This window comes from Kaistella faecalis (assembly GCF_019195395.1).
Lineage (GTDB): Bacteria > Bacteroidota > Bacteroidia > Flavobacteriales > Weeksellaceae > Kaistella > Kaistella faecalis.
Genome location: NZ_CP078067.1, coordinates 1,247,125 through 1,304,795, shown reverse-complemented (window position 1 = coordinate 1,304,795; position 57,671 = coordinate 1,247,125). Strand labels below are relative to the sequence as shown.

At 39.7% G+C, this 57,671-nt stretch carries 52 protein-coding genes (2 of these 52 only partly in view); 32 read left to right on the top strand and 20 right to left on the bottom strand.

Going from position 1 to position 57,671, the window contains the following annotated elements:
* On the top strand, window positions 1–303 hold the final stretch of the coding sequence (locus KTV93_RS06225) for a biotin--[acetyl-CoA-carboxylase] ligase (protein WP_218250435.1). The gene continues 414 nt to the left of window position 1, outside the view; only the last 303 of its 717 coding nucleotides appear in the window; the start codon falls outside the window, past its left edge; the stop codon is at window positions 301–303.
* On the opposite strand, the gene KTV93_RS06220 is transcribed toward KTV93_RS06225, so the two are convergent.
* From KTV93_RS06220 to KTV93_RS06205, 4 genes are read right to left on the bottom strand one after another with little or no spacing between them, the layout of a single operon-like run.
* A complete protein-coding gene (locus tag KTV93_RS06220) occupies window positions 297–1,391 on the bottom strand; it encodes an LptF/LptG family permease (protein WP_218250434.1) in 1,095 nt (364 codons plus the stop codon). The genes KTV93_RS06225 and KTV93_RS06220 overlap by 7 nt on opposite strands.
* Before the next feature lie 16 nt (window positions 1,392–1,407).
* The gene (gene tgt / locus KTV93_RS06215) at window positions 1,408–2,541 is read right to left on the bottom strand and encodes a tRNA guanosine(34) transglycosylase Tgt (protein ID WP_218250433.1); all 1,134 of its coding nucleotides are present in this window, start codon (window positions 2,539–2,541) and stop codon (window positions 1,408–1,410) included.
* Window positions 2,542–2,545: 4 nt separating this feature from the next.
* Complete coding sequence (locus KTV93_RS06210; protein ID WP_218250432.1) at window positions 2,546–2,914, bottom strand: DUF4296 domain-containing protein; 369 nt, start codon at window positions 2,912–2,914, stop codon at window positions 2,546–2,548.
* The gene (locus KTV93_RS06205) at window positions 2,911–3,627 is read right to left on the bottom strand and encodes a polyprenol monophosphomannose synthase (RefSeq protein WP_218250431.1); all 717 of its coding nucleotides are present in this window, start codon (window positions 3,625–3,627) and stop codon (window positions 2,911–2,913) included. Before KTV93_RS06205 ends, KTV93_RS06210 begins: the two co-directional genes overlap by 4 nt.
* Window positions 3,628–3,767: 140 nt before the next feature.
* On the opposite strand from KTV93_RS06205, the gene KTV93_RS06200 reads away from it, so the two are divergent.
* From KTV93_RS06200 to KTV93_RS06185, 4 genes are all read left to right on the top strand, one after another.
* Window positions 3,768–4,409: a DUF4271 domain-containing protein gene (locus tag KTV93_RS06200; protein WP_230259218.1), complete on the top strand. Its 642-nt coding sequence runs from the start codon at window positions 3,768–3,770 to the stop codon at window positions 4,407–4,409.
* A gap of 10 nt (window positions 4,410–4,419) precedes the next feature.
* Window positions 4,420–5,160, top strand: a complete 741-nt coding sequence (locus tag KTV93_RS06195; protein WP_218250503.1) for a uroporphyrinogen-III synthase — start codon at window positions 4,420–4,422, stop codon at window positions 5,158–5,160.
* Window positions 5,161–5,279: 119 nt separating this feature from the next.
* Window positions 5,280–7,334 (top strand): S9 family peptidase, encoded by a 2,055-nt coding sequence (locus KTV93_RS06190; protein WP_218250430.1) that lies wholly within the window; start codon window positions 5,280–5,282, stop codon window positions 7,332–7,334.
* Window positions 7,324–7,677 carry a hypothetical protein gene (locus KTV93_RS06185; RefSeq protein WP_218250429.1) on the top strand — a complete coding sequence of 118 codons (354 nt, stop codon included), beginning with the start codon at window positions 7,324–7,326 and terminating at the stop codon, window positions 7,675–7,677. Before KTV93_RS06190 ends, KTV93_RS06185 begins: the two co-directional genes overlap by 11 nt.
* Before the next feature lie 20 nt (window positions 7,678–7,697).
* Here KTV93_RS06185 and KTV93_RS06180 read toward each other — a convergent pair whose 3' ends face one another.
* Window positions 7,698–8,192, bottom strand: a complete 495-nt coding sequence (locus KTV93_RS06180; RefSeq protein ID WP_218250428.1) for an SRPBCC family protein — start codon at window positions 8,190–8,192, stop codon at window positions 7,698–7,700.
* 189 nt (window positions 8,193–8,381) lie between these two features.
* On the opposite strand from KTV93_RS06180, the gene KTV93_RS06175 reads away from it, so the two are divergent.
* Both KTV93_RS06175 and KTV93_RS06170 read left to right on the top strand, forming a co-directional pair.
* The gene (locus KTV93_RS06175) at window positions 8,382–9,947 is read left to right on the top strand and encodes a sensor histidine kinase (RefSeq protein ID WP_218250427.1); all 1,566 of its coding nucleotides are present in this window, start codon (window positions 8,382–8,384) and stop codon (window positions 9,945–9,947) included.
* Between the two features lie 59 nt (window positions 9,948–10,006).
* Entirely contained in the window at window positions 10,007–10,693 is a 687-nt protein-coding gene (locus KTV93_RS06170) for a response regulator transcription factor (RefSeq protein ID WP_088468507.1), read from the top strand.
* Window positions 10,694–10,756: 63 nt separating this feature from the next.
* Here the strand turns inward: KTV93_RS06170 and KTV93_RS06165 are convergent, their stop codons facing one another.
* Window positions 10,757–11,284, bottom strand: a complete 528-nt coding sequence (locus KTV93_RS06165) for an SPOR domain-containing protein (RefSeq protein WP_218250426.1) — start codon at window positions 11,282–11,284, stop codon at window positions 10,757–10,759.
* Window positions 11,285–11,470: 186 nt separating this feature from the next.
* On the opposite strand from KTV93_RS06165, the gene KTV93_RS06160 reads away from it, so the two are divergent.
* From KTV93_RS06160 to ypfJ, 12 genes are all read left to right on the top strand, one after another.
* On the top strand, window positions 11,471–12,838 hold the full coding sequence (locus tag KTV93_RS06160) for a c-type cytochrome (protein WP_218250425.1): 1,368 nt from the start codon (window positions 11,471–11,473) through the stop codon (window positions 12,836–12,838).
* Window positions 12,839–12,859: 21 nt separating this feature from the next.
* Entirely contained in the window at window positions 12,860–15,958 is a 3,099-nt protein-coding gene (locus tag KTV93_RS06155) for a TAT-variant-translocated molybdopterin oxidoreductase (RefSeq protein WP_218250424.1), read from the top strand.
* An 18-nt stretch (window positions 15,959–15,976) separates the two neighbouring features.
* Window positions 15,977–17,377, top strand: coding sequence for an NrfD/PsrC family molybdoenzyme membrane anchor subunit (nrfD, locus tag KTV93_RS06150; RefSeq protein WP_218250423.1), 1,401 nt, complete (start codon window positions 15,977–15,979; stop codon window positions 17,375–17,377).
* On the top strand, window positions 17,364–17,885 hold the full coding sequence (locus KTV93_RS06145; RefSeq protein ID WP_218250422.1) for a DUF3341 domain-containing protein: 522 nt from the start codon (window positions 17,364–17,366) through the stop codon (window positions 17,883–17,885). Before nrfD ends, KTV93_RS06145 begins: the two co-directional genes overlap by 14 nt.
* A 55-nt stretch (window positions 17,886–17,940) precedes the next feature.
* Window positions 17,941–18,669, top strand: coding sequence for a c-type cytochrome (locus KTV93_RS06140; RefSeq protein WP_218250421.1), 729 nt, complete (start codon window positions 17,941–17,943; stop codon window positions 18,667–18,669).
* Between the two features lie 12 nt (window positions 18,670–18,681).
* On the top strand, window positions 18,682–20,013 hold the full coding sequence (locus tag KTV93_RS06135; RefSeq protein WP_218250420.1) for a quinol:cytochrome C oxidoreductase: 1,332 nt from the start codon (window positions 18,682–18,684) through the stop codon (window positions 20,011–20,013).
* A 77-nt stretch (window positions 20,014–20,090) separates the two neighbouring features.
* On the top strand, window positions 20,091–21,245 hold the full coding sequence (locus KTV93_RS06130) for a hypothetical protein (protein WP_218250419.1): 1,155 nt from the start codon (window positions 20,091–20,093) through the stop codon (window positions 21,243–21,245).
* Window position 21,246: 1 nt separating this feature from the next.
* Window positions 21,247–21,783 carry an adenine phosphoribosyltransferase gene (locus tag KTV93_RS06125; protein ID WP_218250418.1) on the top strand — a complete coding sequence of 179 codons (537 nt, stop codon included), beginning with the start codon at window positions 21,247–21,249 and terminating at the stop codon, window positions 21,781–21,783.
* 137 nt (window positions 21,784–21,920) lie between these two features.
* Window positions 21,921–22,631 (top strand): YfgM family protein, encoded by a 711-nt coding sequence (locus KTV93_RS06120; protein WP_218250417.1) that lies wholly within the window; start codon window positions 21,921–21,923, stop codon window positions 22,629–22,631.
* A 14-nt stretch (window positions 22,632–22,645) separates the two neighbouring features.
* Window positions 22,646–23,164 (top strand): 6,7-dimethyl-8-ribityllumazine synthase, encoded by a 519-nt coding sequence (ribH, locus tag KTV93_RS06115; protein ID WP_218250416.1) that lies wholly within the window; start codon window positions 22,646–22,648, stop codon window positions 23,162–23,164.
* Window positions 23,165–23,222: 58 nt separating this feature from the next.
* Window positions 23,223–25,301, top strand: coding sequence for an LTA synthase family protein (locus KTV93_RS06110; protein WP_218250415.1), 2,079 nt, complete (start codon window positions 23,223–23,225; stop codon window positions 25,299–25,301).
* 46 nt (window positions 25,302–25,347) lie between these two features.
* Window positions 25,348–26,205 carry a KPN_02809 family neutral zinc metallopeptidase gene (ypfJ, locus tag KTV93_RS06105; RefSeq protein ID WP_218250414.1) on the top strand — a complete coding sequence of 286 codons (858 nt, stop codon included), beginning with the start codon at window positions 25,348–25,350 and terminating at the stop codon, window positions 26,203–26,205.
* 79 nt (window positions 26,206–26,284) lie between these two features.
* On the opposite strand, the gene KTV93_RS06100 is transcribed toward ypfJ, so the two are convergent.
* The 3 genes from KTV93_RS06100 to KTV93_RS06090 form a co-directional block, all read right to left on the bottom strand.
* Window positions 26,285–26,527: a YtxH domain-containing protein gene (locus tag KTV93_RS06100; RefSeq protein ID WP_218250413.1), complete on the bottom strand. Its 243-nt coding sequence runs from the start codon at window positions 26,525–26,527 to the stop codon at window positions 26,285–26,287.
* A gap of 228 nt (window positions 26,528–26,755) precedes the next feature.
* Window positions 26,756–28,381 (bottom strand): L-glutamate gamma-semialdehyde dehydrogenase, encoded by a 1,626-nt coding sequence (gene pruA, locus KTV93_RS06095; RefSeq protein WP_218250412.1) that lies wholly within the window; start codon window positions 28,379–28,381, stop codon window positions 26,756–26,758.
* A gap of 75 nt (window positions 28,382–28,456) precedes the next feature.
* Window positions 28,457–29,113: a metal-dependent transcriptional regulator gene (locus KTV93_RS06090; protein ID WP_218250411.1), complete on the bottom strand. Its 657-nt coding sequence runs from the start codon at window positions 29,111–29,113 to the stop codon at window positions 28,457–28,459.
* A 323-nt stretch (window positions 29,114–29,436) separates the two neighbouring features.
* On the opposite strand from KTV93_RS06090, the gene KTV93_RS06085 reads away from it, so the two are divergent.
* Window positions 29,437–30,468 carry a threonine aldolase family protein gene (locus KTV93_RS06085; protein WP_218250410.1) on the top strand — a complete coding sequence of 344 codons (1,032 nt, stop codon included), beginning with the start codon at window positions 29,437–29,439 and terminating at the stop codon, window positions 30,466–30,468.
* Window positions 30,465–31,808 (top strand): M20/M25/M40 family metallo-hydrolase, encoded by a 1,344-nt coding sequence (locus tag KTV93_RS06080; RefSeq protein WP_218250409.1) that lies wholly within the window; start codon window positions 30,465–30,467, stop codon window positions 31,806–31,808. The genes KTV93_RS06085 and KTV93_RS06080 overlap by 4 nt, the downstream gene beginning before the upstream one ends.
* A 48-nt stretch (window positions 31,809–31,856) precedes the next feature.
* Here KTV93_RS06080 and KTV93_RS06075 read toward each other — a convergent pair whose 3' ends face one another.
* Window positions 31,857–32,672, bottom strand: a complete 816-nt coding sequence (locus KTV93_RS06075) for an enoyl-ACP reductase FabI (protein WP_218250408.1) — start codon at window positions 32,670–32,672, stop codon at window positions 31,857–31,859.
* A gap of 104 nt (window positions 32,673–32,776) precedes the next feature.
* Complete coding sequence (locus KTV93_RS06070) at window positions 32,777–33,076, bottom strand: hypothetical protein (protein ID WP_218250407.1); 300 nt, start codon at window positions 33,074–33,076, stop codon at window positions 32,777–32,779.
* A 159-nt stretch (window positions 33,077–33,235) separates the two neighbouring features.
* Here KTV93_RS06070 and KTV93_RS06065 point away from each other — a divergent pair, with 159 nt between their 5' ends.
* Complete coding sequence (locus tag KTV93_RS06065) at window positions 33,236–33,796, top strand: DNA-3-methyladenine glycosylase I (protein WP_218250406.1); 561 nt, start codon at window positions 33,236–33,238, stop codon at window positions 33,794–33,796.
* A gap of 38 nt (window positions 33,797–33,834) precedes the next feature.
* On the opposite strand, the gene KTV93_RS06060 is transcribed toward KTV93_RS06065, so the two are convergent.
* Together KTV93_RS06060 and KTV93_RS06055 are read right to left on the bottom strand one after the other, a co-directional pair.
* The gene (locus tag KTV93_RS06060; protein ID WP_218250405.1) at window positions 33,835–34,689 is read right to left on the bottom strand and encodes a nucleoside phosphorylase; all 855 of its coding nucleotides are present in this window, start codon (window positions 34,687–34,689) and stop codon (window positions 33,835–33,837) included.
* Between the two features lie 89 nt (window positions 34,690–34,778).
* Entirely contained in the window at window positions 34,779–35,111 is a 333-nt protein-coding gene (locus tag KTV93_RS06055) for a translation initiation factor (RefSeq protein ID WP_218250502.1), read from the bottom strand.
* 163 nt (window positions 35,112–35,274) lie between these two features.
* Between KTV93_RS06055 and KTV93_RS06050 the strand changes: the two genes are divergently transcribed.
* The 5 genes from KTV93_RS06050 (at window position 35,275) to KTV93_RS06030 (ending at window position 42,137) form a co-directional block, all read left to right on the top strand.
* Entirely contained in the window at window positions 35,275–35,688 is a 414-nt protein-coding gene (locus tag KTV93_RS06050; RefSeq protein ID WP_230259216.1) for a transcriptional regulator, read from the top strand.
* A gap of 2 nt (window positions 35,689–35,690) precedes the next feature.
* Complete coding sequence (locus KTV93_RS06045; RefSeq protein WP_218250403.1) at window positions 35,691–36,920, top strand: efflux RND transporter periplasmic adaptor subunit; 1,230 nt, start codon at window positions 35,691–35,693, stop codon at window positions 36,918–36,920.
* Window positions 36,920–40,069 (top strand): efflux RND transporter permease subunit, encoded by a 3,150-nt coding sequence (locus KTV93_RS06040; protein WP_218250402.1) that lies wholly within the window; start codon window positions 36,920–36,922, stop codon window positions 40,067–40,069. Before KTV93_RS06045 ends, KTV93_RS06040 begins: the two co-directional genes overlap by 1 nt.
* 27 nt (window positions 40,070–40,096) lie before the next feature.
* Window positions 40,097–41,506 (top strand): efflux transporter outer membrane subunit, encoded by a 1,410-nt coding sequence (locus tag KTV93_RS06035; protein ID WP_218250401.1) that lies wholly within the window; start codon window positions 40,097–40,099, stop codon window positions 41,504–41,506.
* A 106-nt stretch (window positions 41,507–41,612) separates the two neighbouring features.
* Window positions 41,613–42,137 (top strand): 2'-5' RNA ligase family protein, encoded by a 525-nt coding sequence (locus KTV93_RS06030; protein WP_218250400.1) that lies wholly within the window; start codon window positions 41,613–41,615, stop codon window positions 42,135–42,137.
* On the opposite strand, the gene KTV93_RS06025 is transcribed toward KTV93_RS06030, so the two are convergent.
* Complete coding sequence (locus KTV93_RS06025; protein ID WP_218250399.1) at window positions 42,138–42,674, bottom strand: RNA methyltransferase; 537 nt, start codon at window positions 42,672–42,674, stop codon at window positions 42,138–42,140.
* Between the two features lie 64 nt (window positions 42,675–42,738).
* Here KTV93_RS06025 and mutS point away from each other — a divergent pair, with 64 nt between their 5' ends.
* Entirely contained in the window at window positions 42,739–45,327 is a 2,589-nt protein-coding gene (gene mutS, locus KTV93_RS06020) for a DNA mismatch repair protein MutS (protein WP_218250501.1), read from the top strand.
* An 83-nt stretch (window positions 45,328–45,410) separates the two neighbouring features.
* Here mutS and KTV93_RS06015 read toward each other — a convergent pair whose 3' ends face one another.
* From KTV93_RS06015 to KTV93_RS06000, 4 genes are all read right to left on the bottom strand, one after another.
* The gene (locus KTV93_RS06015; RefSeq protein WP_218250398.1) at window positions 45,411–45,791 is read right to left on the bottom strand and encodes an energy transducer TonB; all 381 of its coding nucleotides are present in this window, start codon (window positions 45,789–45,791) and stop codon (window positions 45,411–45,413) included.
* 9 nt (window positions 45,792–45,800) lie between these two features.
* A complete protein-coding gene (locus KTV93_RS06010) occupies window positions 45,801–47,639 on the bottom strand; it encodes an ABC transporter ATP-binding protein (protein ID WP_218250397.1) in 1,839 nt (612 codons plus the stop codon).
* Between the two features lie 50 nt (window positions 47,640–47,689).
* Window positions 47,690–48,613, bottom strand: coding sequence for a M28 family peptidase (locus KTV93_RS06005; protein WP_218250396.1), 924 nt, complete (start codon window positions 48,611–48,613; stop codon window positions 47,690–47,692).
* A 94-nt stretch (window positions 48,614–48,707) separates the two neighbouring features.
* On the bottom strand, window positions 48,708–49,097 hold the full coding sequence (locus tag KTV93_RS06000) for a DUF4293 family protein (protein WP_218250395.1): 390 nt from the start codon (window positions 49,095–49,097) through the stop codon (window positions 48,708–48,710).
* A 154-nt stretch (window positions 49,098–49,251) separates the two neighbouring features.
* Here KTV93_RS06000 and rho point away from each other — a divergent pair, with 154 nt between their 5' ends.
* On the top strand, window positions 49,252–51,093 hold the full coding sequence (gene rho / locus KTV93_RS05995; RefSeq protein WP_218250394.1) for a transcription termination factor Rho: 1,842 nt from the start codon (window positions 49,252–49,254) through the stop codon (window positions 51,091–51,093).
* Window positions 51,094–51,244: 151 nt separating this feature from the next.
* On the top strand, window positions 51,245–51,841 hold the full coding sequence (locus tag KTV93_RS05990; protein ID WP_218250393.1) for a superoxide dismutase: 597 nt from the start codon (window positions 51,245–51,247) through the stop codon (window positions 51,839–51,841).
* Window positions 51,842–51,898: 57 nt separating this feature from the next.
* Here the strand turns inward: KTV93_RS05990 and KTV93_RS05985 are convergent, their stop codons facing one another.
* Both KTV93_RS05985 and KTV93_RS05980 read right to left on the bottom strand, forming a co-directional pair.
* Window positions 51,899–52,312 carry a DUF6146 family protein gene (locus tag KTV93_RS05985; RefSeq protein ID WP_218250392.1) on the bottom strand — a complete coding sequence of 138 codons (414 nt, stop codon included), beginning with the start codon at window positions 52,310–52,312 and terminating at the stop codon, window positions 51,899–51,901.
* A gap of 77 nt (window positions 52,313–52,389) precedes the next feature.
* Window positions 52,390–53,589, bottom strand: coding sequence for an endonuclease/exonuclease/phosphatase family protein (locus KTV93_RS05980; protein ID WP_218250391.1), 1,200 nt, complete (start codon window positions 53,587–53,589; stop codon window positions 52,390–52,392).
* Between the two features lie 245 nt (window positions 53,590–53,834).
* On the opposite strand from KTV93_RS05980, the gene KTV93_RS05975 reads away from it, so the two are divergent.
* Together KTV93_RS05975 and KTV93_RS05970 are read left to right on the top strand one after the other, a co-directional pair.
* Entirely contained in the window at window positions 53,835–56,558 is a 2,724-nt protein-coding gene (locus KTV93_RS05975; RefSeq protein WP_218250390.1) for a TonB-dependent receptor, read from the top strand.
* 18 nt (window positions 56,559–56,576) lie between these two features.
* A protein-coding gene (locus KTV93_RS05970) for a DUF5689 domain-containing protein (protein WP_218250389.1) crosses the window boundary here: on the top strand, window positions 56,577–57,671 show its 5' portion. The gene runs 993 nt beyond the window's last position; the window shows 1,095 of its 2,088 coding nt (coding positions 1–1,095); the start codon lies at window positions 56,577–56,579; its stop codon lies off the right edge, out of view.

Here is a 57,671-nt window from a genome sequence, read left to right as displayed (position 1 = left end):
CAATTGCCGAAAGCCGGGTCAATCCTTACCCAGACTGGCTTACGATTAAATCCAGATGAAGTTGCTCATCTGCTTTTCGGATATTTAACAGAGCATTTTAAAAAGCCAATTTCAAATGAAGAGCTATTCGGCCGTATCAATCAAAAACTATTCAGAAAAGATAGGGTCTCTGTTTTTGAACTTAATGGCTTAAGACAAAATGGCATTATAAAAACAGTAGATGAAAACGGCTATTTGTGGATCGATCTGCAAAATGATGGGTTGAAAAAGTTCTATAATAAAGAAATTGAACTTCTTTACTGATTCGCTCTTTTAAAATAGAGGTATAGCGCTACGGGACCGAATACCAGGTTCGGCAGCCACATCGCAAGAAGCGGAGTTAGGGTTTTGTTTTCCGAAACCACTTTCAAAACTTCGAACGAAAAAACAAAAACAAATGCCAAGGCAATACCGATGGCAAGGTTTACACCAAGGCCGCCACGTTTTTTCTGTGAGGATAGTGATAGCCCAAGAAAAGTCAGAATAATGACAGAAAGCGGCATCGAAGTACGCTGGTAAAGTTCATTGAGATAGCTGTTGAGATTGGCATTTCCTTTCTCTTTCTCCCGGTCAATGAATTTAATGAGTTCAGGCGTGGTTTTGTTCTGGCCGAGAAGCACATCGGGAAAAAGTTCTTCAGGGGGATGACCAAAACTTTTAGTCATGGAATCTCCGTTTCCTAATTTTTCTGTTTGGTCGCTGTTGATTGTCTTTTCCAGGTAACTCGTGAGAATAAAGTGTTTTTTCTCCTTTACCCAATAAAATTCATTTGCGATTAACTGATAAATTAATTTTCTGTTTTTATCCAGTTTCTGGTAAACGAAACCTGAGCCACGTTTTTCCTTTTTGTTGTAGCTTTTAATGAAAATGTATTCAGTTTTGGAAAGTTGGGTTGAAATCTCAGCATTTCCAGTGAATTCTTCTCTGCTTTTAGCGTTATAAGTGTAGGGTTCCAGTTCATTTTTCTTGATGTTCGCAAGCGGAAGAACGAAATGGTTTATTAAAAGTGCAATGACGGCAATGAAACCGGATGTTATTAAATAAGGCCTCGCAAAACGGTGAAAACTTGCTCCTGAACTGATGATTGCTACAATTTCTGTATTGTTGGCAATTCGCGAAGTGAAGAAAATCACCGAAATAAATACCAGAATTGACATAAAGGTAATCACGAGGTTGATAATCCAGTAAGGGTAAAAATCTACCAGGAATTCCCCGACCGTAAATCCGTTTGATTCAATTCGGGGTGCTTTCGCCTGGACATCGATGATGAGTACAATAATCGTCAAAAGCCCCAACATGAACCCAAAAGTCCCGAGGTATTTTTTGATGATATACAGATCGATGATTTTCATGAAGTTAACCGTTTTTTTAAAGTCGCTGTTTCAAGATCGGAATCACAGAATTTTTCCATTCGTAAAAATCTCCGGCGATGATATGTTCACGTGCAACTCTTACCAAATCTAAGTAAAATGCCAGATTATGAACCGACGCAATTTGTTTTGAAAGATATTCTTTTGCCACAAATAAATGACGCACATATGCTTTGGAGTAAGCGGAATCAACATAACTCGTTCCAAATTCATCCAAAGGTGAAAAATCGTCTTTCCATTTTTCGTTTTTCATGTTCATCACGCCTTTCCAGGTGAAGAGCATGGCGTTTCTTGCATTTCGGGTCGGCATTACACAATCCATCATATCAATTCCGAGTCCAATAGATTCCAGAATATTCCACGGTGTTCCTACGCCCATCAGATAGCGTGGTTTGTCTTTTGGCAAAACATCAGTCACTTCATCAGTAATGCGGTACATTTCCTCTTCAGGTTCACCCACAGAAAGTCCACCAATTGCGTTTCCTTCGGCATTCTGTTCCGAAATGAATTCTGCGGAAGCTTTTCGTAAATCGGAATAGGTAGAACCCTGCACAATAGGGAAAAGTCTTTGTCTGTGACCGTAGATTTCAGGGTTTTCTTCTGTCCAGTTAATACATCTTTTCAGCCAGCGGTGCGTCATCTCCATTGAATCTTTGGCTAAGTTGTATTCGCACGGGTAAGGTGTGCATTCATCAAACGCCATGAAAATATCCGCCCCGATCTGCCGCTGGATTTCCATTGATTTTTCCGGCGAAATAAAGTGTGCGCTACCGTCGATATGTGATTTGAATTTTACTCCTTCTTCAGTAAGTTTTCTTGACTTAGACAGCGAAAATACCTGATATCCGCCAGAATCTGTAAGAATCGGCAGCTCCCAGTTCATGAATTTATGTAAACCACCGGCGGCCTGCATGATATCCGTTTTCGGGCGTAAATTAAGGTGATACGTGTTTCCCAGGATGATCTGGGCTTTTATGTCATCGCGCAGTTCGCGCTGATGAACTGTTTTTACGGAAGCCACTGTTCCTACCGGCATAAAAATCGGGGTCTGTATGGTTCCGTGGTCTGTAGTTATTGTTCCGGCACGTGCTTTACCGGTAGTGGTGTTGTTGATTTCGAAAAATAAGGACATAATTTTATCTTGCAAACGCAGGTACGTTCTGGTTTTCTTTTAATTTTTTATCAATATAATCTTTTGCCGAAGGATCTTTTGCGACGATAATTTTTTGTGCGTTATTCAGAATATCTTCCAAATCTCCTGTAGCGATATAATATTTATAACTCTCGGTAAAATCCTTGGCTTTTACCTTTTTATTCTTCAGAACAAGCCGTGTTGCATTTTCGAGATCAGATTGCGGCAGAAAATTATTGAACTGGTCATTCAGTGCAAAATCTGCAATAATCTCGGACATATCATCTTTTGAGATAAGTTTCTTTGGCGGATCGATCAGTTCGGAACAGGCCATCATCAAAAACGAAAAAAAGAGTAACCACAGTTTTTTCATAATTTCCCGATGATTGATTTCCATTTCAGGTTTAAAACGCCGAAAACGGCTTCGTGAATAATGCCGCCGTTCATTTTACTTTCGCCCAGTTCTCTGTTCGTGAAAATGATGGGAACTTCAACAATTCTGAAACCTTTTTTAAATGCACGGAATTTCATCTCGATCTGAAATCCGTAACCTTTCAGCTTAATATCGTCTAAACCGATTTCTTCAAGTACTTTTCTTGAAAAACACACGAAACCGGCAGTAGTGTCGTGAACCGGAATTCCTAAAATAAACCGTACATATTTAGACGCAAAGTAAGAGAGCAGAACACGCCCCATAGGCCAATTCACTACGTTTACCCCTTTAGAATATCTGGAACCGATGCTCATGTCGTTTTTTAGGCACGCCTTGTAAAGTCGGTTGAGATCTTTCGGGTTGTGCGAGAAATCAGCATCCATTTCAAAAATGTAGTCGTAATTATTCTGAAGCGCCCACTTAAAACCATGGATGTAAGCTTTTCCCAGTCCGTCTTTTGTCTTCCGGACACTTAAATGAAGTGCATGAGGGTGAAATTTCTGAAGATTCTTTACGATTTCGGCTGTACCGTCGGGTGAAGAATCATCCACAATAAGAACATGAAAATCCTCCTTCAGCCCGAAGACTGCGGAAATGATATTTTCTATATTCTCTTTTTCGTTGTAAGTCGGGATAATGACGAGTTTCTTCATCCTGCAGATTAATTTGCAAAGATAAACTTTTCCCGCATTAATTTTTTGATGTTATTTTGAGTAATACTTCTGATATAATTACCGCGAAATCGCCGCTTGACTTTGCTTTAATATGCTTATTTTTGCAAAAAAAATACAAATTGACCAGAATTGTTCAGCAAAATGATTGGGTAATCATCATTATTGTATGCTGCATTTTCCTCTATATCTTCATGCTTCTTTCTTTGAGGAGAGATTCTTCGGTCACGGAGTTTCTGCTTGAAAAATATGCAGATTCCACCAATAACTTCCTGAGTTGGATCATTATCAGTCTTGTTTATACTCTTGTTTCTTCGGTATTTGTTTCCCAGAGTATACCTGTGGTACCAAAAAAAGTATCTGACATTCATATTTTAGGCTATGAACTGAATAAATTTGGATTTACATTTCTGAGTATTTCAGGATTTTACTTTGTGAAAAATATTTTGACCTATCTGTTCTTTGCCGGAACGGGTGCTGTTAAAAAATGGGATATTTTTTATTTTACTGCCTCAAAGTTTTATTTCTGTCTGTCGGTTTTAGTCATCATGGGTTGCGTGGTGCATTATTTTTATCTGTTCGACAGATTTGTGATGTTTGATATTTACGTCGTATTGTTCGTTATTGCCTTCCTATTCAAACTGTTATTCTATATGTTCCACCGGAACAACATCCTGCCCGAGAAATGGTATTATAAATTTTTGTATATTTGCACCCTCCAAATAGTACCTGTTTTGGTACTTTTGAAACTGTTGTTTTTTTAATAATTTGATGATGAAAATTAAATCTATACTGGTGTCTCAACCTGCACCCAATGAATCTTCTCCTTATCTAGAGATGGCTAAAAAAGAAAAAATAAAGATCGATTTCAGGCCGTTTATTCATGTTGAAGGTGTTGATGCTAAGGAGCTTAGAGCGCAAAAAATTGATCTTGCTCAATACACAGGAATTATTTTCACAAGCAAAAACGCAGTGGATCATTATTTCCGACTTGCGGAAGAAATGCGTTTCGCAGTGCCGGATTCTATGCGATATATCTGCCAGTCTGAAGCGATTGCCAATTACCTGCAGAAACACATTGTTTACAGAAAAAGAAAAATTTCTTTTGGTGAGAAAACCTTTGCAGATTTGCTTCCGCTTTTCAAGAAATTTCCTTCAGAAAAATATTTGCTGCCTGCTTCCGATGTTTTAAGTCCAGATATTGTTAAAGTTTTGGATTCCGCGCCTATTGAGTGGACCAGAGCAACCATGTACAGAACAGTATGCAGCGACCTGAGCGACATCAATGTTGATGAATATGATATGCTTGTGTTCTTCAGCCCACAGGGAATCAGGTCTTTAGCAAAAAACTTCGATAAGTTCGAACAGAAAGAGACTAAGATTGCCGTTTTTGGACCTACGACAGAACTTGCTGCGAAAGATGCAGGTTTAAGAGTTGATGTGATGGCGCCAAGCAAAGAAACTCCATCAATGACGATGGCGATTGAAAAATATATAAGACTTATGAATAAATAATTCTTATTTAAATACCTTTTTTTAAAAACCGTCTTTCATTGGTAAAGATGGTTTTGTTTTTAATTAATCTTAACTTTGCGGACTTTTTGCACGCAAAAACAACCTTCAATTACGTATAGATGAACGCCCCCAAAGCAAAAAAAATAAAGAAGATTCTGGAAATTCACGGCGATACAAGAGTCGATGATTATTTTTGGATGAATGAGAGAGAAAATCCTGAGGTTACCGAATATCTTAACCTGGAAAATGCTTACTGTGATCTGATAATGAAGGAGACCGAAGCGTTTCAGCAGCAGCTTTTCGACGAAATGAAAGCACGGTACAAAGAGGACGACCAGAGTTTACCTTATTTTTTCAATAAATACTGGTTTATCGTACGATTCGAAAAGGGGAAAGAGTATCCTGTTTTCAGCCGGAAATTCCAGACACTGGAAAATAAAGAAGAAATTTTACTCGATGTAAATATACTTGCAGAAGGAGAAAAATTTTTTGAAGTAGGCAGCGTTGCTGTTTCACCTGATAACAGACTCATGAGTTTTTCATCAGACAATATCGGAAGACGTATTTACACCATTAGTTTCAAAAATTTGGAAACTGGCGAAGTTTTTGGCGACCAAATCACGAACACTACAGGAAAAGCAGTTTGGGCAAACGACAACAGGCATGTTTTCTATACCAGAAAGGACGAAAATCTGCGCGCGTTCCAAATATACAGACATGAGTTGGGAACTGATTGTGAGAAGGATGTTCTGGTTTTTCATGAAGAAGATGAAACCTTTGATGTCAGTCTTTTTAAAACGAAGTCTCTGGAATATATTTTCATTGCGAGTTCAAGTTCGGTTTCAGATGAAATGCGCTTTATTCCCGCAAATGATGTTTCAGCAGAATGGACTTTAGTTCAGCCGCGAACCGATGATCTGGAATACTCTGTGGAACATTACGGAGATGAGTTTTACATTATCACCAATGCCGATGGCGCTACGAATTTCAAAATCGTAAAAACGAAAGTCTCAAATCCCGGAATTGAGAATTGGGTAGAGGTTATTCCGCACCGCAAGGAAACTTTATTGGAAGGTTTTGAAATCTTTAAAGATTATCTTGTTCTCGAAGAAAGAACCGAGGGGCTTCTGCATATTAAAATCATTGAAAATCACACCGGTAACTCTCATTATTTAAAGTTTTCGGATCCAACGTACACGGCTTATATCAGTCTCAATCTGGAATTTGATACTGCTAAACTGCGTTTTGGTTACACTTCATTAACTAAACCGAGTTCTACCTTAGAATACGACATGAAGGAAGAAACCACCATGATCCTGAAAGAGCATGAAGTTCTCGGTGGGAAATTCTTTGCTGAGAATTATATTTCGGAAAGAGTTTGGGCGCCTTCAAGAGATGGGAAAAACAGTATTCCGATTTCCATCGTATATCATAAAGACACTAAAAAATCTGCGGAAACTCCGTTATTGATTTATGGATACGGAAGTTACGGTCATACAGTTGATGCAAGTTTTTCAAACGTCAGACTTTCGATTTTAGACCGCGGCTTTATTTATGCGATTGCCCATATCCGCGGTGGCGAATATCTTGGCCGTGAGTGGTACGAAAACGGAAAAATGCTTCAGAAAAAGAATACTTTTTACGATTTCATCGACGCTGCGAAATATTTGATTGCTGAAAACTACACTTCCGAAAAACATCTGTATGCCATGGGAGGGAGCGCCGGCGGACTTTTGATGGGAGCGGTAATCAATTACGAACCCCAGCTCTTTAATGGAATTGTAGCGCAGGTGCCTTTTGTAGATGTGGTTACCACGATGTTAGACGAGACGATTCCGTTGACTACAGGTGAGTTTGATGAATGGGGAAATCCTAAAAAGAAAAAATATTACGATTATATGAAGTCGTATTCTCCGTATGATAATGTTGAGGCTAAAAATTACCCGAATATGCTGATCACAACTGGATTACATGATTCTCAGGTTCAGTATTGGGAACCGGCAAAATGGACTGCGAAACTTCGCGAACTTAAAACGGATGATAATCTGCTGCTTTTCAAAACAGATATGAGTGCTGGGCATGGCGGCGCTTCCGGACGGTTTGAATCTTTGAAGGAAGACGCTTTGGAGTATGCCTTTATCTTAAAATTAGAAAATAAAATTGATGGAAAATAAATCCGACAGCCAACTTTGGGAAGAAGTGGAAGCTTTTTTCGTAGAGAATTTCGATACAGACAAACATCCGCAGATCGATACAATCCTTTTTTTAATCGGAGTTCAGGAACTCGGCAGCGGTCAGCAGAAATATACCAAAGATGACAAACTCAATATTTTGCATATTGCGGTGTGCAGGCTTCTGGAGCCCTTTGGATATTATAAATTCTCGCATTACGATGATGACGGGTACCCGCATTTCGAGGAACTTGAAAAACTGCCGGAGCTGAAACCCAATGAACAGCAGATTTTAATGAAAAAAGCGATCATTCAGTATTTTATTGATGAGGAGCTGTTTAAATAAAAAAAGGACTGATTGCGAAATCAGTCCTTTTTATTTATAATTTCATCGAGCTGAGAAAGACCCATTTTGAAACCTTCCTCAAATCCCATTTCCAGAATCTTTTTCATATCAGCTTCTGAATTAAAATGAATGTTGATGGTAAGTTTGGTTCCTTCATCCACGCCGGTAAATCCGAAAAGCCATTTTACTGTGGGCAAAATTGTCTCTCTATTACCGTTGGCATCTGCAAAATAATCAGTGCAGTCAAAACTTCTATGGACTGTGATTTCGTGATAAGTTGCACCTGCGAACTGTTTTTCGTTTTCCGGGCCTACCATTGCATAGTCCCAGGTTCCACCCTCACGGAAATCCATTTTATGGGTTACGCATTTCCATGGGCGCGGTGCCCACCACTGATCCAGGAGTTCGGCCTTTGTAAAATAATCCCAGATGACTGAAACGTCGGTATGATAAACTTTCATAACGAACACGCTTGCCGCATCAAAATCTTTGTTGAAAACGATATTTGATTCCATATCTTGTATTTTAACACAAATGTAAAAGATTATTTTTAAAGCATTGAAAGCCAAATAACCGCTGTAGCAACAATGGTTATATTATGTTAAAAAAAAGATTTTTAAGAAATTAAACACAATATTTCCTGCGGTTTCTTGTTATTATATTCTTAAAATGACTAATTTTAACAATTCAAATTTAAATTTCTCATGAACAATAAGTTTATTCCTTTTATATCTGTGCTGATGACAATCTCTATGATTGTGTTCGTCACGCTGCAGCTGTATTGGATTAAAGAACTATATTCTGCGCTCAACCAGGATTTTTCAAATAAAGTATATTCGGCTCTGGAATCTGCGACTTTAAAAACGCAGCAACTGGAAGTTGACAAATATCTGAATCAGGACTATAAAAACTTCGGGAAGAATGTGATCGACAGCAGCAATCTGCCAACCCAGACCTATATTCAGCAGAATTCTGATTCTGCAAACCGGTCAACCATCACTTTCCAGAAAAGCATTGTAGAGAACCAAAACTTCCCGATTTCCCCGAAAGGCGATAGTCTAAAGCTCACAAAACTCTACACTGATGAAGGCATTTTGAAGATCAAAAAAGAGCAGAATTCGTCTGAGCCTTTAACAGCCCAGCTTAGCAAGGATATCAACGATAATACGTACGCACTACGTGAATTTGCAAAACTCAGCGCTACGAATCTCCCTATTGAAAAAAGAGTAGATGTCGCCACACTCGATTCGGTTCTTTCCAAGGAATTGAGGTTGAACGGGTTGAATACTAAATTCGGTTTTGCAGTAATGGATAAGAAGAATAACGTTACGAAAGTGGTAAACGATATTTATGCTGATCAGAAAGAAAAGAGTAATTACACTTACCCGCTTTTTACTGATAGCAAAGAACGTACACTTTATACGATCGCTCTGGTCTTCCCAAGAAAAGATTACTCTCTCGCCAAAAATAATTTACCTATGCTTTTGGGTACCTTCATGTCGCTTCTTACGATTTTGGGGATTTATATCATCTCCATTAATTATATGATGAGGCAGAAGAAAATTGCAGATGTAAAGACCGATTTCATCAATAACATGTCGCATGAGTTCAAAACTCCGCTTGCAACAATTTCTGTAGCGACCGATTCCCTTGCTAATGATAAAATCGCGACGAACCCGGAAAAAGTAAAATATTATTCGGGTTTGATTAAGCAGGAAAACCTGAGAATGAAAAAACAGGTGGAAAACGTACTCAATATGTCGAAATTAGAGCGCAATGAAGTTCAGCTTTTCCTGAAAGAAACCGATGTGAGGTCTTTGATTAAAGAAATTTCTGAATCTTTTGGACTTATTGTTGCGCAGAGAAACGGTACGCTGACCCAGGAATTCAATACCAGTAAATATACTTTTAAAATTGATGAATTTCACATTTCCAACGCTTTGGTAAACCTTCTTGACAATGCGAATAAATATTCGCCGGAAGCCCCGGAAATTAAGGTAAGAACAAGAAATGAAGGAAATTGGTATGTGGTGGAGATTTCCGACAAAGGAATGGGAATGGATATGGATAACAAAACGCGGATTTTTGAGAAGTTTTTCCGCGAGGAGACCGGTAACATTCATAATGTTAAAGGTCAGGGACTCGGTTTATCGTATGTGAAGAAAATAGTGGAACTGCATAAAGGCCAAATTTTGGTGGATTCCCAGAAAGGAAAAGGAAGTACGTTTACGATTAAGCTCCCAATGACGCACGCTACCGTTAAAAAATAAATAAAATTGAGGATTATTTACACTTAATTCCTCATTAAAAAAATTTAAATAAATAAATTATGAGCAACAGAATCTTATTAGTAGAAGACGACCAAAGTTTTGGTGCTGTTTTAAAGGATTATTTAACCATTAATAATTTTGAAGTTACCCTTGCCACCGATGGCGAACAGGGATTAAAGGAATTTACAGAAAACGAATTCGATATTTGTATTTTTGACGTGATGATGCCTAAAAAAGATGGCTTCAGTCTGGCAGAAGATGTAAAAAGAATTGATAAAAACACGCCCATTATTTTTCTCACTGCGAGAAATATGCGGGAAGATATTCTCAAAGGCTATCAGCTTGGCGCTGATGATTATATTACCAAGCCTTTTGATACTGAGCTTCTTCTTTATAAAATTAAAGCAATTCTGCAGAGAAGTGCTGTTTTGGAAGATGATGAGCAGGAGCAGTTCAAAATTTCCAATATCTTCTTTGATTCTATGCTGCGTCAGTTAAGAGTCGGGGATAACGAGTACAAGCTTTCGCCTAAGGAGAATGAATTGTTGAAACTGCTTTGCATGCACCGCAACGATTTCATGCCGAGAGATTTGGCGCTGAGAAAAATCTGGAAGAAAGAGAACTATTTTACTGCGAGAAGTATGGATGTGTATATCGCGAAACTGAGAAAATTACTTCGTGATGATGAAGGACTCGAAATCATCAATGTTCATGGAGAAGGTTTCCGACTTCTGGTGAAAAACTAAACTGCTTAAAACATAAAAAAGCTCCGTGATTACGGAGCTTTTTTATGTTTTAGGGCGAACCTCTTATTTTGCTTCTACACAGAACACCCGGTATTGGATTGCGATGGCTGAATTGAAATGCGCTTTTATCTTTGCTAAATCCGCTGCGGCGCTTTGTTTTGTAAGATAACTTCCTGCCATTACCTTATAGTTTGGTCTTAGTGACGCATCAATTTCCACCTTCATATTGGGGAATCTTCTTCGGAAAAACATTCCTACTTCGCGGGCTTCTTCATTACTTTTCACTACTGCCAACTGAATTTTATAACCCATAATACGAGGGTTTTTGCGGCAGATTTCAGCTTTAGAAAGTTCTTTTTCCGGAACCGCAATTTTAGGAGTGCTCGGTTTGGTGCTGCTGTTGTCGTTATTAGAATCTCTTCCTGTTAAACATTTGTCTTCAACATTTCCCAGAAGCTCATCAACTTTCTTATCCATTGACATTGAAAGTGGGGTACCGGAAATGGTGTCGTTTTTTACAACTAGCTGTGCATCAAATGTGTTGGATGCTACGAAAAAAAGTACAGAAATTATTTTAAGAAATTGATTCATTCAGATTTATTTTAGGCAAATTTATAACAAATAAAAATTATACCAACATTTGCTATTTAGAATTAATACAAATTAACTAAAATGAGGGTATGCTCATTTAATCTGCCGTTAAATTATTGTTAAAAGTCTTATTTTTGCGCAATTGAAAAGTAAACTCAAATATTTTACTAACCCAAGATTTTATAAATGATTAGTTGGAGAAAGCATTACAAGAGAGGTCTTATTGCAATAGGTTTATTGCTGTCGACCAGTGCTTCTATTTACGCCCAGGGAGATGCCAAAAACGGTGAAAAGCTTTTTAAAGCTAACTGTACAGCATGTCACGCTTTAGACAAGCAACTTGTTGGTCCTTCGTTAGGAGGTGTAGTAGACAGACTTAAAAAGGAGCAGAATCTCGATACAGATTGGCTGCATAAATGGATTAAAGACAATAAATCCCTGCGCGAATCTGGCGATAAATACGCCATTGAGGTTTATGAGAAGTTTAACAAAACGGAAATGCTTCCCTTTCCTAATCTTACAGATCAGGACATCAATGATATTTTAGAGTATACCACAAATCCCCCTGCGCCGGAACCGGCAGCAGCAGACGCGGCAACTGCGGGAGCTGATACCAACTCAGTGGCAGCTTTAGAGGCGGCTAAAAAAGAGTCAGTAAACTCGAAAATTATTCTAATTTCTTTAGTAGCAATAGGTGCATTATTGCTTTGGTTGCTTTTAAAACTTCAGCAGCTTGTTAAGCTTCAGCAAAGTGAGGAGCTTTCTGAACTTAATGCAAACAGAGCTGTTTCCCTTGGTGATTTGTACAGAAAATACCACTATGTAGGTAAAGGTGTTCTGGTATTGCTCGGCGTTTTGGCGGCATACGGTATCTGGAACTCGCTTATGTGGATCGGTGTTTATAAAGGTTACAAACCGGAACAGCCGATCTATTTCTCTCACAAAATTCACGCAGGCGAAAATAAAATTGACTGTCAGCTTTGTCACTCTTCCGCTAAATACGGTAAGGTTTCCGAAATCCCTTCTATGAATGTTTGTATGAACTGTCACAGAACAATTTCTGAGTACAACGGTAAATACATGGAGCCAGGTAAAGACAAGGCGTTCTACGATGGAGAAATCCAGAAAATTTACGCAGCAACAGGTTGGGATCCGGCTTCTCAGCGGTATACGGGCAAAACTCAACCAGTAGAATGGGTAAGAATTCACAATATGCCTGATTTTGTTTACTTTAACCACTCTCAGCACGTAGTGGCTGGTGAGCAGGCAATTATCAGCTCTTACAACCAGAAAAATCCAGAAGCTAAAATTGATGTTGTGTGTAAAGCTTGTCACGGACAGGTAGATACCATGAATGTGGTTCACATGGCAAATGATTTCACAATGGGCTGGTGTATCGAATGTCACAGAACGACAGAAGTTGATATGAACAACGGTTATAATAAAGAATACTTCAAGAATCTACACGACAAACTGAAAAAACAGTATGGTTCAGGTACGAAAATTACCGTAGATGCGATTGGAGGTCTTGAGTGTGGTAAATGTCATTATTAATAACAAAAATTAGAAGTATCAATGGCTTCAAATAAAATAAAATTCAGAAGTATTCACGAACTGAAAGATCCAAGCTTAAACTCTAGGCTGGCTCTGAAGGAGTTTCAGGACGAAATTCCTGTGGGTGAATTGTTGGGAGGTGAAAAATCTAGTGAGTCAGGTTCATCCAGAAGAGATTTCCTGAAGCTTTTAGGTTTCTCTACTGCTGCTGTTACTTTGGCTGCGTGTGAGGCTCCGGTGATCAAAACCATTCCTTACGTAGTAAAACCCCACGAAATTATCCCTGGTGTTCCCAATTATTACGCAACCACTTATTTCGACGGTTATGATTTCGCAAGTGTTTTAGTAAAAACCAGAGAAGGAAGACCAATCAAAATTGAACCGAATCCTTTAGCAAAAGAATTGGGTAAAACCAATGCAAGAGCTCAGGCAGCTGTACTTTCTCTTTATGATAATGATAAAGTAAAGCAACCCAAACTTAACGGAAAAGACGAGACTTTCGATAAAGTTGATGATTTCGTTCTGAAAGGTTTGGCAGATGCACAGGCGGGCGGCAAAAGAATCGTAGTTCTTTCACATTCTTACGCTTCACCAACTTTTAAAAAGTTATTTGCAGACTTCAAAGCTAAATATCCAACTGCTGAATTGGTAACTTATGACGCAGTTCCTTATACTGCAGCTTTAGATGCTGCTCAGGAAGTTTTCGGTCAGAGAGCATTGCCGGTTTACGATTTATCGAAAACCCAGTTGGTGGTTTCTTTCCAGGCAGATTTCTTAGGAGATTATAACGGAGGTTCACTTGAAACTTCTTACGCTGCAGCAAGAAAGCCAGGCCCGGAGATGATGAGACACATTCAGATCGAATCGAACATGTCTTTAACCGGAGCTAATGCCGATACAAGAATCAAACTGAAGCCAAGTGCGGTAAATAAAGTTCTTGTAGAAGTTTACAACGGTCTTAACGGAGGTTCTGTTAGCAAAGAAGCTGCAGAAATCGTAAAAGAACTTCAGGCAAAAGGAAGCAACGCTGTTGTTTTTGCAGACGGTTCTAAAGCGGCTCATGTTTTAGCTCACTTAATCAATCAAAAATTGGCATCAACTGCTTTCACAGGTAAAGCAAACTTCCTTAAGGAATTTGATGCAGCTAAATATCAGGAATTTTTAACCTGGATGAATGCAGGGCAGGTTGGTGTATTAATCGCCAATAATGTAAACCCAATTTATTCAAACAACAAGGGAGAAGATTTCAAGAAACTTGTAGCAAAAGTACCATGTGTAGTAGCGGTTGCCGACAAGAAGAATGAAATGTATAAAGCAGCTAAAGCTGTAATCCCGGTTGCAAACTGGTTAGAATCCTGGGGTGATATGGCTCCGCAGACAGGTGTTTACACTTTAATGCAGCCCACCATCCAGAAAATTTACAAATCAAGACAGATTGAAGAATCACTTTTGGTTTGGATGAACGGAAAAAATAACGCAGCCAATAATTATTACGATTATTTAAAAGCCAACGCGGCCACCTTAATCGGCGGTACAACATTCAACAAAGCACTTTACAATGGTGTTGTTGAAGGCGGAAGCGTAATCGGATCGCTTTCTTATGCAGGTGGAAATGCTGCGCAGGCTGCCACTGAATTGGGAAATTTAAAAGCATCTGATCTTGAATTGGTGCTTTATACCAAAACTTCTATCGGAGACGGAACCCAGGCCAATAACCCTTGGCTTCAGGAATTACCGGATCCAATCACCAGACTTTCATGGGATAATTACCTGACAGTTTCTCCTAAAGATGCCGAGAGATTAGGTTTAGATAACGACCTTAATGCAAGAATGCAGTTAGGTGGTTCACTTGTAAATCTTACTGTAAACGGTGTTACATTAAAGGATGTTCCTGTTTTTGTACAGCCGGGTCAGGCAGAAGGTTCTATGGGACTTGCTCTTGGTTACGGTAAAAAAGATTCCGGAAAAGTAGCTGAAACAGGTGTTAATGCTTATCCTTTATTTGATGGTTCAAATTCAGTTTTATCGAGTGTGAAAATTGAGAAAACCGGAGGTGAACACGAATTTGCAGGAATGCAGCTTCAGAATACCCTGATGGGCCGTTACGAAATTGCAAGAGAAGTTCCTTTGGATACTTTCTTGAATGTAAAATTTGATGATGAGCAGATAGGATGGAACAAACCATTGGAATATCATACGATTGGTGGTGCATTACCTGCCGGTAAAGTAGATCTTTGGGATTCATTTGATGATACTGATGGGCCACACTTCAACCTTTCTGTGGATTTGAATTCATGTACAGGTTGTGGAGCATGTATTATTGCTTGTCAGGCAGAGAACAACGTTCCTGTTGTTGGTAAAGAAGAGGTTAGAATGTCACGTGATATGTACTGGTTGAGAATCGACCGTTACTATTCTACTAATGTTCCTGCTGAAATAGACAAGAATAAAGACAGCAAACTGTCTCAGGAAGAAGCGATATCTGCTGATCTGGATGTACCTGGAATGTATGGTCATTTCTTAGATGAGAAGAGTGGTATTTTGAACCATCCTGCAGATAATCCGGATGTGATCTTCCAGCCGGTGATGTGTCAGCACTGTAACCACGCTCCTTGTGAAACTGTTTGTCCGGTAGCGGCAACATCACATGGTAAGCAGGGACAAAACCAAATGGCTTATAACAGATGTATCGGTACCAGATATTGTGCAAACAACTGTCCGTATAAAGTTAGAAGATTCAACTGGTTTACTTATAACCTTAATGATAAATTCGACTTCAATCAGAATAATGATTTAGGTAGAATGGTACTCAACCCTGATGTAGTTGTAAGAACAAGAGGGGTTATGGAAAAATGTTCAATGTGTATCCAAATGACACAGAACACGATCCTTGAGGCCAAGAAAGAAGGCAGAAAAGTAAAAGACGGAGAATTCTCTACTGCATGTGTAAATGCTTGTTCTACAGGTGCAATGAAATTTGGTGATATGAATGACAAAGATTCTGTAGTAAGAGGTTTATACAACTCCAACAGAAGATATACTTTGCTTGAAGAGATCGGTACCAAACCAAACGTCTTCTACCACACCAAAGTGAGAAACAGAAAAGAAAATATAGTTTAAATAATAAATAGGTAAAAAATGTCAGGACATTACGAAGCTCCGATAAGGGAACCTTTAATTATTGGTCACAAGACTTATCACGATATCTCAGAAGATATCGCAAGACCTATCGAGGAACGCGCAGGAAAATTATGGTGGGTTTCCTTTTGGATAGCTTTAACACTATTCATCTACGGATTTGGCTGTATCGCCTACACCATTGGTACCGGTATCGGTGCATGGGGACTCAACAGAACCAACAACTGGGGATGGGATATTACCAACTTCGTTTGGTGGGTAGGTATTGGTCACGCCGGAACCTTAATCTCTGCAGTACTCTTATTATTTAGACAAAGATGGAGAATGTCGGTAAACCGTTCTGCTGAAGCGATGACGATTTTCGCCGTTGTACAGGCAGCAATTTTCCCGGTAATTCACATGGGTAGAGTTTGGGTAGGATATTGGGTTTTCCCTTTACCAAACCAGTTCGGTTCACTTTGGACCAACTTTAACTCACCGTTACTTTGGGACGTATTTGCAATCTCAACTTATTTCTCTGTATCTACCGTATTTTGGTTTATGGGATTAATTCCTGACTTTGCGATGATCAGAGACCGTGCAAAAACCCCTTGGACAAAAAGAATTTATACATTCCTGGCTTTCGGTTGGGGCGGTAAAGCAAAACACTGGCAGAGATTCGAGGAACTTTCACTTGTTTTGGCAGGTTTGGCAACACCACTTGTATTCTCGGTTCACACCACGGTATCTTTTGACTTTGCTACATCAGTAATTAAAGGTTGGCACTCTACCATCTATCCGCCGTACTTCGTTGCGGGAGCAATTTTCTCTGGATTTGCAATGGTACAGACGCTATTGCTTGTTGCAAGAAAAGTAGCTCACTTAGAAGATTATATTACCATGTATCATATCGAGATTATGAACATCGTAATCATCGTAACCGGCGGTATGGTAACTGTAGCATACGCTTGTGAATATTTCATCGCATGGTATTCAGGGTCACGATACGAAGATTTCGTATACCTTTCGCCAGGTGCAGCAACCGGTCCTTACTGGTGGGCGTTCTGGGCATTGATTATCTGTAACCTTGTAATTCCTGCAGCTTTCTGGTTCAAGAAAGTGAGAACAAACATTATGGCTACATTCATTATCGCACTCATCATCAATATTGGGATGTGGTTTGAAAGATTCGATATTATCGTAATCAATATTTCGAGAGATTACTTGCCAAGTTCATGGACGATGTTTAAACCAACAATAATTGATGTTGGGGTATTCCTTGGAACAATAGGATTCTTCGGAGTGCTGTTCTTACTTTACGCCAGAACATTCCCTGTAATTGCTCAGGCTGAATTGAAGACTATTTTGAAAATCTCAGGTGAAACTTATAAAGCAAAAGAAGAAGAAGATGAGCACCACTAAAAAAGTTTACGGTATTTATGCCGATGACGACGATTTATTGAACGGCGTACACGCTTTCAATGACAAAGGAATCAAAATTGACGAAGTTTATACTCCGTTTCCGGTCCATGGTCTTGACAAAGCTTTAGGTTTGAAGAAAACTAGAATTTCTGATGCCGCTTTTATTTACGCAGTATACGGTGTTACCATCGGGATTTTAGTTACTTGGTACACTATGAATCACGACTGGCCTCAGAATATTGGTGGTAAACCAGCATTTGAATGGTCCAGAAACATGCCTGCGTTTGTAGTTCCGATGTTTGAATTAATGGTGTTCTGCGCGGCCCACATGATGTCTCTAACCTTTTTGGTGAGAAATAAAATGTATCCTGGTTGTCCGCCTCAGAACCCGGATCCAAGAACTACTGATGATAAGTTTATGATGGAATTTGTAACTGATGATGTAGAATCTGTGAAACAAATCCTGATTGATACCGGTGTAGAAGAAATTACGGTAAAAGATGCTTAGAATGAAACCTTGTAAAACGGTTCCATTTGATTATAAAAACAATAAAATTGTCCAAATGACAAAGAATATATTTAAAATTACAGCGATCTTGGGATTTGCAGCAATTTCATTAAGTTCTTGCAGCAAAGAAAATCCTCCTTTGGTTTATTTTCCTGATATGTACTTTCCGGTAGCATATGACCCTTTGATGAAAGCTGAAGATGCATACTCAGACCACGAAAATGAAATCCCGGCTTTTGTGAAAAACAACGGCGCTACAGGATTGGGTCCGGTAAATGGTACTGTTGCCCAAAATAAAGACGGTGTTGCTGACGAAGCTATGAATTCGGCAATGACTCCTGATCAGTACAACGGTGGTTACGACGCTTCGAAACTTGTTGCAGCATCTCCGTTAAATCCTGCCAACCAGGCAAAAGATATCGAAAGAGGTAAACTTTTATATGACCAGACCTGTGCAGCATGTCATGGTACCGGCGGCGATGGCCAGGGACCAATTGTTGCGAGCGGCGCTTATACAGGAGTTCCTAATTATGCTGACAGACAAATTACAGTGGGATCTGTTCATTACGTAATTACAAACGGTAGAAACGCAATGGGTTCATACGCAGGTCAGTTAAAACCTGGGGACCGTTGGAGAGTGTCGATGTATGTAATGAATGCCTTCAAAGGCGGGCTTGCTCCCGCAGCAGCCACTGAATCTGCAGCTCCGGCTACAGGTGCCAATACGACTGAATCAACAGCTGCTACAGCTTCTGCGAGTGTATCAACTAGTCCTAAAAAATAAAAAGAATTTAAAATGTATAGTTTTTCACCTAAATTAAGATTATATTCAATCATATTTATCGCTTTGGGATTAGTGCTTTTTGGAGTAGGTTACTTTATGAATCACGGTATCGACGATGCGAGAATTGAACATATGATGGAGGCAGTACATGCCGGTGGTAATCATGCTCCTACTCACTCAAGTGAAATGGTGGGACCTCAGGATCATCAGGCACATTTGGACCATGCTAAACTTCAGGTTCATAACCAACCTTTGGCAGCTATTCATACCGTTGCGGTATTTCTGTTTGCCCTAAGCTGTTGTGCATTGTTTTTCTACTGTATTCAGAACGCAGCACACGCAGGATGGTCAATTATCATTTTAAGAGTAATGGAAGCGATTGCATCTTTCATCCCTTGGGGTGGTGCAATTCTTATCATCATTATGTTGCTGAATGCAAGTCATCAGGGACACCTTTTCCACTGGATGGATCCTGAATTGACGACTCCAGGTGATCCGCACTTCGATTCTATCCTTTACGAGAAGAAGATTTTCCTTAATATCCCTTTTTATGCCTTCAGAACTGTGCTTTATGTTGTAGGTGCATCTTTCTTTGCATGGAAACTTAAATCACTTTCAAAGAAAGTTGATGAAACTAAAGACAGAAAAGTTTATGCAAGTTATTACAGCTGGAGTATCGGTTACATTGCATTCTTCGGGTTTGCTTCTGCAGCATGGGCTTGGGATTGGTTGATGTCAATTGACCCTCACTGGTATTCTACCATGTATATTTGGTATGCGATGGTGAGTACTTTGTCATCCGCTGTTGCAGCAATTATTCTGATCAGCGTTTACTTAAAGAAAAAAGGTGTTCTTCCTCAGTTCAATGACAATCACCTACATGATTTAGGAGTGTTCCTTTTTGCAACAAGTATGTTGTGGTCATACACCTGGTTCTGTCAGTTCATGCTTTACTGGTATGCTAACGTTCCGGAGGAGGTCAATTATTTCTTTGGGAGATTCAAATATTACGGCGCAACATTCTTGCCGATGCTGATTCTTAACTTCCTTATTCCGTTATTGGTATTGGTAAGTTCTAGCATCAAGAGAAATTATACAGTGGTAACTACTGTTGCAGTAATTGTTCTTGTAGGTCACTGGCTTGATTATTTTAACATGGTTATGCCAGGAACCGTAGGTCCTTACTGGAAAACACCTGAAGTTCTTATCCTCAATTTAGGATCCGTACTGTTCGGAGTTGGTTTATTTGTATTTGTAGTTTTAACTGCGCTTTCAAAACTTAAATTAATTCCTGAAGGAAACCCATTTGTAAAAGAATCAAAGATTTACGAATATCCTTTCTAAGATCTGCACAATATCAAATTAATATATCCCGGCTTTATGTCGGGATTTTTGTTAAATTTGTATCTAAACATCACCTTATGAAGCAATTTTTTATCATACTGTTTTCCGCTTTTCTACTGATTTCATGTAAAAAAGATAAAGTGGACGCCAGCAGTACAAAAGCCCTCCAGTCCAGCATCAACGATATGGCTTCCAGTCTCAGTACGCTGCAGCAGGTAAAGTTCAATGAAGCCCTTTACATCCTTAAAACTTTTGGTGTAGAAGCCGATGGCGATGTGAACGAACTTAATGCTTTGGGTAAATTGATTAACGGATTGAAAGTTCCGGGTATTTTTGCCTTAGCAGATAAAGTTGCTCAGGAAAACGGAATTGAATGGACCAGTACGGGGCCGCCATCCTTAGGTGAAATGAATATTTTTGGTGCTGAGGAAGCTAAAGAGTCTGACCCGAATGATATCTCCGCAAGTTCATTAAACCTTAAGACCAAACCACTGGCAGTTGACAGCATACTTGGGCCGAAATCTCTACAGGTAATTCCTAGGCTTGTAGATGCGTCGGGGAATCCAATTGTTTTCGATGGTGCAGCTTTAGAAACAGTGATGGAAGTTTACAGTAGTGGAAACCGTATTCTAACAGCTAAAAATCTAATGCTCAATAACGATTTTAAAGGTTTTACGCTGAGATTTGCCTCGCTGCCTGCCGATAAAATCAGTGATAGTAAGATAGATATTACCGTTTCTGTGAAAACGACTAAGAAAACATTTAAAATGTCGAAAATTGGTGTTTCTGTTAACGAAAAAGCACTTTTGATGCCGGCCGGAAACCCTGATGAAAATCCTGCAAATCCTTCTGCGAACATTCCGGTACTGGATACTGATATTACCTCTCCTTCTACCGACACACCTGTTGCAGCTTCGGGTGACCCTAAAACAAGTGTAACAAAGTTTCTGAACAATCTTAACAGCCAGAATTTAAAAGGGGCATACGAAACTTCCGACAATCCCAGTTGGGGATCTTATGAAACTTTTTCGAATCCTAATTCCGGGTTTGGAGCTGTAAAGAACATTAACGTCAAAAATATTTCTACCCAGAATTCAGGTGCAAACGCCGCCAGCGTAAATGCCACCTACGATGTAACGGACAAAAGTGGAAAAACGACTGCTCTGCAGGTGACATTTGGTTTGAAGAATGTGAACGGAGAATGGAAGATTTCCAGCTATAAAATTAATTAAAATGAAAAATCATCAACTCATCCGTGATTTAGAAGAAACTATTGAAAATATTCCTGACTTCCCAAAACCGGGCATTCAGTTCAAAGATATTACGCCGATTTTTCTTAATCCTAAGCTTTATGAAGATGTAATCGCTGATCTGGTTGCTTTCAGCCGTGGGAAGGTTGATGCAGTCTGCGGAATCGAAAGCCGCGGATATCTTTTCGGGATCGCAGTTGCTGTGGCGCTCGAAGTTCCGTTTATTCTTATCCGCAAAGCAGGGAAACTTCCGCCGCCTTTTGTTGGAATTGAATACGAACTGGAATATGGCTCAGCCGAAATAGAGATGCGTACCGGACAGGTAAAACCGGGACAAAGAATACTTATTCACGACGACTTGCTCGCAACGGGCGGTACAACTCAAGCCGCAGCAAAACTGGTAGAAAATCAGGGAGCAACAGTTTCGCAGTTTAGTTTTCTGATTGGTTTAAAGGATCTTAACGGTGCAGAACGCCTCAAAGAATTCGATGCGGAGGTCTATACAATTCTGGAATACTAAATCAGTTAAATTTTAATATTTTTCAAAGAAAAAATTACTTGTTTCAGTGGAATTTTAGCAACGGAATGTTTTTTCAGGCATTATTTTGTAAATCGTTCAAAAACAGTTAAATTTGCACTTCAATTTTTTAATACATTATGGCAAAACATAAAACGCACACCGACAAACACGAAATGGAAGGGAAGGAAACTGTAGAAGTTTTCAAGGATTTAGACAGAGGTGCATTAGATACCGAAAGATTTCTGGAAAAAAATGCCAAAACATTGGTTACAGTTTTTGTAGCTTTATTGGCACTGGTTCTTGGATATTTTGCTTACCAGCAGTTTTATGTAGGTCCACGAAATGAGGAAGCTACTTTAAGTTATCTTGCCGCTCAGAAAAATTTGGCTGACGGAAAAGAAGAACTTGCTTTGGGTGGTAAAACCGCTGCTAATCCAGGTTATTTAGGAACTTACAATGACTTTTCAGGAACCAAAGTGGGTAAACTTTCTGCTTATAATGCAGGATTGCTGAAATTCAAAGAAGGGAAATATCAGGAAGCTTATGATCTGCTTGATAAATTTTCATCAGATAACAAGATCTTAACTGCACTGAAATTCGGTGCAATGGCAGATTGTCAACTTAACCTGAATAAAAATGAGGACGCTCTTTCACTTTTAGATAAAGCATCTACAGCATCTGATGATCCTTACACTTCTTATTATTTCACAAAGAAAGCGGGAATGGTGTCTCTAGCATTGAAGAAAAATGCAGAAGCGAAAAAATACTTCAGCGCAATCGACGAGAAATATCAGGATTACGACAACGGAATGTCTGATGCTTACATTGAAATGGTAAAATATTACTAAATAAAAAATATAAAATGGCAACTGTAAATCTTTCAGATTACAAACCATTGCAGCTTACTAATGCCGGTTCTTACAGAATTGGCATTGTTGTTTCTGAATGGAATGATTTTGTGACCCATAACCTTCGCGACGGAGCATTGGAAGTTCTGAAAACTGAAGGTGTAAACGAGGACAACATCAAAGTATTTAGTGTTCCCGGTGCATTCGAACTTAATTACGCCTCTATGCAGCTTTGCAAAGAGAGAAAATTTGATGCTGTGATTGCTATTGGTTGCGTGATCCGTGGAGAGACTCCTCATTTCGATTACGTTTGTTCAGCAGTTGCGCAAGGGATTAAAGACTGCAACATTTTAACTGATGTTCCCACGATATTCTGTCTTTTAACTGATGATACTAAAGAACAGTCTGTCGCAAGAAGCGGCGGAAGTCTTGGTAATAAGGGCGTAGAAGCTGCTGTTACTGCTCTGCAAATGATTGAATTCAAGCGCAATCTTTCCGAGAAAAAAGGGAATATTGGTTTTGGAAATTTGTAGCTTTACAGTAACTCTGCTTTATTCAAAAGCGAAAAAAGAGGTTACAATTTAAAGCGAAATGATGCAGACAAAACTAAAACCGTTTTTTTATCTCGGGATTTTTTATCTCCTGGTTTCTCTTATTTTAAGAATTATTTTCATCTTTCATCCAATTACAAATGCAGATTTTGCACTGTTTGAAAGTCTGAAGATAGTAGCTGTCGGTTTGTTAAGCGACATTTTAGTTTTTACTTTAGCCAGCAGTTTATTGGCTTTGTACTTTCTTTTCTTATCTAATTCTAAGTACAGAAAACCTTACGGGTACATCATTTTCGGCTTGTTAATGACCGCGTTCATTTATACCGCTTTTGTACCCGGAAATATTTTCCGACAGTACGGCGGAGCATTCCCCGAAGTTGCCACCGCATTTATAGGTTTGAAAACACTGCTGTTTGGCTTGATGCTTTTTCTCCCAGTTCAGCGGCTTAAAATCCGTAATATTCTTTACTTTATCACCTTGTTTTTATATGTTGTACTCATCATTTTCAATGCTGTAAGCGAATATTTTTTCTGGAATGAATTCGGGGTCCGATACAATTTTATTGCAGTAGATTATTTAATTTATACCAATGAAGTGATCGGAAACATTATGGAAAGTTATCCTGTACTTCCATTATTTTCAGTCATATTTATTCTTGCAGCGGCAGTTACATGGTTCATATTCCGGAGGACGAAAGATGAACTTATTGAGCTTCCCAATTTCAAGCAGAAACTTATCTTACTCGGTTCATTTGTCCTGTTGTGCGGTATGAGTCTTGTGCTTATTCCTAAACTGAACGAAGTAAAAACAGGCAATACTTTCGCGCAGGAGATTCAGGCAAACGGCTTTCCTAAATTCTTCAATGCGTTCACCCAAAAAGAACTCAATTATTTCCCGTTTTACCCAACGCTGAACGAATCTGTCGCTGAACAGCGCTTTCTGAGAGAATTTAAATCTGCGTCGTTATCCCGTATAATTACATCACCAAAACCTGAATTAAAGAAAAACGTGGTACTGATTTCTATTGAAAGTCTGTCCGCCGATTTTCTAGCTCATTACGGAAATACCCAGAATATTACTCCATTTTTCGACAGTCTGGCAACCAGATCTTTAATGTTCACAAACCTTTATGCCACCGGAAACAGAACAGTTCGCGGACTTGAAGCTTTAACCTTGTGCATTCCTCCAACAGCTGGAGAGAGTATTATTAAAAGAAAAAATAACAAGAATAAATTTACCACCGGAAGTGTTTTCAAATCGAAAGGCTACGATGTGAAATTTTTATACGGTGGTGACAGCTATTTCGATAATATGGAAGATTTCTATAAAGGAAATGGATATGATATTGTTGATAGAAGCAGTTTTAAACCCGAAGAAATCACTTTTGGGAATATCTGGGGCGTTTCAGATGAAGATATGGCGAGAAAAGCAATAGAGGTAATGAATCTTGAAGCGAAAAGCGGAAAACCGTTTTTTAACCATTGGATGACGGTTTCTAACCACAGACCTTTTACTTATCCCGACGGTCGGATTGATATTCCCGGAAACGCCAAATCACGAGAAGGCGGCGTAAAATATACCGATTATTCGATCCGGAAGTTTTTTAAAATGGCTAAGAAACAGGATTGGTATAAAAATACTGTTTTTGTAATTGTAGCAGATCATTGCGCGTCGAGTGCAGGAAAAACAGAACTTCCAATGGATAAATACAGAATCCCAGGAATGATATTTTCCGAAGGCTTCATCGAACCACAGCAATTTAACAGGCTGATGTCGCAGATCGATGTGATGCCTACATTGTTGGGAATTTTAAATTTCAGTTATCGCTCTACATTTTTAGGTCAGGATGTTTTTACGGACGATTTTCAGCCAAAAGCCTATGTAGCTACCTATCAGGATCTGGGATTAGTTAAAGATAATTATTTAACGGTGATTTCACCAACAAAAAAAGTGAGACAGTATTCTTTGGTATCACAAAAATCGGGTTTGCCGGAAGATTTTAGACTTTATTTTGATGAAATACCAGCTAAGAAATCGGTACAGAACTTGATTGATGACTGCGTTGCTGCATTTCAGTCGACCAGTTACTGGCTTCAGGAAAACAAGCTGAATAAATAAAATTAATGTATTTTTAAAATAAGAAATAACTTATAAATTACAGACCATGAAATGGACAAACGACAGAAGCGGAAATGTGGATGACAGAAGGGGCGCAGGTGGAGGCGGCGGAATGCTTGTAGGCGGCGGCTTGGGAACCTTAATTATCGCTGCTATTATATTCTTTTTAGGTGGCGACCCTTCAGCAATACTTTCCTCAGGGATGGGAAATTCGAGCCAGCAGACCGAACAGCGTGATCTGACTCAGGAAGAGCTAAAAGTGCGGGAATTCGTAGAGATGATTACGGCAGAGAATGAACAGACGTGGGCCAAAGTCTTTCAAGAAAACGGAATGCAGTACCAACCGGCAAAAGTGGTGATGTTTGAAGCGGTAACCCAGTCAGGATGTGGAACAGCACAGGCAGCGATGGGGCCTTTTTACTGCCCTGCCGATCAAACCGTTTATATGGATATGAGTTTTTTCAAAGAATTGCAGCAGCGTTTTGGCGCACAGGTTACGGAATTTTCCATAGCATACGTAATGGCTCATGAAATGGGACATCATATTCAAAATCTGTTAGGAACCTTACAGAAAACTGACCAGTTACGCAGAAGCGGTAGGTATTCCGAAGCGGATATGAACAGGGTTTCTGTTGCTACAGAACTTCAGGCTGATTTTTATGCCGGAGTTTGGTCGAGACAAACCGATAACCGTGAAAAGTTTCTTGAACCTGGCGACCTTGAGGCTGCAATTTCAGCGGCTGAAGCAGTAGGCGACGATAATATTCAGAAGAAATCGCAAGGATACGTGAATCAGGAAGGTTTCACCCACGGAAGTTCAGCCCAACGTAAAGAATGGTTTATGAAAGGATATAATACCGGAGATATTCGCCAGGGCGACACATTCAACGCACTTCTGAAATAAATAAAAAATTAAATCCTTGAAATAAAAACCCGCAATGTAATTTTACATTGCGGATTTTTGGTCTGAAAAAGGAATAGTTTTAGTTCTGATTTACAGACTCGTTAACTGTCGTTTTTGCCTGGTCAGCTTTGTTCTGTACCTGAGAAGCAACTTCACTGGCTTTTGATTTTAAATCACTTCCCAATTTATTGAAATTGTCTTTCGCAGTGTTAAACTTATCTTTTACTGCCTGCTTTTCTTCTGGAGTAGAGTTTTTATATTTCCAAAATGCTACTGCTCCAAGTCCTAGCAATGCTAATAAACCGTTTCTTTTAGTGCTCATAATTTAAGTTTTAAGTTAATGTAATTAATGATTGTTTACCCACAATCAACTGTAAAAAGTATGCCAGTTGAATGTTTAAAAATATAAAGTTTGTTAAATTATAAGTTGAGTCCGGATTTCTAAGTAGTAACGATAATTAAGCATGTAATTAGGCATTATAATGTCTGAATATTCTCACAAAAAAACTCTGCCAGAACGACAGAGTTAATTATTTAAAAGTTTAAAATCCTATCCTAAGTAAGGATATTTATAATCTTTAGGAGAAACAAAAGTTTCTTTAATACTTCTCACAGAAACCCATCTCAGCAAATTCATTTTAGAACCGGCTTTGTCGTTGGTGCCGGAAGCTCTAGCGCCGCCAAAAGGTTGCTGGCCAACTACTGCACCCGTCGGTTTGTCGTTAATGTAAAAGTTTCCTGCGGCGTTTTCCAAAGCTTTGTATGCTTCGTCAATCGCGTATCTGTCTTGTGAAAAAATGGAACCCGTTAATGAATAAGGAGATGTTTCATCCACAAGTTTCAGGGTTTCTTTCCAGTTAATGTCTTCATAAACATACACTGAAAGGATTGGACCGAAGATTTCTTCGCAAACTGATTCATATTTCGGGTTCGTAGTTTCAATTACGGTAGGTTCAACAAACCATCCTTTTGAATCATCGCATTTTCCTCCGAAAATTACTTTTGCATCTGAAGATTGCTCTGCACGTTCAATGTAGCCTTTACATTTCTCGAAAGAATTTTTGTCGATAACTGCATTCACGAAGTTAGAAGGATCTTCCGGGCTTCCCATTTTAATGGTTTTAAGCTGGGCTTCCATTACATTTTTAACTTCTGGCCAAAGCGATTTAGGGATATAAGCGCGGGAAGCAGCAGAACATTTCTGCCCTTGATATTCAAAAGCACCGCGAACCATTCCTGTGGCAACAGCTTCAGCATTCGCCGACGGATGCACCATAATAAAGTCTTTACCTCCGGTTTCTCCGACGATTCTTGGATATGTTTTATACTGGTGAATATTATTACCGATTTTCTTCCACATATCCTGGAATACCGTGGTTGAGCCAGTAAAATGCAGACCGGCAAAATCAGGATGTGCCAATACTTTTTCTGCAGTTTCTTTGCCGTCTGTAAAAATCATATTGATTACGCCCGCCGGTAAGCCAGCTTCTGTAAGAATATCCATAATAATTTTAGCAGAAAGAACCTGTTTGTCCGAAGGCTTCCAAACTACAACATTTCCCATCATCGCCATACAGGTTGGGAGGTTTCCCGCAATTGCTGTAAAGTTGAAAGGCGTAACCGCAAAACAAAACCCTTCCAACGGGCGGTATTCTGATCTGTTCCAAATCCCGCTGTCGGAAACAGGCTGATCACTATATATTTCGGTCATGAATTCCACATTATACCGAAGAAAGTCGATAAACTCACATGCTGCATCGATTTCTGCCTGATGAACGTTTTTACTCTGTCCAATCATTGTTGCGGCATTCAGACGGTCACGGTAAGGCCCGGCAACGAGGTCAGCGGCTTTCAGGAAGATTGCGGCACGCTGCTCCCAACCTAAATTGTTCCACTTTTCTCTTGCGGCAAGAGCGGTATTAATTGCTTCGTCAACATGAGTCATGTCGCCTTTGTAATAAAAGCCTAGATTATGCTGATGATCTTGAGGAGAACTGATAGCAACCTTACTTTCGGTGGTAATTTCTTTTCCGTTGATGATCATAGGAATTTCTACCTGCTCTTTCCACATTTTTTTGTAGGTGGAAATCAAAGAGTTAACGTCGGCAGAACCCGGTTCATAAGTTCTTACGGGCTCATTTACTGCGTAAGGAACTTGCGAAATAGCTTTTGACATATTTTTAAATTTTATTGATTATTTTGAGAATGTTACAAAGTTAAGGCAATTGCTTCAATGTGCCAAAACAGCTTTTTACAGAGATCCTTTTACAAGAATCTTATCGCATACAATTTTGCTTAATATTGTAGAAGTATCACTGATCATTACGGTCATGGACTTGTCGAATTTTTCTATTTCCAGGATTTCAATTTCCTTTCCCAACTCCAGATTCTTTATATTTAGAAAAGTAAGAAAGTCATCGTCTGTAATTGTCACTGCAGTGAAAATCACTTTTTGTCCAATACTGCATTCGCTTAATTTTTTCAAATCCTGAGCGATGATATTTCCTTCTTTGTCCGGAATCGGTTCCCCGTGTGGATCAAATTTAGGGTAGTTCAGGATTTCGTCCATTTTATCAAAGAAAGTTTCCGAATGAATATGTTCCAGCTGTTCGGCAATTTCATGAACATTTTCCCACCCAAAATTCATTTTTTCGACAAGAAACATTTCCGTTAAACGGTGCTTTCTTACGATAAGTGCTGCCTGTTTTTTCCCGGAATCTGTAATCTTCAGGGGTTTATAACTCTCGTAAACGACCCAGTTTCTGTCAGCGAATTTCTTCATCATATTGTTAACACTTGGCATTTTTACATCAAGGAGCTTGCTGATTTCATTGATGGTTACAGTATTTTCTTCATTAATTAAATGAAAGATAGCTTTCAGGTAATTTTCTTCACTAAGTGATATCATATAAAGTTAGATTAATGAGTCTGTAAATCTAACAATAAATTGTATAAAGAAAAAACGCGCAAGAGTTGCGCGTTTCTGATTAACATTTAAATATATGATCGTTACTACTTTTACGCAGTTCCGGAAATACGTTTAAAGAAGGTAAAATGGTTATTAGTTTTATTACTTCTTATTTTGCTCTCACAAAGGTGGAAAATTTAATCTTTTTTTAAACGGGTGATTTTACCGTTTTTTATTGGTGAAATCACCCATTTTATATACTTTTATAATTCAATATCCGTGGTTTATGCGGAGGTCATTTACAAAAGATTCTATATATAAGAATGAGACATTCCTTTAAAAACGATTACGCTGAAGGGGCGCATCCCCGAATTCTAGAAGCAATTATCAAAAATAATCTCAGCCAGCAAAATGGTTATGGCCTAGACGAATTTTCGTTAAATGCGGCGGAGCTGATCAAAACCCAATGTGATTCAACAAACGCATCCGTCCACTTCGTTTCGGGTGGAACCCAAGCCAACCTGATTGTAATTTCAGCGTTACTAAGACCGCATGAAAGTGTTGTGGCAGCGCATACCGGCCATATTTTTACTAATGAAGCCGGAGCAATTGAGGCAACCGGTCACAAAGTACATGGAGTCTTGACTTCTGACGGGAAGTTACGGCCGGAAGATATTCAGAGTGTTTTGGATATTCACCAAAATGTTCCGCACCAGATCAAGCAGAAAATGGTGTATATCTCTAATTCTACAGAAGTAGGCACTATTTATTCCATGCGGGAGCTGCGGGATCTCTATTCATTCTGTCAGGATAAAAACCTGATTCTTTTTATGGATGGTGCGCGGCTTGGCCATGCTCTTACGGCTGAAACCAATGATACAAGTTTTGCGGATATTGCAAAATATACCGACGTGTTTTATTTAGGAGGTACCAAAAACGGCGCACTGATTGGTGAGGCGATCGTAATAACAAATCCAAATCTTCAGGATGAATTTGGCTTTCATCTGAAACAGAAAGGAGCAATGCTTGCAAAAGGCCGTCTTCTGGGAATTCAGTTTCAGGAACTGCTTACGGACAATCTGTATTTTGAGCTTGCCAAATATGCAAATCAGCAGGCAATGAAGATAAAAAAGGCTTTCCTGGAAAAAGGTTGTGCTTTTCTTTCCGAGACCTTTACCAATCAGATTTTCCCAATTCTGAGTAAAAACCAGATCGACGAGCTTTCAGAGAGATTTGATTTTTACGTTTGGAAGAAAATTAATGACGAAATTTCGGCGGTTCGGATAATTACCTCATGGGCAACAACCGACGAAATTGTAACCGAGTTTATTAACGAAATTAAAAATTTAAAATGAGAAAGACGATTTGTGTTGTAGTCATGTTTCTTTCACTTTCAATAAGTGCACAGAAAGTCAACACCGACCCGGAAATATCCCGATATGTTGGCCAGGTCAGCAAAGATTCGCTGAAAGCTAATATTGAAAAGCTTGTGAGTTTCGGGACCAGACATACGATGAGTTCAACCACAGATCCAAAGCGGGGAATTGGAGCTGCCAGAAACTGGGTGCTTTCTAAATTCCGGAATTATGCAAAGAATTCAAACGGGCGAATGGAAGTGTACCTCCAGCATCAGGATCTAAAACCCGACGGCAAAAGAATTAATAAAGAAACGAATCTGGGAAATGCAATTGCGTTTTTAAAAGGTACAGATCCTAATGATAAGAGAGTTATCATTATTTCCGGGCATCTGGATTCCCGTGTTTCGGATGTGATGGATGCAGAAAGTTTCGCGCCTGGAGCAAACGATGACGGAAGCGGAGTAGCAGCGGTAATCGAAAGCGCACGAGTTTTAAGCAAATCGCAATTTCCTGTGTCAATTCTCTTTGTTGCAGTGAGCGGTGAAGAACAAGGGCTTTTAGGTGCAAAAATGTTAGCTGACAAGGCAAAGGCCGAAAATTGGGAACTGGAAGCGGTTTTAAACAACGATATGATCGGGAATAACAGTTTCGATGCAGGGAAAACTGCCGGGAAACCCAAACTACGCGTTTTCAGCGAAGGCTTATCTGCTTTTGACACCGAAAAAACGGCAGCAGCGATACGTAATCTGGGTCTCGAAAACGATGGGTCTGCGCGCCAACTTGCACGTTATGTGAAAGAAACCGGAGAAAAGTACGTAAAGAATATCGATATTAAACTTATTTACCGAAACGACAGGTTTTTACGTGGCGGAGATCACACACCGTTTGTTAATCACGGTTTCACGGCTGTACGGTTAACAGATTATTTTGAGAATTATGATCATCAGCACCAGGATGTAAGGACCGAAAACAATAAAAAGTTCGGTGATTTAATTGAATTCATGGACTTTGATTATCTGAAAACAAATACCGCAGTAAATGTTGCGGTTTTGGCTAATCTGGCAAAATCAGCATCGAAACCTGAAAGTGTAAAAATGGATGTAAAGGAACTTTCAAATTCCACAAAACTGAGTTGGGAGAAACCAACTTCCGGGAATATCAAAGGTTATCATATATTGATCAGGGAAACGGACAGTTCGGTATGGACCGAGAAAATTTTCACCACAGAAAATTCAATAACAATTCCCTCTTCCAAAGATAATTTCCTCTTCGCTGTACAAAGTGTAACAGATTCCGGAAACGAAAGTTTACCAGTAATTCCGAAAATTTCAAGATAAAAAAATCCGCTCTGTAAAAGGGCGGATTTTTTTTATGTTGACTTGAGATTATCCTTCGAAATCCTCAAATTTATCTACAATTTTCTGTGAAACTCCGGTGTTGCTGAAACCTCCGTCGTGGAAGAGATTCTGCATCGTTACTTTTCTGGTAAGATCAGAGAAAAGACTTACGCAATAATTCGCACAATCCATTGCATCAGCATTTCCAAGCGGCGACATACTGTCGGCAAAGTTGAAGAATCCGCTGATTCCTTTTACACCTGCTCCGGCTTTAGTCATTACAGGAGATTGTGAGATCGTATTTACGCGCACTTTTCTGTCGCCCCAGTAATAACCGAAACTTCTTGCAATACTTTCAAGATAGGATTTGTTGTCGGCCATATCGCCATAGTTCGGGAAAGTTCTTTGTGCAGCGATATAAGTTAAAGCAAGGATTGACCCCCATTCGTTCATAATATCTTTGTCCCACGCAGCTTTCATTACTTTATGGAAGGAAACGGAGGAAACATCCCAGCCTTTTTCAAGGAAATCATAATTAAGATCCGTATAGGCTTTTCCTTTTCTAATGTTTACTGACATCCCGATGGAGTGAAGGATAAAATCGATTTTTCCATACTTTTCCTGCGCATGGGCAAACAGTTTTTCGAGATCCTCTACAGAAGTTGCGTCGGCAGGAACAACATCAGAACCTGTTTTTTTTGCCAGTTCATCAATTTCGCCCATTCTCATTGCGATTGGGGCGTTAGATAAAATGAATTCTGCGCCTTCTTCGTGGCATCTTTCTGCAACTTTCCAGGCAATTGACTGGTCATTCAGTGCTCCGAAAATAATTCCTTTTTTACCTTTAAGTAATCCGTATGACATAATAGTTCTATTTAATTGCAACAAATTTAGAATATTTATTGCTTAAAGCATAGAAAAAGAGAACCAATTTCTTGGTCCTCTTCCTTAACTATATGAAATTATGATTAGTTGGTGCTCTTATTCCATTCGGCTTTCACGTCTTCGCCAGCATCTTTTACATTATCTACGGCATCTTCTGTCCAGTCTTTAGTTTGCTCCCAAGCATCGGAAACAGCATCTTTGGTGTCTTCCCATGCATCAGAAATATTATCCTTTGCTCGCTCCATCCAACCTTCAGCAGTTGGGGTTTCATTTCTGTCGCGCTGCTCGCGGATGTAATCTTTAGCTCTGTCAGCATAATCGTTTACAGTCCATTTTGCGTTATTAACGGCATTTTCTGCATTGTTATAATCTTGTCTGTCCATAATAATAAATTTAAATTAGTGTTTTGGTAAAATTTAATTTTGATATTATGTTAACAACCAACAATTATTCCTATTTTAATTAACGTATGTTAAAGTTTTATAAAGTTTTATTAAAAAATTCTATTAAATTTATTACAATATAGCTAAAAATATATCAAAATGGATAAGATACGCTGCGGTTGGTGCGAAAAAGATGATCTGTACAGAGCTTACCATGATCATGAATGGGGAAAACCCGTGTATGATGACGAAACCATTTTTGAATTTCTGGTGCTCGAAAGTTTTCAGGCCGGACTTTCATGGTATACCATCCTTAAAAAGCGTGAAAACTTTAAAGAGGCTTTTGATGACTTCGATTACAATAAAATTGCAGCGTATTCCGATGAAAAGGCAGAAGAATTGATGCAGGATGCTGGAATCATCCGGAACCGCCTGAAAATTTTGGCAACAGTTAGTAACGCGAAAAGGTTTATGGATGTTCAGGAAGAGTTCGGAACTTTCTCCAAGTATATCTGGAGTTTTGTCGGCGGAAAACCGATTAATAATCAGTTTACAGAATTAAAACAAGTTCCGGCGACGACAGAAATTTCAGATGCATTGGCAAAAGATTTAAAGAAAAGGGGCTTCAAGTTTCTTGGCTCTACTGTTGTTTACGCGCACATGCAGGCTACGGGAATGGTGAATGACCATTTGGCTAATTGTTGGGTTCGAAACCAATAAAAAATCCGGCCGTTTAACAGCCGGATTTTAACATGTTTTTATTTAATAATTCTCTCCAGAACCCACTCGATCATATTCTTTTCGGAAGCCTGATGATCTGCAGAAAATTCGCCGCGTCTTCTGTTGGCGATTACCGCGTTTACCGTTAATGCTTTATGGCCCAACAATTTCGCCAAGCCATAAATTGCTGAAGTTTCCATCTCGAAATTGGTTACACCCAAATCATTTAAAGTTTCAAGAAACTGATCGTCGAGGGCTTTCAGACGAAGCTGTCTTCCTTGTGGTGCGTAAAAGCCCGGGAAAGTTGCGGTGTTTCCGTGGTATTTGGCGTCTTTGTAGTAATCAGCAATATCTTCCGCCCAGTCAGCGAAATATAACATTGGTTTTATTTTCTCGTAAGGAAATTTCTCCAGAAAGTTTCTTGAAAATTCGTTTTCGAATTGATAATCCTGATAGAAATGCAGTAATCCGTCGAGTCCAACAACGTTCTGCGTTACGAGCATATTGTCAACTTCTACATCAGGATTTACGCTTCCGCAGGTTCCTAAACGGAAAAGCTGAAGTGCTTTGTGTTCGCTTTTGAATTCTTTTTCCTTGAGATCTATATTTACCAACGCATCAAGTTCATTCATCACGATATCGATGTTTTCGGTACCGATTCCTGTTGACATTACGGTAATTCTCTCGCCGCGTAAAGTTCCGGTATGGGTGTAGAATTCTCTTTTATTTTTTTTGATTTCTACCTTATCGAAATACTTCGAAACTTTCGGAACGCGATCCGGATCGCCAACAAGGATAATTTTTTCTGCAAGATCTTCAGGTAAAAGGTTCAGATGATAAACACTTCCGTCTGGATTAAGAACCAGTTCTGAGGCCGCTAATTTATTAAGCATATATTATTGTTTTAAATTAAAAAATCCCTTTGTAAAAAAGGAATTTAAAGGTACGGAGAATTTTTGTTCTGATAAAATAATGCGGGAAACTATCCACCAACGCGCTTAGTTTTATAGCTCATTTCCTGAAGGATTTTCATGATCTTGTCGCGGTTATCTCCTTGGATTACAATGACTCCATCTTTTGCAGAGCCACCGATTCCCAAAGTGGTTTTTATTTTCTTTGAAATGTTTTTTAATTCATCTTCGCTTCCTTCAAATCCTTCAATTAAAGTAACAGGTTTTCCATTCCTGCCTTTTTTTTCAAACTTGCAGACCAAAGGTTCTTTCTGCTGAAATTTTACAGTTTCATCGTCAGGCATTTTAAAATCCTGTTCTTCGTGTTCAGGGAAAAGGTTTTTCAGTTGATCTCGTAAATCCATCATGCGAAATTAGCATTTTTCGGCTTTTATGCTGTTAATTTGTGATAAATATTTGTTAAAAGAAAGCGTAGGTTCGTTTCGTTCCGAACTAATAAATTATATTTGTGCTCACAGTATGAATATGGAACCATCGTTAGACTTGGATAAACAAATTTTTCGTGAAATGGTGAAGTTTTATGGAGAAACCCTACATATCCCGCCATTAGCTGCAAAAATCTACTCCTACCTGATTTTCGATTTCGAGAAGAAGGGAATTTGCTTTGATGAATTTGTTCAGGTTTTTGCCGCAAGCAAAAGTTCTGTTTCGGCTAATCTTAATCTGTTGCTGAACGCTAAATTAATTATTGATTTTAATACCATTAAAGAAAGAAAGCGTTTCTTCAGAATTAATGAAAACTATATGACCATTCGGTTCGAGGAAATTATCACCAAAATGAAGCAGGAAATATCAATTCTTGATCAACTTCATGAATTCTGTAAAAGCAATGACGAAGAACAGATTCAAAGATTTGAAATTTACAGAACGCTTTTAAACAGAAATATTAAAAATATCGAAGAAACTCTCCATAAAATTTAAGTATGAAAAATAAATTAATCATTATTTCCCTGTCTTTACTGTCAGTGCTTTCATGTAAAAAGAAAGAAGAAAAAAAGCAGGAAGGACCCAAAGAAGTTCCTGTAGTTGAAGTGCAGGAAAGAAATGTAACCGGATATCAGTCATTTCCGGCATCTATTCAGGGCCGTGTAAATAATGATGTTCGTGCAAAAATCCAGGGATACATTACTCAGGTTTTGGTTGATGAAGGTCAGTATGTGACCAAAGGTCAGCCGCTTTTCAGGCTGGAAACCAATACGCTTAACGAATCAGCAGATGCCGCGCGCGCCGGAATTGGTGCAGCACAGTCTGGAGTTTCTGCAGCCAAGGCAAATGTAAGTGCTGCGCAGGCAGCGGTGAACGCGTCTCAGGTTGAGGTGAACAAACTTATTCCACTGGTTCAGAAAAATATCATCAGCCCAGTACAGTTGGAAACCGCGAAAGCAAACTTATCGCGCGCGCAGGCTCAACTTGCACAGGCGAAAGCTGCCCAACAGCAGGCTGTCGCGGGCGTATCTCAGGCTTCCGCAAATTATAAAGGAGTTCAGGCTAATATCGATTACTCAGTAATCCGTGCTCCTATTTCAGGAATTTTGGGTAAACTTCCTTTCAGAGTCGGAAGTCTAGTCGGTCCAGGCGATCCCACTCCATTAACGACGGTATCAGATACCAGCGGTATTTTCGCTTACTTTTCTATGAACGAAAGAGAATATCTGGATTTTCTGGAGAATGCCTACGGCGCAACAGTTCCCGAAAAGTTAAGAAATATGCCCATGGTAGAACTTGAACTCGCCAACGGAAGCATGTATGGCGAAAAAGGAAAAATAGAAGCAGTTACAGGACAAATCGATCCGCAGACAGGAACAATCCAGTTCCGGGTTTCTTTCCCGAATGCAGCCAAACTCCTGAGCAACGGAAACAGCGGAACGGTTAAGGTTCCGAAATTATATGACAAGGCATTAATAGTTCCGGAAAGTGCAACTTTCGAGCAACAGGGACTGGTTTACGTCTTTAAAGTTGAAAAAGATACCGCCAGAAATGTCTTGATTGGTGTTACGGACCGGGTGAATAATCTGGTCGTAGTAAAAGACGGGATTAAAAAAGGAGAAAAAATTGTCGCTCAGGGAGTCGGTGCTTTAAAACCCGGGACTGCGGTAAAATCAAAACCCGCAAATTTCGACGAGATTGTTAACGCTATAAAACCGATTTTCTAATGGTAAAACATTTCATAAACAGACCGGTTCTTGCGAGTGTCGTCTCCATCCTTATTGTAATTCTCGGGGTTTTGGGTCTTCAGGCACTACCTGTAACACAATACCCAGATATTGCCCCACCCACGGTAAGTATTTCTGCCAACTATACCGGTGCGAGTGCCGAAACCGTGATGAACAGCGTGGTAATTCCAATTGAAGAACAGGTAAACGGGGTAGAGGGAATGGATTATATTTCTTCTTCAGCCAGCAATAACGGTTCAGCAAATATTCAGATTTTCTTTAAGCAGGGCGTAAACCCTGATATTGCGGCGGTTGAGGTTCAGAATAAAGTTCAGCGTGCGATTCCGCTTTTGCCGGCAGATGTTACGCGTTCCGGAGTTACGGTACAGAAACAGCGTACAAGTGCCCTGATGTTCCTGTCTTTTTACACGGCGAATAAAGATTTGGACGAAGTCTGGCTTCAGAACTATTTAAATATCAATGTCATCCCGGAACTGAAAAGGGTAAACGGTGTGGGTGATGCGCAGGCATTCGGAGGAAAAAATTTCTCGATGAGAGTCTGGATCGATCCGGCAAAAATGGCGGCGTACGGTTTAGAACCTTCAGATGTTACTGCAGCAATCAATGAACAGTCGCGTGAAGCTGCTGCGGGTCAGCTAGGACAGAACAGCGGAAGCGCTTTCGAATATGTGATCACGTACAAAGGGAAATTTAATGTTGCCAATGATTACGGAGATATCATCCTTAAATCCCTTGGAAACGGGCAGTTTTTAAAACTGAAAGACGTTGCTGAGATTAAACTGGATGCGCAGTCTTACAGCTCGATCGGGGAAAATAACGGCCGCCGTTCCGTAAGTATGGGGATTTTCCAAACGCCGGGATCCAACGCACAGCAGATTATTAAAGACATCAAAATATTCCTGGAAGAAAACGAGAAAACCTTACCGAAAGATGTGGGTTACACGATTAATTTTGATACCAATGACTTTCTGGAAGCCTCAATCGGAAAAGTAGTAACCACCTTACTCGAAGCATTTGTCCTCGTGTTTTTGGTGGTATATTTGTTCCTTCAGGATTTCCGTTCTACCTTAATTCCGGCGATTGCGGTTCCCGTTTCTATCGTTGGAACTTTTTTCTTTCTGAATCTATTTGGGTATTCATTAAACCTTTTAACGCTTTTCGCATTGGTTCTCGCAATTGGAATTGTGGTCGATGATGCTATTGTGGTCGTCGAGGCGGTTCATGCAAAAATGGAACACGGATTTACAGACCCCAAAAAGGCGACCGTAAGTGCGATGGATGAGATTACCGGTGCGATTATCTCAATCACATTGGTAATGTCTGCAGTATTCATTCCGGTAACCTTCATAACAGGGCCTACAGGAGTTTTTTACCAACAGTTTGGGATTACGCTGATTGTTGCCATTTTAATCTCTGCGGTTAATGCATTGACGCTCAGTCCGGTTTTATGTTCCCTGTTTTTGAAACCCAATCCTGCGCATCATAAAGAATATGCTTCTATGAACTTCCTGCAGAAGTTTTTCTACAAATTCAACGCAGCATTTAAAAGCGGTACAGACCGGTACGGAAGACTTTTCGTTTTCCTTTTGAGACATAAATGGGTAACGCTGATCATTTTTGCTGTTGGAGGATTGTTTTTCTGGTGGTCAAATGCCACAATGCCTTCAGGCTTCGTACCTAAAGAAGACCGTGGAATTATCTTTACCGATGTGGCACTCCCGCCGGGATCCTCTATGGAAAGGACTTATAACGTTTTAAAAGATTTGCAGGAAGAAGCCCGGAAAATACCAGGCGTTGCCAACGTTACCTTTACCGCAAGCCGAGGATTTATGTCAGGAAGCGGTTCTAACGCTGGGCAGGCTTTTGTGCGACTGAAACCGTTTGGTGAGCGAGCAAAAGATGATGATCAGTCGGTTGAAGCGATTACCAAAAAGCTTTTCGGACTCGCAGGCAAATATCCTGACGCGAAAATTGTATTTTTCTCTCCGCCAAGTATTCCGGGATTTGGTTCCAGTGATGGTTTTTCCGCAGTATTGCTCGATAAATCAGGCGGCAGTTTAAGGCAGCTTGATGGCGTTGCAAAAGAATATCTGGGAGCTTTGATGGAAAGACCGGAAGTTCAGTTCGCGCAAACTTCTTTCAACACGAATTATCCGCAGTACGAAATGGTTATTGATGTTCCACGTGCAAAAGAAACCGGAGTTTCGGTTTCAGATATATTAAGTGCGATGCAGGGATATGTTGGAGGCGTTTATGCTGCCGATTTCACCAAATATGGAAAGCAGTTCCGGGTAATGGTTCAGGCATTTCCTGATTCCCGAAACGAGCCATCGGATCTCAGCAGTATTTTTGTAAAGACTGCTTCAGGCCAAATGGCACCCATCTCGCAGTTTGTAACGATGGAGAAGACCTTCGGGCCAAAATCTGTGGAAAGATATAACCTGTTTACATCGATTTCGATTTCAGGATCGAACAATCCTGGATTTTCAACCGGTGATGCAATTCGTGCAGTACAGGAAGTTGCCGCGGAAAAACTTCCGGCAGATTATGTGGTTGAATTTACCGGTCTTTCGAAAGAGGAATTGAGTTCAGGTTCACAGACAGCGATTATCTTCTTACTGAGTTTGGTATTTGTCTATTTCATCCTCGCGGCACAGTATGAAAGTTTCCTGCTTCCTTTAGCAGTTATTATTTCCCTTCCTTTGGGAGTTGCAGGTGCTTATTTCGGGCAGAGAATTGCAGGTCTGGAAAATAATATCTATTTCCAGATTGCTTTAATTATGCTTGTCGGACTTTTAGCCAAGAACGCCATTCTTATTGTAGAATTTGCCATACAGCGGAGAAATCACGGTGAAACTTTAGCCATGTCTGCCATTAACGCCGCTAAGGCGAGATTAAGACCGATTCTAATGACTTCCTTCGCGTTTATTTTCGGGATGCTTCCATTGGTTTTTGCCTCGGGTATTGGCTCTGTAGGAAACCGATCTATCGGAACCGGAGCAGCAGCAGGTCTTCTTATCGGAACGTTTTTCGGGCTGGTAGCGATTCCTGTTCTGTATGTGATTTTCCAGTGGTTACAGGAAAAGATCACTCCGGTTAAATCGAAAAAAATTAATCTGGCAGAATAATTTCCCACACTGATTAAAATTTTAAAAATGAGAAAACATTTCAATATAAAAACTTTATTACTGTCGCTCCTTACGTTAGCAGTGCTTTCCTCCTGTACGGCGCGGCAAACGTATGAAAGGCCCAATGAAGTGAATGAAAATCTTTTCAGGACAGATCTTCTTCCGAAGGATTCTGCAAGTATTGCTACTGTATCCTGGCGTGAGATTTTTACTGATCCTGTGCTCCAGAAACATGTTACGAAAGGACTTGAAAATAATCTGGATATAAGAATTGCGCTGCAGAATATCGCTTCAGCGGAATCTTATTTAAAACAGAGTAAAGCTGCTTATCAGCCAACACTTTCTGTTGGTCCGTCTTATACTTTTCAGACTCAGTCTTTGAATACTCAGCTTGGTCAGCTTTCGGGTAACAGAAGGTATAACAACCTTTTTGACCTAAGCGGTGATATTTCCTGGGAAGCAGATATCTGGGGAAAAATGAATTCTGAGGAAAAAGCTCAGCTAGCACAGTATTTAGGAACGGTTGCCGCGCACAAAGCGGTAAAAACTGATTTAGTAGCAGCCATTGCGTCCGGCTATTATCAGCTTTTAACTTTTGATGAGCAGAAGAGAATCATCAGTGAAACCATCGCTCTTCGCAGGAAAAATCTTGAAACAACAAAAGCCTTAAAGGATGCCGGAACATTGACCGAAGTTGCTGTTCAGCAGAGTGAAGCATTAGTTTTCAATGCAGAATCACTGCTGATTAATACCGATGTTCAGATAGCGCTCCTGGAAAATGCAATGAGCCTTTTAATGGGTGTTCCTTCGCAACAAATCGAGCGGGCAACACTTAGCCAGCAACAGATGCCGGCTGATTATAAACTAGGGTTTTCTGCAAATCTGCTTTCCAACAGAGCTGATGTGATGGCTGCTGAATACGGATTAATGTCCGCTTTTGAACTCACCAACGCTGCGAAAGCACAGTTCTATCCAAGCTTAAGGATTAACGGCGGCGGTGGGATACAGAGTCTGGATATTGATCACCTGTTCAGCGTGAATTCACTTTTTGCCAATGTGGTAGCAGGTTTGGTGCAACCGGTTCTAAATAAAAGACAGATCCGAACCAATTACGAAGTAAGTTTAGCCAACAGAGAAAGAGCGTATCTTAATTTCCGTAAAACCCTTCTTACAGCAGGAAGAGAAGTTTCTGATGCTTTGAAAGTTTATGAATCCCAGGACAGTTTTATCGATTTGAAAAGAAAAGAACTTACCGCTTACCAAAAATCAGTGGAATTTTCTCAGGAACTGGTGAATTACGGGATGGCGAATTATCTGGAAGTGTTAAATGCTTCAGTAAATTCCCTGAATGCTGAACTTAATATTTCCAATGCAGAATATGCCAAAATGAAAGCCGGGGTAGAGCTTTATCAGGCGCTTGGCGGCGGTTGGAGATAACTAAATAGTGATTTAAATTAAGAAAATATTGAAACCGTCTGAAATTTTTCAGGCGGTTTTTCGTTGTAATTTTAGATAGTTAATTGTTTAACCGAAGATTACGATTATGAGTTTGTATTTCGCAGCGGCTGTTCCGCCCCAAGAGCTCCGCCAAAAAGCCAGAAATTTAAGCAGAGATTTTGCTAATAGGTTTGATTCTGTAAAATCGTTCAAAAATTTTCCTCACATAACCTTAATTAAACCTTTCTCTTTTGAGGAAAGCAAAGAAGATGTTCTGGTGGGAAATTTTTCTGAAATGAATTTGAAAACAACTCCTTTCAATGTTAATCTTAAAGATTTCGGGTGTTTTCCCAACAAAAACAATCCTGTTATTTTTATCAAACCTGAAAATAAGGAAGAACTTCAGAAATTATTTGATGAGATTCAGCCAAAAATGAATTTTCATTCTTACGCAAAACTTAATCCTCATTTAACCGTCGCTTACCGTGATCTAACTTTTGAAAACTTTCAGAAAGCCTGGGAAGAATATCAGTCAAAAACCTTTGAAGATTCATTCTTGGTAGATAAAATCTGTCTTTTCAAACATTATAACGGAAAATGGAACCTGCTGAAGATTAAAAATCTGGAATAGCTATTTCAGATTTTTAAAGAATTCCCACATCACAATTCCTCCGCAAACCGAAACATTCAGCGAGTGTTTTGTTCCCAATTGGGGAATTTCAAGGAAAGTGTCGTAAAGATACAGCGCTTCATCACTTAAGCCGTCAACCTCGTTACCGAGAACTAAAGCGTATTTCTGGTCTTTGTTAATTTCATAGTCAGTTATGATTTCTGAATTGGAAGTCTGCTCAATACCGACAATCTGATAGTTTTCTTGTTTAAGATTCTCCAGTGCTGCCGAAATGCTTTTCTCATAAATCCAGTCCACACTTTCTGTCGCGCCAAGCGCAGCTTTATGAATTTCGCGGTGAGGCGGTTGCGGCGTGATTCCGCACAGAATAATTTTCTCCACAATAAAAGCGTCCGCCGTTCTGAAAACCGCGCCCACATTATGCATGCTTCTCACATTATCCAAAACCACCACCAAAGGAATTTTTTCAGTTTGTTTGAAGGTTTCTACATCGATTCGCCCTAATTCTTCGAGTTTCAGTTTCTTGGTGGATGACATTTTCGTATTTTTGGCAAAATTAAGTTTTTTAAACCTCTTATCGTTAATTTCCGATTCGTAAAAAATTCCCGTGGCAAAGAAAGAAACTCCTTTAATGACGCAGTACAACACCATCAAGGCGAAATATCCTGATGCGCTTTTGCTTTTTCGGGTTGGGGATTTTTATGAGACTTTTGGCCAGGACGCTATCCGCACCTCCCAGATTTTGGGCATCGTACTGACTAAAAGAGCCAACGGTGAAGGTCACATCGAGCTGGCAGGTTTTCCGCACCATTCAGTGGATTCGTATCTGCCAAAACTGGTACGGGCCGGCCTTCGTGTTGCAATCTGCGACCAGTTGGAAGATCCGAAAACCGTTGCGAAAGGAATTGTAAAACGAGGTGTAACAGAGCTTGTAACTCCCGGCGTTACTTTTAATGAGCAGGTTTTAACATCCAAGAAAAATAATTTCCTGCTTTCAGTTCACAAGCAAAAAGAAAAATTCGGGATGGCTTTGGTCGATGTTTCTACCGGAGAGTTCCTGGTTTCGGAGGGAAATCTTGATAAACTTCTGCATATCGTTCACACTTTCGATCCGTCGGAAATTATTTATCAGCGTTCAACAGAACTTCCTGCACAGCTTAAAAATAAAAACTCTTTCAAGCTGGAAGACTGGGCCTTTCAGTACAATTATGCTTACGAAAAACTCACAAACCACTTCAAAACGGCTTCTTTAAAGGGATTTGGAATTGAAGAACATCAGCTGGGCATCATTTCTGCCGGCGCGATTTTCGCTTATTTGGTCGAGGATACGCATCACGCACTGCTGCAGCATATTACTAAAATTCAGTTAATTCCGCAGGAAGATTATCTGATGATGGATAATTTTACGCTTAGGAATCTCGAAATCGCTTATCCAAGCAATTTGCAGGGGAAATCGCTGCTCGATATCATTGATAAAACGTCAACACCAATGGGCGGAAGACTGCTCAGAAGAAGACTGATTCTGCCTTTAAAATCAGTTGATGAAATTAACCGAAGATTAAATTTAATTGAATTCTTCAACAAAGAAGATCAGTTAAAATATGAAATTCAGCAGTTACTGAAATCCATCTCAGATCTTGACCGTCTGATGGGAAAACTGGCTTCAGAGAAAATCTGTCCGAAAGAATTGGGTTATCTCCGCCAGAGTTTAGCGAATATTCATCAGATTAAAAATTTGCTTCATCCTTTTGCGGAAGTTTTGGCCTGGATAGAACCGTTGAATAATCTTGAAGAACTCATTCAGTATCTACAGAATTACCTGAATGAAGAACTTCCTGTAAATATTTCGAAAGGAAATGTGATTAAAAGCGGAATTTCGGAAGATCTGGATCATCTCCGCGGTTTGCAAAGCAAAGGGAAAAACTTCCTGGAAGAGATGTGCGAACGCGAGATTGAAAGAACCGGAATTTCAAGTTTAAAAATAAGTTTCAACGGTGTTTTCGGATACTTTATTGAAGTCCGTAACACGCATAAAGACAAAGTTCCGGGCGACTGGATCAGAAAACAGACTTTGGTAAATGCCGAAAGATATATTACTGAAGAGCTGAAGGAATACGAAGAACAGATCCTTGGTGCAGAAGAAAAAATCTCGAAAATAGAGCACGAACTTTACCGCAAAGTCTGCGATAATGTCATGGTTTATATTGATGCGATTCAGGGAAATTCAAAAATAATTGCTGAACTCGACTGCGGCGTTGGTTTATCAGAACTTGCTGTCTCGGAAAGTTATACGAGACCGATTCTAAATGATTCTTTTGAAATCAATTTAAAAGAAGCACGCCACCCAATTATTGAAAACGCGCTACCGCTCGGCGAAAAGTATATTGCGAACGATCTGTTTCTGGATAAAGATTCACAGCAGATCATTATGGTGACCGGACCGAATATGGCGGGTAAATCGGCGATTTTAAGACAAACTGCGATTATCTGTTTAATGGCACAGATCGGAAGTTTTGTTCCTGCAAAACATGCGGAAATAGGAGTTTTGGATAAGATTTTCACGAGAGTCGGCGCTACGGATAATATTTCTGCCGGCGAATCTACTTTTATGGTGGAAATGAATGAAGCAGCGAATATTCTCAATAATATTTCCGACAGAAGTTTAATTCTTCTGGACGAAATCGGGCGCGGAACTTCTACTTACGACGGAGTTTCGATTGCGTGGGCGATTGCGGAATACTTGCATCAACACCCAACTCAGGCTAAAACCCTGTTCGCAACGCATTATCATGAACTGAACGAAATGACGGTAAATTTCGAGAGAATCAAGAATTTCCACGTTTCCATTCAGGAGAATAAAGGAAATATTATTTTCATGAGAAAACTTCTTCCTGGCGGTAGCGAACACAGTTTCGGGATTCATGTGGCGAAACTTGCAGGAATGCCTTCAAAAGTGGTGAACCGCGCCAATGAAGTTTTAAAAACACTGGAAAAAAGCCGTTCGCAAAGCGGATCTAAAGATTCTGCCAAAGCGATTACGGATGAAAATATGCAGTTGTCATTTTTTCAGTTAGACGATCCGGTTCTGGAAAATATCCGTGAAGAACTCACAAAAATCGACATCAATACTTTGACGCCGATAGAAGCTTTAATGAAGCTGAATTCGATTAAGAAGATGATTGGGAAGTGATGAATTTAATTTGATATTGAACTGAACTGGGAATTGCATACTCTGATCCAGCTGCTTTTAATTAGGTCAACTATTAAAAACAATTACTCGAAAACAAAATTCAGTGGGACTCTAAACCGGTACCGAACTGGGACACCATTTATTTTGGCTGGAGACCATTTTGTTTTTATGAGAGAAATTGCGCGGATTGCTTCTTTGTTGAAACTTTCATTGTCCCCAATTGCAGTAACATTTGTGATAGATCCATCTGTCTCAACTACAAATTTTAGTACACACGATTCTTTTCCTTTTCCTTTCACTTTTTTTGCACGAAAGTTCTTAGCAATTAACTGACGAAAATTTTGAACACCACCCTCTTGAAATTCCGGCGCTCGTCCGGACATCGCGCTGGAATCTTTCTGATTTTCCTGCGAAAAAGTAAGCCCAAAAATCAGGACACTAAGTATTAACAAAAGTTTTTTCATAGTTAAATTTTACCCAAAATTCTGCAGTTCCACGAGTCTTCTGTATACATTGTTATTGTTCATCAGTTCATTGTGCGTCCCTTGCTCTACAATGCTTCCGCGTTCCATCACAACGATCCAGTCGGCCTTTTGGATGGTGGAGAGTCTGTGAGCGATAACGAGAGACGTTCTGTTCTGCATCATTTTTTCCAACGCGTCCTGCACGAATCTTTCAGATTCAGTATCCAGGGCGGAAGTCGCTTCATCCAGAATCATGATTGGCGGATTTTTCAGAACGGCTCTGGCAATAGAAACCCTTTGTTTTTGGCCGCCGGAAAGTTTGTTTCCGTCGTCGCCAATATTGGTGTAATATTTTTCCGGAAGACCTTCAATAAACTCATGCGCATTGGCAATTTTCGCGGCAGCCTTCACTTCCTCTTCGGTTGCGTTGGGCTTTCCCATGAGGATGTTGTTGAAAACTGAATCATTGAAAAGTACGGATTCCTGGGTTACCATTCCGAGAAGATTTCGGTAATCGTCCAGTTTTAAGTCTTTGATGTTTACGCCGTCAACTAGGATCTCTCCTTCAGAAATATCATAAAAACGGGCAAGTAAATTTGCAATGGTCGTTTTCCCTGAACCTGACTGACCTACAAGCGCCACCGTTTTGCCTTTAGGAATTGTAAGGTTGAAATTTTTGAGAATTACATTGTCTTTATCGTAATAAAAACCAATATTTTTAAATTCAATTTTATCTTTTAAAGTAGAAATAGCAACTGGATTTTCGATTTCTTCGACTTTCAGATCATAATCTAAAACTTCTGAAACCCGGTCCAAACTCGCCATTCCGCCCTGAATATTTGAAATCGCACTGGATAATTTCTTCGCAGGATCCAGAATCTGGAAAAACATCCCGATAAAAACTAGAAATGTTTCCGGTTCCATCGTCTGCTCATTTAAAATCTGAACGCCTGCAAACCACGTTATGATCAAAATGGTGACGGAACCTAAAAATTCGCTCATCGGAGAGGCAAGTTCACGGCGGCGGCTCATTCCGATCGCATATTTTTTCCAGTTATCTGTGGTGGTATTAAATCTGGTCTTCAGTATTTTGTCTGCATTGAAGATTTTAATGACTTTCGAAGATTTTAAAGTTTCATCAACCAATGAAAAGAGGTTTCCGAGTTCTTCCTGTGCTGCGGTAGCCTGTCTTTTCAGGCTTTTTCCGACCCAGGCAATCAGGCCGCCCATAAGAGGGAATACAAGCAGGGAAAACATTGTAAGATTAGGTGAAAGAATAAACAGCGTAATCAGCGATGAAATAATCATGAAAGGCGAGTTAATCACATCTACCAGACTTCCCATAATTCCGCTTTCAACGCCACCGATATCGTTGGAAATCCGGCTCATCATATCTCCCTTGCGCTTCTCAGTATAGAAAGAAACCGGCAGTTTCAGGAATTTGTTGTACATCGCCGTCCTTAAATCTTTGGTAATTCCCACACGGTAATTTACCAACAGATAGGCGCCAAGATATCTGAAGATATTCCGAAGCAAAAATGCAACAGCGGTTACCGCGCACAAGATTGCGAGAACTTTTACCGTTCCGTAAGTGTCGATATTTTTCTGAATCGTATAATAAGCCCAGTCTTTAGCATATCCAAAAAAATCAACAAGCCGGCCCGAGTTTACCGGTGGTTTTGTAGTGTCGACTTTATCTACCGTTCCGAACATCAATCCCAGAATGGGAAGCATTGTAGCCACCGAAAATATATTGAGAACAGAATACATGATGTTGAAAAACATGCTTCCGAAAAGGTATTTCTGATGAGGTTTGGCAAAGGAGAGAATGCGTTGTAATGGTTTCATTCGGGAAATTTAGTGGGCAAAATTACGGATTTTTTGATTGGTTGCTTCTATTACTTAAAGCTTACTTTATCGTTGTATTTGGGTGTAAAGTTTTTCGGAGTGAGTTTTTGGAAGGTTCTTCCAAAACTGTTTATAAGCCCGGTAAGATTATCAAAATTCACTACATTAATATCGTCATTGAGCTGATGGTAATGTTTTGCAACATTCATGTCCACGGTTGAAAACGAATGGGCGATGATTTTCTTTTTAACAAAAATTACGTTATCCGAACGGTAAAAAAGCTGCTGACCAATGTATGGATCGGGGTGAACTTTAAGTCCGGTTGCGGCATTGGTATTCAGCAATTCGTCCAAATCAGAAAATTCAGCACCGGTCATATAGATAGCATTGGGGCCGAATTGCGAAACCGTTGCCACCATTTCAAAATTAAATAATGCAGAAATTTTGGAGTGTTTTTCTGTTAAAAGAGGGTTTTCAGCGATCGCTTTTGATCCTTTCATCCCTTTTTCTTCACCATTGAAAGCCATGTACATCATTGAAAAAGCAGGGTCTGTAGTTTTAAAGTAATCTGACAGTCCGATCATTAAAGTTACGCCACTGGCATTATCGTCGGCTCCGTTATATATATTATCGCCACTTTTTTCGGTGGAACCGATATGATCGAAGTGGGCGGAGTACGCTAAAATTTGGTCAGATTTACCTTTTTGTATCCCGCAGACATTATACGCAACTTTTCCTTTGTATTCAAAAGGAATTAGATAAGAGTCTCCGGCGCAATATCCGAGATTATTTTCCTTGAAGCGTTGCGCAATATATGCTGCGGCGGAGTCGTTTTGTGGAGTTCCGATCTCGCGGCCTTTCATATCATCCGAAGCCAGAGCAGAGAGCACTGTAAAGATGCGGTCTTTAGAAACTTCCTGTGAATAGAGGACTGTTGAAAAAACGAGCGCAAAAAGCAAATAGTGATTCTTCATTGGTAATTTTTGATAAAGATAAATATTTAAGTGGCCAATAAAAAAAACAGCCCCAAAACCGGAGCTGTTTAACTCAAAAAAAATCGTTGTGAGTTTAGCGGAGTCTGTCTACAGATTTCACGAGCCTCTCGTCTTTTCTGATATAAGTGTTTGCAATTAACAAACAGATTATCGAAAGCAACGGGAAAATCGGCTCAATACCTTTCTCAGGAAAATTAATTCCTCCAGATAAACTGAGTAGCCAATACGCCAATAAACCGAGCAACAAAGCGTTTATAAAAATGCTGATATTATTCAGCAGAATCTGTCTTTTCCGGTCTTTATAACTCAAAATGCTGATGAATCCTACAAGCACTAAACCTACACAGACTACAGAAATAAATGGAACGGGTCCGAAAACGGAAAAATCCTGCCCGGTGACGAACAGAAAAATCGCACCTAAAATCGCCAGAAAAATCCAAACAGTCTGTATTCTTTGCAGCATCGTATTGAGTATGAGGTGCAAAAATAACAATAATTTTTTGCATAAATAAAAAATTAACGTAGATTTGCCGTACAAATGACCTTATAAAGAAAGTCGCCCGACTTAACTTTCTTACTTACACTTACTTATAACATACTTTTTCACATAACAATTTATGTTCAACATTGAAACGTTACGGTCAAAATCCGAATCGGAGTTGACTAAAATCACGAAAGATTTAGGCGTTAAACTTGCTAAAAACAGCACGGATAATGATAAAATCTTTGCAATCCTTGATTTTCAGGCTTCAAATACCAAAATTGCAAAAGATTACTTCAACGCCACTGAAACTACTATGAATACAGAAGAAAAACCAGCTCCTGCACCTAAAAAACCGGTTGCAAAGAAACCAGCCGCCAAAAAGAAAGTGGAGAAACCCGCTGAAGTTTCCGTAGAAATTCCGTTTGAAAAAGCAGAAACACCTGCTGAGACTCCGCAGGAAAAACCTTCTGAAATTCAAGAATCAACGCCAGTTGAAGCCAATAAAGATTCCGAAAACAACCGCAATCAGCAAAAGAAAAAAAGACAGCGTGTTGCCGCTCCGAAAGAGGAGGCTGCAACTGAAACTGTAGTTGCAGAGGCTGCGGTAGAAACTGAAGCAAAAGCTGAGCAGGCTAAAAATCAAAATCCGAGCCAGAATCAGAATCCAAACCAGAATCCAAACCAGAACCCTAATCAGAACGGAAATGGCAATGGAAACGGAAATAAAAATCCAAATCAAAACAGGCCCCAGCACCCGAATCAGAAGAATCAGAACAAAAACCCAAATCAAAATCCAAATCAGAACCGCAATCAGCAAAATTCTGAAAATCAGGAAGAAAACTCTAAGAAAGACTTTAATTTCGATGGATTAGTAACGATTGAGGGTGTTCTCGAGATTCTTCCGGATAACTACGGATTCCTCCGTTCCTCAGATTTCTCCTACATTTCTTCACCGGATGATGTGTATGTTTCAACCAATCAGATCAGGAATTATGCATTGAAAACAGGCGATACCGTTCGGGGAATTGTCCGTTTGCCAAAAGAAGGCGAAAAATATTTCTCCTTACTGAAACCAACAGAAGTTAACGGCCGGGATTTAGAATTCATTAAAGACCGCGTTGCATTCGAATTCCTTACGCCGTTGTTCCCTGAAGAAAAATTCAATTTAACAGGGAAAAACTCTACACTTTCTACAAGAATTGTTGATCTCTTCACTCCGATAGGAAAAGGGCAGCGTGCAATGATTGTTGCCCAGCCTAAAACGGGTAAAACGATGTTGCTTAAAGACATTGCAAATTCCATTTCCGAAAACCACCCAGAAGCTTATATGATGATTTTGCTCATCGATGAAAGACCGGAAGAGGTGACTGATATGGAAAGAAGCGTAAATGCAGAAGTAATTGCCTCAACTTTTGATGAACCTGCTGATAAACACGTAAAAGTCGCCAATCTTGTACTTTCAAAAGCACAAAGAATGGTAGAATGCGGTCATGATGTAGTGATTTTACTGGATTCAATTACGCGTTTGGCAAGAGCTTACAATACGGTAACTCCAGCTTCAGGAAAAATTCTTTCCGGAGGTGTTGATGCCAATGCACTTCACAAACCGAAAAGATTCTTCGGTGCGGCAAGAAATATTGAAGGCGGCGGTTCTTTAACCATCATTGCAACAGCATTAATCGATACAGGTTCTAAAATGGATGAAGTTATTTTCGAAGAATTCAAAGGAACCGGAAATATGGAACTTCAGCTCGACAGAAAAATTGCCAACAAACGAATTTATCCTGCGATTGATTTGGTATCATCAAGTACGAGAAGAGATGATCTTCTTCTAGATGAAACTACACAGCAGAGAATGTGGATTTTAAGAAAGTATCTTGCAGACATGAATCCAGTAGAAGCCATGGAATTTGTAAACAAAAGCATCAAAGGAACTTTAAACAACGAGGAGTTTCTGATGAGTATGAACAGGTAATTTATTATTACTCACAGAATAGAAACCGCTCCGAAAAGGGCGGTTTTTTTGTTTCCGCCGATGTTAAAGATTTATTAAAGTAATGTACTTGGTTTGGACCTGCCCCACATTATGACTAAATTTGGGTATTAACTTTTAAATTTAAAAAATTATGGCATTCGAATTACCACAATTGGGCTATGCGTACGACGCGCTTGAACCGACCATTGATGCAAGAACAATGGAAATTCACCACACGAAACACCATCAGGCATACATCGATAACTTAAACAAAGCCATTGCAGGAACTGAACTGGAAGGAAAAACCATCGAAGAAATCTGCAAAACAGGAACCGATAAACCTGCAGTTAGAAATAACGGCGGCGGACATTATAACCATACGCTTTTCTGGGAGATTTTAACTCCAGGCGGTAGCAAAGAACCTGTAGGAAATGTAAAAGCTGCGATTGAAGCGTACGGCGGTTTCGAAAAATTCAAGACAGATTTTTCTGAGGCTGCGAAAACGAGATTCGGTTCTGGCTGGGCTTGGCTTTGTAAGAAAGAAGACGGTTCTGCAGCGGTTTGCTCTACACCAAATCAGGACAATCCTTTGATGCCGGTTTCCGATTGTCAGGGCACGCCGGTGTTGGGACTTGATGTTTGGGAGCACGCTTATTACCTGAACTACCAGAACAGAAGGCCAGATTATGTTACTTCGTTCTTCGAGGTGATAAACTGGGATAAAGTGGAAGAAAAATTCAACAAGTAGTATTCATATTATTAAAATAAATAAGGTTTAGAAATTTCTGAACCTTATTTTTATTTATTAACGGATATCTGCACCGCTCAATCCCGACATGCGAAGACCGTATTTCCACTGAACATACGCAAAAACCTGATACAGTTTATACTCGAATTTCAGTCCATAATTTTCCTCAGGATCGTAATCAATAGAAGATTCAATTACGTTCCTGTATTTTCCTGAATAATAATACGAGTTCCATTCGTTCACGAGAAATGTATTTCTTGTTTTCAGATAGCTTTCAGAATACATGCTCATGGGTTTAGCAACCGCATTCAGGAAATAATCATATTGCGTATCGATGACCTGAAGATCCCACTCGCCGTCATCATTCTTCGAAGGCGAAATTTCTGGGTTTGCGGAACTGTCCTGAGGCTTATTCTGAGGTACGCAGGCGAATATACTAAACGCCAGTATTAGATATATAAGTTTTTTCATCCTTTTATTTTGATATAAAGGTAGGAAAAAATAAAACCGAAGTCAGCAACTACGGTTTTATCTATATTTAAAAAAACTTATTTGGATTTGTGTTCCCGCTGTAGTACTGTGAATACAGGGAAGTGATCGCTGTATCCGTTAGTGAAGCGGTCGCCGTCCCAAGATCTCAGCGGATAGCCTTTCCATTGTCCTTCACTGTTTTTCAGGTAAGCCGGGGCGTAAACCTCTGTTTTAAAAAGAGAATACCCCGTTGAAAGTTTTTCTGTAGAATGTAAATTTTTTGACGCAATCATCTGATCAAAAAGATTCGGAGCGTCCCGGTAACCCAATGTTGCTACACCTGATTTGTACATTTTGTTCATCAGGTTATAATACGGCGATTGGTCACTAAGTTGGGTAGGTTCTCCTACAGCTCCTAAAACTTTTCTAATACTTGGGCTTACCGGATCATCATTAAAATCGCCCATTGCCACTAATTTAATTGAAGGATCTTCGGCTCTTAACCTGTCCATCTCAGTTTTAAGCACTGTTGCAGCCGCTGCTCTTCTCGGATAAGAGCGCGCTTCGCCACCGCTTCTAGAGGGCCAGTGATTCACGAAGAATGCGTATTTTTCACCATCCAATAAACCTTTTACGACTAAAACTCCACGGGTATAGCTTCGGTAGCCGTCATCATTGAAGGTTTTGATTTCTTTTTCGTAATGGTCGGTTACCACAAATCTTCCTTTTTGGTAGATTAATCCAACATCTACACCACGCGCATCATAGGAATTGTGATGAATGATTCCGTAATTGCTTTTTGCAAGTGCAGGTTGCTTAATGAGATCTTCAATCACCTGCCGGTTTTCTACCTCTACCAAACCAATTACCGCCGGATTATCGTTCGTGTACTGTCTTCCGAGTTCGGAAAGGACTTTGCTCACGTTGGCCATTTTCTGGTTATACTTTTCTGCGTTCCAGTTTTTTCCGCTGTTTGCAGTAAAGTCATCGGCAAGAATTTGATTCCTTACGACTTTTTTACCTACCAGCAGTTCATTACTCCATTCTCCTTTATAAACTTCGGTTGTTTCAAGGTATTGTAAAGAGTCGATTGGTACACTTCGGTGGAAAGCCGGGTTTTTAAAGTCTTTGGTACCATCAATATAATCTGCAGAAGGAACGGTGTCCCAAAGGTTTTCTACGTTATAAAATGCAATGGCTGCCCGCTGTACCTGAACTTTCTGGGAAAAAACAAGACCCATTGAAAACAGCGCGATTGTAATAAAAATTTTTTTCATTAGAAATACATAAAAATTTTAAGTGGGTAAAATTACTAATAATTTCGGAAGCAAGCACTTAAACTAACAGTATTCTTTTTGCGAAGTAACCTGATTAGTGTCATGCATTCTATTTTAGGGATTTAAATGATAAATCATCCTTCTTATAAGAATAAAGTGTTAAATATCTTTAACTTAATAAAAATTAAGTTTAAATTTGTTGCCCCTTAAAAATATACTATCATAAGGGAATTAAATAATTAGTTATGATTAAAAAGTTATCCTTAATCTCATTGTTTACGTTGCTTCCGGCATCCTTCTATTTCGCACAGACTACGGTTTATGCGTACGTGAAAGACCAGGAGGGCAAACCAGTTGAGAGCGCAGAGATTGATCTTGTACAGTCTACTGATGATGTGAAAGCCGATAAAATTGGTTATTTTCAGTTTGTTGATCTACAGCCTGGGCAGTACCAGATCAATGTTTCAAAGCAGAATTTTGAAACAAAGATTATTGAGTTTACGGTATCTGCAGACGAAAAAAGAAGAGATTTAGGTGTAATCAGTCTAATGCCAGCTCCATTTGCAAACGCAGGGGTGATGGTAATCGATGATTCCGCCGCCGATAATGATGAGGGAGGATCTTCTATGCAGCCTACAGTAGGGCTTCTGAGCTCGGGTCGAGATGTTTTCCAAAGTATAACTGCATTCGAACTTGGTGCATACTGGTTCCGTCCGAGAGGGGTTGAGAACCGTTTCGAAGATGTACTTTTCAACGGTGTATCAATGTCGAAAAATGATGACGGGAAAGTAGATTTCAGCAACTGGGGAGGATTAAACGACGTTACCCGTTACCCATTTGAATCTGTAGATAATATTACCCCTTCCGAATATGCCTTCGGTAATCTTGGTGGGGTTGTATATTATAATACAAGAGCTTCCAGCTACAGAAAACAGACTTCTCTTGCTTACTCATTTACAAACAGAAGCTATTTCCACCGTGCTATGGCGACTTACTCCAGCGGTTTGTCTAAAAACGGTTGGGCATTTACATTCTCCGGAAGCCGAAGATGGGCTGATGAAGGTGTTATTGACGGAACTTATCAGGATTCTTACGCATATTTCGGTGCTATTGAAAAGCAGTTCAGCAGCAGACACGCAATTAACTTAACGGCTTTTGGAGCGCCAACTTACAGAGCAAACAATTCACCGAACACTCAGGAAGCTTATGACCTGATGGGTAAAGATTATAATGCGTACTGGGGATGGCAAGATGGTGAGAAAAGAAATTCAAGAATCAGAAAAGTATTTGAACCGATGTTTATGCTTACTGATTATTTGAAGATCGGTAAAAACAGCAACTGGAACAACACTATTTCCTATCAGGAAGGTAGAGACGGGAGAAGCCGTTTAGACTGGTTCCACGCAGCAGATCCTAATCCTACTTATTATAGAAAACTTCCAAGCTACGGTATTTTCACTGAAGAGGAATTTAAAGCTAATTCACAAATCGACTGGATGAGCCTTTACCAAGCTAACTACCTTAACCGTTATGATATGGCAGGTAATGAGAAGGGCGCAGTGTACAGTATTGTAGAAGATGTAAATAAAGATAAAACCATCAACTTTGCGTCGCACTTTGATACAAAGCTTGATGAAAACTGGAAACTGAACATCAACTTTAACTATCAGAATTTAAAATCTGATAACTTCAGAGAGATGAAAGATCTTTTAGGAGCTTTATATGCAAACAATCTGAATGCTTTCGGAAACGATCAGCCTTACGATTTGGATAATCCTAATGCTAAAATTCTTGTAGGAGACCGAACTCAGTATTCTTACGATTTATTAAGAAATCAGTACACGTTAAACGCTTCCACAGAGATAGATTTACCAAAATGGAATGTAACAGCTTCGGCTTTTACCTCTTATGCTGATTCGCAAAGAGACGGTAAATTCAGACATCACCAATATGCTGACAGCAAAGGAAAGAGCGAAGTTTTCAACTCTATCGATGCGGGTCTAAAAGGAAGAGTGCTTTATAAGGTTGACGGTAGAAACTTTATCGTGTATAACGGAACGTTTTTCAGTCTGGCACCTACGTTAAACGAAATTTTCATCAGCCCGCGTGTTACCAATATGATTACACCGAATGTTGAAAACCAGATCATCAATTCAAATGACTTAAACTATATCCTAAGAGGCCAGATTCTTAAACTTAGATTAAGTGCATACTCTACCACTATTAAAAATGCTACAGAAATTTCCAGATATTATGCAGATATTTCCAGCGAAGCAGTGGATCAGGGTAACGCATTGGTTGCGGAGGTGCTGAGCGGTATTGACAAATCCTATCAAGGTTTTGAATTAGGTGCAGATGTAAAAATTACAACGACCTTAAATGCTACCGCTGTTGCAAGTTATGGTGATTATAAAATTACCAATAATCCTACAGTTACAACTTTTGATGATGATTTTGGAATCAGAGAGTGGGGAACTGCTAACATCAAAGATTATAAAATTGCCGGTACGCCGCAGAAAGCTTACTCTTTAGGATTGCGTTACAACTCGACAAATTTCTGGTGGATAGGTGCTACAGCCAATTATCTGCAGGACCAGTATCTGGATTTCTCAGCGCTGAACAAAACTACAGCAATGTATACAGATCCTCGTACAGGAGACAACTATCCTGGAGCAACACCAGAAGCGATCGCAATGATTACAGCACAGAAAAAGTTTGATGATCAGTTTATGCTGAACGCAAATGCGGGTAAAACGTTCGTGTTCGGTGATTACAGAATGGGCGTTAGCTTAAGTGTAAACAATATTCTGAATAACAGAGATTATGTTACCGGCGGTTTCGAGCAGGGCAGGGCAGTTAACTTCCCGGAAGCTTTCGCAGAATCACAGAGAGAAAAGCCTTATTTCGGTCCAAAACTTTGGTACGACAGAGGAACTACGTTTTTTGCAAACGTTTATTTAAGATTTTAATTACTAATAAAACATCCAATGAAAAAATACAGTTCATTTATTAAGATTTTCTTCATCGCTTTTGCATCGCTCCTGCTTACGGCGTGTGTGCACGATGATAAGTACGATGATCCTGTGCTGCAGGATTACCAGTGCAAAGACCTTTCGGCAACACTTACCATTGCTCAGGTGAAGGCTTTGCATACCAATATGCGTTATGTTTTCCCTGAAGACTCGAATGAAGTAATGGAAGGATATGTATCTTCCACTGATGAATCGGGAAATATCTACAAGACCATCTATATTCAGGATTCTCCGGTCAACCCTACTCAGGGATTCGTTATCAGTGTAGATGCAGTGAGTACTTACACGAAGTTCCCGCAGGGATCAAAAATTTATATCGAACTGAAAGGCCTTGCACTCGGTACTTACGGAGGTTTGGTACAGTTAGGTGTTGAGGATGCCAATTCTGTTGCACAGGGCGTAGATGCTGTTTCCAGAATTCCGGAAAAATTAGTTCCTCAGAGAATTTTCAGATCATGTTCTGTAAGAGAAGAGATTGTACCGAAAGTACTTAAGATTTCTGAAATGGCTGCAAACCAGGCATTGCTTGGAGCTTTGATTAAAGTTGAAGATGCAGAATTTACAAACAGAGTTCTTTGTTCAACTTATGCGCCAGATGGTGTTACGGTAGACCGACCAATCGGTCAGGGCTGGAATACTTCTGCCAATAGCTACACTAATACTGCAGTGGTAAGAAACAGTGGTTTTGCGGCATTTGCCAACCAGCTTATTCCTGCGGGTAACGGCGATTTTGTCGGAATTTTCAGTAAGTTCAACTCTACTTACCAAATGTATATCAACAAGGCCAGTGATTTGGCCGATATGAAAAACTTTCCTAGACTCGACGGTATTGCCACAAATCCATGTGTAATTGATCCTTCGGCTTATACTGCTAAAACAGTAGCTGAAGTGAAACAACTTTTCAATGGAGCGCTTACCGCAATCAACGGCAACTTCCTTCTTAAGGCTAAAGTAACAGCAAATGACGAGTCCGGAAACCTTTTCAAATATATTTATGTTGAAGATGCAACGGGAGGTATCCGTATTAATATTGATAAGAGCAACCTGTAT

Coding starts and splice junctions, on each gene's coding strand:
- nrfD (WP_218250423.1), top strand. CDS start 15,977: ATGTCAGGACATTACGAAGCTCCGATAAGGGAACCTTTAATTATTGGT.
- KTV93_RS06065 (WP_218250406.1), top strand. CDS start 33,236: ATGGATAAGATACGCTGCGGTTGGTGCGAAAAAGATGATCTGTACAGA.
- KTV93_RS06180 (WP_218250428.1), bottom strand. CDS start 8,192: ATGGAATCAAATATCGTTTTCAACAAAGATTTTGATGCGGCAAGCGTG.
- KTV93_RS06220 (WP_218250434.1), bottom strand. CDS start 1,391: ATGAAAATCATCGATCTGTATATCATCAAAAAATACCTCGGGACTTTT.
- KTV93_RS06205 (WP_218250431.1), bottom strand. CDS start 3,627: ATGAAGAAACTCGTCATTATCCCGACTTACAACGAAAAAGAGAATATA.
- pruA (WP_218250412.1), bottom strand. CDS start 28,381: ATGTCAAAAGCTATTTCGCAAGTTCCTTACGCAGTAAATGAGCCCGTA.
- KTV93_RS06145 (WP_218250422.1), top strand. CDS start 17,364: ATGAGCACCACTAAAAAAGTTTACGGTATTTATGCCGATGACGACGAT.
- KTV93_RS05980 (WP_218250391.1), bottom strand. CDS start 53,589: ATGAAAAAAATTTTTATTACAATCGCGCTGTTTTCAATGGGTCTTGTT.
- KTV93_RS06175 (WP_218250427.1), top strand. CDS start 8,382: ATGAACAATAAGTTTATTCCTTTTATATCTGTGCTGATGACAATCTCT.
- KTV93_RS06060 (WP_218250405.1), bottom strand. CDS start 34,689: ATGCTTAATAAATTAGCGGCCTCAGAACTGGTTCTTAATCCAGACGGA.
- KTV93_RS06070 (WP_218250407.1), bottom strand. CDS start 33,076: ATGGACAGACAAGATTATAACAATGCAGAAAATGCCGTTAATAACGCA.
- KTV93_RS06210 (WP_218250432.1), bottom strand. CDS start 2,914: ATGAAAAAACTGTGGTTACTCTTTTTTTCGTTTTTGATGATGGCCTGT.
- KTV93_RS06165 (WP_218250426.1), bottom strand. CDS start 11,284: ATGAATCAATTTCTTAAAATAATTTCTGTACTTTTTTTCGTAGCATCC.
- KTV93_RS06190 (WP_218250430.1), top strand. CDS start 5,280: ATGAACGCCCCCAAAGCAAAAAAAATAAAGAAGATTCTGGAAATTCAC.
- KTV93_RS06130 (WP_218250419.1), top strand. CDS start 20,091: ATGAAGCAATTTTTTATCATACTGTTTTCCGCTTTTCTACTGATTTCA.
- KTV93_RS06100 (WP_218250413.1), bottom strand. CDS start 26,527: ATGAGCACTAAAAGAAACGGTTTATTAGCATTGCTAGGACTTGGAGCA.
- KTV93_RS06015 (WP_218250398.1), bottom strand. CDS start 45,791: ATGAAAAAACTTTTGTTAATACTTAGTGTCCTGATTTTTGGGCTTACT.
- KTV93_RS06000 (WP_218250395.1), bottom strand. CDS start 49,097: ATGCTGCAAAGAATACAGACTGTTTGGATTTTTCTGGCGATTTTAGGT.
- KTV93_RS06090 (WP_218250411.1), bottom strand. CDS start 29,113: ATGATATCACTTAGTGAAGAAAATTACCTGAAAGCTATCTTTCATTTA.
- KTV93_RS05985 (WP_218250392.1), bottom strand. CDS start 52,312: ATGAAAAAACTTATATATCTAATACTGGCGTTTAGTATATTCGCCTGC.
- KTV93_RS06035 (WP_218250401.1), top strand. CDS start 40,097: ATGAGAAAACATTTCAATATAAAAACTTTATTACTGTCGCTCCTTACG.
- KTV93_RS06005 (WP_218250396.1), bottom strand. CDS start 48,613: ATGAAGAATCACTATTTGCTTTTTGCGCTCGTTTTTTCAACAGTCCTC.
- KTV93_RS06155 (WP_218250424.1), top strand. CDS start 12,860: ATGGCTTCAAATAAAATAAAATTCAGAAGTATTCACGAACTGAAAGAT.
- KTV93_RS06025 (WP_218250399.1), bottom strand. CDS start 42,674: ATGTCATCCACCAAGAAACTGAAACTCGAAGAATTAGGGCGAATCGAT.
- KTV93_RS06075 (WP_218250408.1), bottom strand. CDS start 32,672: ATGTCATACGGATTACTTAAAGGTAAAAAAGGAATTATTTTCGGAGCA.
- KTV93_RS05975 (WP_218250390.1), top strand. CDS start 53,835: ATGATTAAAAAGTTATCCTTAATCTCATTGTTTACGTTGCTTCCGGCA.
- KTV93_RS06140 (WP_218250421.1), top strand. CDS start 17,941: ATGACAAAGAATATATTTAAAATTACAGCGATCTTGGGATTTGCAGCA.
- KTV93_RS06080 (WP_218250409.1), top strand. CDS start 30,465: ATGAGAAAGACGATTTGTGTTGTAGTCATGTTTCTTTCACTTTCAATA.
- tgt (WP_218250433.1), bottom strand. CDS start 2,541: ATGTCCTTATTTTTCGAAATCAACAACACCACTACCGGTAAAGCACGT.
- ypfJ (WP_218250414.1), top strand. CDS start 25,348: ATGAAATGGACAAACGACAGAAGCGGAAATGTGGATGACAGAAGGGGC.
- rho (WP_218250394.1), top strand. CDS start 49,252: ATGTTCAACATTGAAACGTTACGGTCAAAATCCGAATCGGAGTTGACT.
- KTV93_RS06170 (WP_088468507.1), top strand. CDS start 10,007: ATGAGCAACAGAATCTTATTAGTAGAAGACGACCAAAGTTTTGGTGCT.
- KTV93_RS06030 (WP_218250400.1), top strand. CDS start 41,613: ATGAGTTTGTATTTCGCAGCGGCTGTTCCGCCCCAAGAGCTCCGCCAA.
- KTV93_RS05990 (WP_218250393.1), top strand. CDS start 51,245: ATGGCATTCGAATTACCACAATTGGGCTATGCGTACGACGCGCTTGAA.
- KTV93_RS06055 (WP_218250502.1), bottom strand. CDS start 35,111: ATGGATTTACGAGATCAACTGAAAAACCTTTTCCCTGAACACGAAGAA.
- KTV93_RS06040 (WP_218250402.1), top strand. CDS start 36,920: ATGGTAAAACATTTCATAAACAGACCGGTTCTTGCGAGTGTCGTCTCC.
- KTV93_RS06135 (WP_218250420.1), top strand. CDS start 18,682: ATGTATAGTTTTTCACCTAAATTAAGATTATATTCAATCATATTTATC.
- KTV93_RS06195 (WP_218250503.1), top strand. CDS start 4,420: ATGAAAATTAAATCTATACTGGTGTCTCAACCTGCACCCAATGAATCT.
- KTV93_RS06110 (WP_218250415.1), top strand. CDS start 23,223: ATGATGCAGACAAAACTAAAACCGTTTTTTTATCTCGGGATTTTTTAT.
- KTV93_RS06120 (WP_218250417.1), top strand. CDS start 21,921: ATGGCAAAACATAAAACGCACACCGACAAACACGAAATGGAAGGGAAG.
- KTV93_RS06010 (WP_218250397.1), bottom strand. CDS start 47,639: ATGAAACCATTACAACGCATTCTCTCCTTTGCCAAACCTCATCAGAAA.
- KTV93_RS06160 (WP_218250425.1), top strand. CDS start 11,471: ATGATTAGTTGGAGAAAGCATTACAAGAGAGGTCTTATTGCAATAGGT.
- KTV93_RS06125 (WP_218250418.1), top strand. CDS start 21,247: ATGAAAAATCATCAACTCATCCGTGATTTAGAAGAAACTATTGAAAAT.
- KTV93_RS06050 (WP_230259216.1), top strand. CDS start 35,275: ATGGTGAAGTTTTATGGAGAAACCCTACATATCCCGCCATTAGCTGCA.
- KTV93_RS06085 (WP_218250410.1), top strand. CDS start 29,437: ATGAGACATTCCTTTAAAAACGATTACGCTGAAGGGGCGCATCCCCGA.
- ribH (WP_218250416.1), top strand. CDS start 22,646: ATGGCAACTGTAAATCTTTCAGATTACAAACCATTGCAGCTTACTAAT.
- KTV93_RS06185 (WP_218250429.1), top strand. CDS start 7,324: ATGGAAAATAAATCCGACAGCCAACTTTGGGAAGAAGTGGAAGCTTTT.
- KTV93_RS06045 (WP_218250403.1), top strand. CDS start 35,691: ATGAAAAATAAATTAATCATTATTTCCCTGTCTTTACTGTCAGTGCTT.